Source organism: Virgibacillus oceani (assembly GCF_041521345.1).
GTDB lineage: Bacteria > Bacillota > Bacilli > Bacillales > Amphibacillaceae > Virgibacillus_N > Virgibacillus_N oceani_A.
The window spans coordinates 1-57,671 of sequence record NZ_JBGOHB010000011.1 but is presented as its reverse complement, the minus strand read 5'-3'; the positions used below and the strand labels follow the sequence as shown (position 1 = coordinate 57,671).

General features: G+C 38.5%; 54 protein-coding genes, 6 tRNA genes, 1 pseudogene and 1 other annotated feature (1 of these 62 running past the window's edge). Of the genes and pseudogenes, 56 read left to right on the top strand and 5 right to left on the bottom strand.

All coding sequences use genetic code 11. From position 1 onward, the window contains the following. The 35 genes from lepA to ACDX78_RS09670 all read left to right on the top strand — a co-directional run. Positions 1-375, top strand: the final stretch of a protein-coding gene (lepA, locus tag ACDX78_RS09840; RefSeq protein WP_486027430.1) for a translation elongation factor 4. The gene continues 1,434 nt to the left of window position 1, outside the view; 375 of the gene's 1,809 nt are visible here — the last part of the coding sequence; the start codon falls outside the window, past its left edge; the stop codon is at positions 373-375. A gap of 120 nt (positions 376-495) precedes the next feature. Further along, complete coding sequence (hemW, locus tag ACDX78_RS09835; RefSeq protein ID WP_486027428.1) at positions 496-1,650, top strand: radical SAM family heme chaperone HemW; 1,155 nt, start codon at positions 496-498, stop codon at positions 1,648-1,650. A gap of 116 nt (positions 1,651-1,766) precedes the next feature. Further along, a complete protein-coding gene (hrcA, locus tag ACDX78_RS09830) occupies positions 1,767-2,798 on the top strand; it encodes a heat-inducible transcriptional repressor HrcA (RefSeq protein ID WP_486027427.1) in 1,032 nt (343 codons plus the stop codon). A gap of 239 nt (positions 2,799-3,037) precedes the next feature. Beyond that, the gene (grpE, locus tag ACDX78_RS09825) at positions 3,038-3,607 is read left to right on the top strand and encodes a nucleotide exchange factor GrpE (RefSeq protein ID WP_486027425.1); all 570 of its coding nucleotides are present in this window, start codon (positions 3,038-3,040) and stop codon (positions 3,605-3,607) included. A 29-nt stretch (positions 3,608-3,636) separates the two neighbouring features. After that, complete coding sequence (dnaK, locus tag ACDX78_RS09820; RefSeq protein WP_486027423.1) at positions 3,637-5,472, top strand: molecular chaperone DnaK; 1,836 nt, start codon at positions 3,637-3,639, stop codon at positions 5,470-5,472. Positions 5,473-6,044: 572 nt separating this feature from the next. Further along, positions 6,045-7,169 carry a molecular chaperone DnaJ gene (dnaJ, locus tag ACDX78_RS09815; RefSeq protein ID WP_486027421.1) on the top strand — a complete coding sequence of 375 codons (1,125 nt, stop codon included), beginning with the start codon at positions 6,045-6,047 and terminating at the stop codon, positions 7,167-7,169. Positions 7,170-7,486: 317 nt separating this feature from the next. Continuing rightward, positions 7,487-8,455 (top strand): 50S ribosomal protein L11 methyltransferase, encoded by a 969-nt coding sequence (gene prmA / locus ACDX78_RS09810; protein WP_486027419.1) that lies wholly within the window; start codon positions 7,487-7,489, stop codon positions 8,453-8,455. Between the two features lie 52 nt (positions 8,456-8,507). Beyond that, a complete protein-coding gene (locus tag ACDX78_RS09805) occupies positions 8,508-9,272 on the top strand; it encodes a 16S rRNA (uracil(1498)-N(3))-methyltransferase (RefSeq protein WP_486027417.1) in 765 nt (254 codons plus the stop codon). Next, positions 9,272-10,624 (top strand): tRNA (N(6)-L-threonylcarbamoyladenosine(37)-C(2))-methylthiotransferase MtaB, encoded by a 1,353-nt coding sequence (gene mtaB, locus ACDX78_RS09800; RefSeq protein WP_486027415.1) that lies wholly within the window; start codon positions 9,272-9,274, stop codon positions 10,622-10,624. The genes ACDX78_RS09805 and mtaB overlap by 1 nt, the downstream gene beginning before the upstream one ends. A 126-nt stretch (positions 10,625-10,750) precedes the next feature. Then, the gene (gene deoC / locus ACDX78_RS09795) at positions 10,751-11,416 is read left to right on the top strand and encodes a deoxyribose-phosphate aldolase (RefSeq protein ID WP_486027413.1); all 666 of its coding nucleotides are present in this window, start codon (positions 10,751-10,753) and stop codon (positions 11,414-11,416) included. A 140-nt stretch (positions 11,417-11,556) separates the two neighbouring features. Next, on the top strand, positions 11,557-11,730 hold the full coding sequence (gene rpsU, locus ACDX78_RS09790; protein ID WP_486027412.1) for a 30S ribosomal protein S21: 174 nt from the start codon (positions 11,557-11,559) through the stop codon (positions 11,728-11,730). A gap of 21 nt (positions 11,731-11,751) precedes the next feature. Then, positions 11,752-12,198 carry a GatB/YqeY domain-containing protein gene (locus tag ACDX78_RS09785; RefSeq protein ID WP_486027410.1) on the top strand — a complete coding sequence of 149 codons (447 nt, stop codon included), beginning with the start codon at positions 11,752-11,754 and terminating at the stop codon, positions 12,196-12,198. A 286-nt stretch (positions 12,199-12,484) separates the two neighbouring features. Further along, entirely contained in the window at positions 12,485-13,780 is a 1,296-nt protein-coding gene (locus ACDX78_RS09780; RefSeq protein ID WP_486027549.1) for an NfeD family protein, read from the top strand. 33 nt (positions 13,781-13,813) lie between these two features. Then, positions 13,814-14,815, top strand: coding sequence for a flotillin-like protein FloA (floA, locus tag ACDX78_RS09775; protein ID WP_486027408.1), 1,002 nt, complete (start codon positions 13,814-13,816; stop codon positions 14,813-14,815). 27 nt (positions 14,816-14,842) lie between these two features. Next, the gene (locus ACDX78_RS09770) at positions 14,843-15,376 is read left to right on the top strand and encodes a hypothetical protein (protein WP_486027407.1); all 534 of its coding nucleotides are present in this window, start codon (positions 14,843-14,845) and stop codon (positions 15,374-15,376) included. A gap of 191 nt (positions 15,377-15,567) precedes the next feature. Further along, complete coding sequence (gene yqfC / locus ACDX78_RS09765; RefSeq protein ID WP_486027405.1) at positions 15,568-15,849, top strand: sporulation protein YqfC; 282 nt, start codon at positions 15,568-15,570, stop codon at positions 15,847-15,849. A 10-nt stretch (positions 15,850-15,859) separates the two neighbouring features. After that, positions 15,860-17,080: a sporulation protein YqfD gene (gene yqfD, locus ACDX78_RS09760; protein ID WP_486027404.1), complete on the top strand. Its 1,221-nt coding sequence runs from the start codon at positions 15,860-15,862 to the stop codon at positions 17,078-17,080. A gap of 2 nt (positions 17,081-17,082) precedes the next feature. Next, positions 17,083-18,042 carry a PhoH family protein gene (locus tag ACDX78_RS09755; RefSeq protein WP_486027402.1) on the top strand — a complete coding sequence of 320 codons (960 nt, stop codon included), beginning with the start codon at positions 17,083-17,085 and terminating at the stop codon, positions 18,040-18,042. Between the two features lie 62 nt (positions 18,043-18,104). After that, positions 18,105-20,249: an HD family phosphohydrolase gene (locus ACDX78_RS09750; protein WP_486027401.1), complete on the top strand. Its 2,145-nt coding sequence runs from the start codon at positions 18,105-18,107 to the stop codon at positions 20,247-20,249. Further along, positions 20,249-20,713, top strand: a complete 465-nt coding sequence (gene ybeY / locus ACDX78_RS09745; RefSeq protein WP_486027400.1) for an rRNA maturation RNase YbeY — start codon at positions 20,249-20,251, stop codon at positions 20,711-20,713. The genes ACDX78_RS09750 and ybeY overlap by 1 nt, the downstream gene beginning before the upstream one ends. Continuing rightward, positions 20,703-21,065, top strand: a complete 363-nt coding sequence (locus tag ACDX78_RS09740; protein WP_486027398.1) for a diacylglycerol kinase family protein — start codon at positions 20,703-20,705, stop codon at positions 21,063-21,065. Before ybeY ends, ACDX78_RS09740 begins: the two co-directional genes overlap by 11 nt. 233 nt (positions 21,066-21,298) lie before the next feature. After that, positions 21,299-22,201 (top strand): GTPase Era, encoded by a 903-nt coding sequence (gene era, locus ACDX78_RS09735; protein WP_486027396.1) that lies wholly within the window; start codon positions 21,299-21,301, stop codon positions 22,199-22,201. A 90-nt stretch (positions 22,202-22,291) separates the two neighbouring features. After that, positions 22,292-22,438, top strand: a complete 147-nt coding sequence (locus tag ACDX78_RS09730; protein ID WP_486027395.1) for a YqzL family protein — start codon at positions 22,292-22,294, stop codon at positions 22,436-22,438. An 87-nt stretch (positions 22,439-22,525) separates the two neighbouring features. Further along, positions 22,526-23,269, top strand: coding sequence for a DNA repair protein RecO (gene recO, locus ACDX78_RS09725; RefSeq protein ID WP_486027393.1), 744 nt, complete (start codon positions 22,526-22,528; stop codon positions 23,267-23,269). A gap of 62 nt (positions 23,270-23,331) precedes the next feature. After that, positions 23,332-23,508 (top strand) — a binding site (T-box leader). 694 nt (positions 23,509-24,202) lie between these two features. After that, positions 24,203-25,081 carry a glycine--tRNA ligase subunit alpha gene (glyQ, locus tag ACDX78_RS09720; RefSeq protein WP_486027391.1) on the top strand — a complete coding sequence of 293 codons (879 nt, stop codon included), beginning with the start codon at positions 24,203-24,205 and terminating at the stop codon, positions 25,079-25,081. Further along, on the top strand, positions 25,082-27,139 hold the full coding sequence (glyS, locus tag ACDX78_RS09715) for a glycine--tRNA ligase subunit beta (RefSeq protein ID WP_486027389.1): 2,058 nt from the start codon (positions 25,082-25,084) through the stop codon (positions 27,137-27,139). A gap of 249 nt (positions 27,140-27,388) precedes the next feature. After that, complete coding sequence (gene ccpN, locus ACDX78_RS09710) at positions 27,389-28,018, top strand: transcriptional regulator CcpN (protein ID WP_486027387.1); 630 nt, start codon at positions 27,389-27,391, stop codon at positions 28,016-28,018. Positions 28,019-28,232: 214 nt separating this feature from the next. Further along, complete coding sequence (locus tag ACDX78_RS09705) at positions 28,233-29,042, top strand: pyruvate, water dikinase regulatory protein (RefSeq protein ID WP_486027385.1); 810 nt, start codon at positions 28,233-28,235, stop codon at positions 29,040-29,042. Positions 29,043-29,637: 595 nt separating this feature from the next. After that, on the top strand, positions 29,638-31,458 hold the full coding sequence (gene dnaG, locus ACDX78_RS09700) for a DNA primase (RefSeq protein ID WP_486027383.1): 1,821 nt from the start codon (positions 29,638-29,640) through the stop codon (positions 31,456-31,458). Between the two features lie 30 nt (positions 31,459-31,488). Then, entirely contained in the window at positions 31,489-32,610 is a 1,122-nt protein-coding gene (rpoD, locus tag ACDX78_RS09695) for an RNA polymerase sigma factor RpoD (protein ID WP_486027382.1), read from the top strand. 233 nt (positions 32,611-32,843) lie between these two features. Further along, positions 32,844-33,230: a cytochrome c550 gene (cccA, locus tag ACDX78_RS09690; protein ID WP_486027380.1), complete on the top strand. Its 387-nt coding sequence runs from the start codon at positions 32,844-32,846 to the stop codon at positions 33,228-33,230. Between the two features lie 97 nt (positions 33,231-33,327). Then, the gene (locus ACDX78_RS09685) at positions 33,328-34,035 is read left to right on the top strand and encodes a tRNA (adenine(22)-N(1))-methyltransferase (RefSeq protein WP_486027378.1); all 708 of its coding nucleotides are present in this window, start codon (positions 33,328-33,330) and stop codon (positions 34,033-34,035) included. Positions 34,036-34,048: 13 nt separating this feature from the next. After that, the gene (locus tag ACDX78_RS09680; protein WP_486027547.1) at positions 34,049-35,128 is read left to right on the top strand and encodes a Nif3-like dinuclear metal center hexameric protein; all 1,080 of its coding nucleotides are present in this window, start codon (positions 34,049-34,051) and stop codon (positions 35,126-35,128) included. Between the two features lie 39 nt (positions 35,129-35,167). Beyond that, complete coding sequence (locus ACDX78_RS09675) at positions 35,168-36,484, top strand: DEAD/DEAH box helicase (protein ID WP_486027376.1); 1,317 nt, start codon at positions 35,168-35,170, stop codon at positions 36,482-36,484. A 27-nt stretch (positions 36,485-36,511) separates the two neighbouring features. Further along, positions 36,512-37,405 (top strand): deoxyribonuclease IV, encoded by an 894-nt coding sequence (locus ACDX78_RS09670; protein WP_486027375.1) that lies wholly within the window; start codon positions 36,512-36,514, stop codon positions 37,403-37,405. Between the two features lie 33 nt (positions 37,406-37,438). Here the strand turns inward: ACDX78_RS09670 and ACDX78_RS09665 are convergent, their stop codons facing one another. Next, the gene (locus ACDX78_RS09665; RefSeq protein ID WP_486027373.1) at positions 37,439-37,723 is read right to left on the bottom strand and encodes a DUF2624 family protein; all 285 of its coding nucleotides are present in this window, start codon (positions 37,721-37,723) and stop codon (positions 37,439-37,441) included. A gap of 160 nt (positions 37,724-37,883) precedes the next feature. Here ACDX78_RS09665 and ACDX78_RS09660 point away from each other — a divergent pair, with 160 nt between their 5' ends. Further along, entirely contained in the window at positions 37,884-38,258 is a 375-nt protein-coding gene (locus ACDX78_RS09660; protein WP_486027372.1) for a hypothetical protein, read from the top strand. A 68-nt stretch (positions 38,259-38,326) separates the two neighbouring features. Here ACDX78_RS09660 and ACDX78_RS09655 read toward each other — a convergent pair whose 3' ends face one another. Next, positions 38,327-38,635: a hypothetical protein gene (locus ACDX78_RS09655; RefSeq protein WP_486027371.1), complete on the bottom strand. Its 309-nt coding sequence runs from the start codon at positions 38,633-38,635 to the stop codon at positions 38,327-38,329. 74 nt (positions 38,636-38,709) lie between these two features. Between ACDX78_RS09655 and ACDX78_RS09650 the strand changes: the two genes are divergently transcribed. The 11 genes from ACDX78_RS09650 (at position 38,710) to ACDX78_RS09600 (ending at position 46,534) form a co-directional block, all read left to right on the top strand. Further along, entirely contained in the window at positions 38,710-39,342 is a 633-nt protein-coding gene (locus ACDX78_RS09650; protein ID WP_486027369.1) for an NfeD family protein, read from the top strand. 239 nt (positions 39,343-39,581) lie between these two features. Further along, positions 39,582-41,207, top strand: coding sequence for a Na/Pi cotransporter family protein (locus tag ACDX78_RS09645; protein ID WP_486027367.1), 1,626 nt, complete (start codon positions 39,582-39,584; stop codon positions 41,205-41,207). A gap of 281 nt (positions 41,208-41,488) precedes the next feature. Next, positions 41,489-41,563: transfer RNA gene (locus tag ACDX78_RS09640), tRNA-Asn, on the top strand. A gap of 3 nt (positions 41,564-41,566) precedes the next feature. Then, positions 41,567-41,643: transfer RNA gene (locus tag ACDX78_RS09635), tRNA-Met, on the top strand. A 16-nt stretch (positions 41,644-41,659) separates the two neighbouring features. Then, positions 41,660-41,735 (top strand) — tRNA-His (locus ACDX78_RS09630). Between the two features lie 17 nt (positions 41,736-41,752). Next, positions 41,753-41,829 (top strand) — tRNA-Ile (locus ACDX78_RS09625). A gap of 10 nt (positions 41,830-41,839) precedes the next feature. Further along, positions 41,840-41,932 (top strand) — tRNA-Ser (locus tag ACDX78_RS09620). 42 nt (positions 41,933-41,974) lie between these two features. Beyond that, positions 41,975-42,047: transfer RNA gene (locus ACDX78_RS09615), tRNA-Phe, on the top strand. Between the two features lie 223 nt (positions 42,048-42,270). Further along, a complete protein-coding gene (locus tag ACDX78_RS09610) occupies positions 42,271-42,882 on the top strand; it encodes a superoxide dismutase (RefSeq protein ID WP_486027365.1) in 612 nt (203 codons plus the stop codon). A 162-nt stretch (positions 42,883-43,044) separates the two neighbouring features. Then, positions 43,045-44,316: an MFS transporter gene (locus tag ACDX78_RS09605; protein ID WP_486027363.1), complete on the top strand. Its 1,272-nt coding sequence runs from the start codon at positions 43,045-43,047 to the stop codon at positions 44,314-44,316. A 73-nt stretch (positions 44,317-44,389) separates the two neighbouring features. Beyond that, positions 44,390-46,534 (top strand): peptidoglycan D,D-transpeptidase FtsI family protein, encoded by a 2,145-nt coding sequence (locus ACDX78_RS09600; RefSeq protein WP_486027361.1) that lies wholly within the window; start codon positions 44,390-44,392, stop codon positions 46,532-46,534. Positions 46,535-46,607: 73 nt separating this feature from the next. Here the strand turns inward: ACDX78_RS09600 and ACDX78_RS09595 are convergent, their stop codons facing one another. Beyond that, positions 46,608-47,168 carry a hypothetical protein gene (locus tag ACDX78_RS09595; RefSeq protein WP_486027359.1) on the bottom strand — a complete coding sequence of 187 codons (561 nt, stop codon included), beginning with the start codon at positions 47,166-47,168 and terminating at the stop codon, positions 46,608-46,610. Positions 47,169-47,196: 28 nt separating this feature from the next. Further along, positions 47,197-47,409 (bottom strand): hypothetical protein, encoded by a 213-nt coding sequence (locus ACDX78_RS09590; RefSeq protein ID WP_486027357.1) that lies wholly within the window; start codon positions 47,407-47,409, stop codon positions 47,197-47,199. 178 nt (positions 47,410-47,587) lie between these two features. On the opposite strand from ACDX78_RS09590, the gene rpmG reads away from it, so the two are divergent. The 5 genes from rpmG to ACDX78_RS09565 all read left to right on the top strand — a co-directional run bounded on the left by rpmG (position 47,588) and on the right by ACDX78_RS09565 (position 51,385). Further along, positions 47,588-47,737: a 50S ribosomal protein L33 gene (gene rpmG, locus ACDX78_RS09585; protein ID WP_486027355.1), complete on the top strand. Its 150-nt coding sequence runs from the start codon at positions 47,588-47,590 to the stop codon at positions 47,735-47,737. A 111-nt stretch (positions 47,738-47,848) separates the two neighbouring features. Next, the gene (locus ACDX78_RS09580; protein WP_486027353.1) at positions 47,849-48,433 is read left to right on the top strand and encodes a 5-formyltetrahydrofolate cyclo-ligase; all 585 of its coding nucleotides are present in this window, start codon (positions 47,849-47,851) and stop codon (positions 48,431-48,433) included. 20 nt (positions 48,434-48,453) lie between these two features. After that, complete coding sequence (locus tag ACDX78_RS09575; RefSeq protein WP_486027351.1) at positions 48,454-49,467, top strand: ThiF family adenylyltransferase; 1,014 nt, start codon at positions 48,454-48,456, stop codon at positions 49,465-49,467. 64 nt (positions 49,468-49,531) lie between these two features. Beyond that, complete coding sequence (locus tag ACDX78_RS09570; RefSeq protein ID WP_486027349.1) at positions 49,532-49,723, top strand: hypothetical protein; 192 nt, start codon at positions 49,532-49,534, stop codon at positions 49,721-49,723. Positions 49,724-49,837: 114 nt separating this feature from the next. Beyond that, complete coding sequence (locus ACDX78_RS09565; RefSeq protein WP_486027347.1) at positions 49,838-51,385, top strand: rhomboid family intramembrane serine protease; 1,548 nt, start codon at positions 49,838-49,840, stop codon at positions 51,383-51,385. 39 nt (positions 51,386-51,424) lie between these two features. Here the strand turns inward: ACDX78_RS09565 and ACDX78_RS09560 are convergent, their stop codons facing one another. Further along, positions 51,425-52,285 (bottom strand): hypothetical protein, encoded by an 861-nt coding sequence (locus ACDX78_RS09560; protein WP_486027345.1) that lies wholly within the window; start codon positions 52,283-52,285, stop codon positions 51,425-51,427. Between the two features lie 121 nt (positions 52,286-52,406). On the opposite strand from ACDX78_RS09560, the gene ACDX78_RS09555 reads away from it, so the two are divergent. The 4 genes and pseudogenes from ACDX78_RS09555 (at position 52,407) to ACDX78_RS09540 (ending at position 57,257) form a co-directional block, all read left to right on the top strand. After that, positions 52,407-53,864: a spore germination protein gene (locus ACDX78_RS09555; RefSeq protein ID WP_486027343.1), complete on the top strand. Its 1,458-nt coding sequence runs from the start codon at positions 52,407-52,409 to the stop codon at positions 53,862-53,864. Between the two features lie 121 nt (positions 53,865-53,985). Beyond that, the gene (locus tag ACDX78_RS09550) at positions 53,986-54,195 is read left to right on the top strand and encodes a YqgQ family protein (protein ID WP_486027341.1); all 210 of its coding nucleotides are present in this window, start codon (positions 53,986-53,988) and stop codon (positions 54,193-54,195) included. Between the two features lie 198 nt (positions 54,196-54,393). Further along, positions 54,394-55,072 (top strand): annotated as a pseudogene (locus ACDX78_RS09545) (ROK family protein). Between the two features lie 256 nt (positions 55,073-55,328). Further along, positions 55,329-57,257, top strand: a complete 1,929-nt coding sequence (locus tag ACDX78_RS09540) for an LTA synthase family protein (RefSeq protein ID WP_486027339.1) — start codon at positions 55,329-55,331, stop codon at positions 57,255-57,257. Positions 57,258-57,671: the final 414 nt, after the last annotated feature.

Here is a 57,671-nt window from a genome sequence, read left to right as displayed (position 1 = left end):
GGGTACAAATCTTCCAAATTAGTAAAAATGGATATTTTATTAAATGGAGAAACCATTGATGCGTTATCCTTTATTGTACACAGGGATATGTCTTATGAACGAGGCAAGCAGATAGTTGATAAACTGAAAGACCTTATCCCAAGACAGCAATTTGAGGTGCCCGTGCAGGCAGCAATCGGAAATAAAATAGTTGCCCGCTCCACTATTAAAGCAATGCGAAAAAATGTGCTGTCCAAATGTTACGGCGGGGATATTTCCCGTAAACGAAAACTTCTGGAAAAGCAAAAAGAAGGTAAAAAGCGTATGAAAATGGTAGGATCCGTAGAAGTGCCACAAGAAGCATTCATGGCAGTGCTGGAAATGAATGATGATTAAGGTTGAATGAGGAAAGGGAGAACTTACAGCCAAGTAGGCATATAAGTTTTCCCCTTTTTAGGTGTGCAAGAGCAAAGACGCACCCTTATAAAGGATCACTAACTAAGGAGAGTAGAAGAAATGAATACAATACAATCTGTATATATTCATATACCATTCTGCCAACAGATTTGTCATTACTGTGATTTTACCAAGTTTTTTTACAATGAAAAATTGGCAGATGAATATATAGAAGCGTTAATAAATGAAATACATGTGAATGTTCCAGGAAAACAAAATAAAATTAAAACGATTTTCATCGGCGGTGGTACACCGACTGCCTTAAACTTGATGCAATTACGTACGCTGCTCGAATTCATCAATGAAAAATTCGATGTAACAGGTTGTGAGGAGTATACGATCGAAGCAAACCCCGGTGACTTTGACGAAGAGAAAGTAAAGCTGCTGCATGCCTATGGTGTGGATAGGATTTCCCTTGGTGTACAGGTTTTTGATGATGAGATGCTTGAGGAGCTTGGCAGATTACACAAAACAAGTGATGTATATAATACGGTAAATTTGCTGCAGCAATACAGATTTACAAATATAAGTACAGACCTGATTTATGCGCTCCCGAAGCAGACAGTGGAGCATTTCAGGAAATCGCTGGATGAGGCTTTATCATTGAATTTACCGCATCTATCTACTTATTCTTTACAAATAGAGCCGAAAACGATATTTTATCAGCGGCATAAAAAAGGAAAACTGCATCGTCCTAAGCCGGAAGAGGAAGTCGAAATGTATTATATTTTAATGGACACAACAAAACGTCATGGACTCGAGCAATATGAAATAAGCAATTTTGCAAAACCCGGTTTTGAAAGCAGGCATAATTTAACCTATTGGGGTAATGAATACTATTTCGGATTTGGAGCTGGTGCATATGGGTATGTACCCGGAAAACGATATGGTAACCTGCGTCCGCTGCCTGCCTATACAAAGCAGGCTATGAAGGATGGAACACCTATTTTGCATACAGATGAAATTGGTTTGAGGGAGGAAATTGAAGAAGAATTATTTTTGGGTCTGCGCAGAATGAAGGGGGTCAATAAACTTGAGTTTAAGGAAAAATTTGGGTTTTCTATGGATAAATATTACCGGGGCGCCCTCGATGAATTAAATGATAAACAATGGTTAAAAGAAAGCGAAACGGACATTTATTTGACAAATGAAGGGAAACTATTGGCAAACGAAGTGTTTGAAAGATTTCTATTGGATGATGTCCTGGTACAATGACAATTAAAATAGCATTTTCTTTGTAAATCAAGTTCGTTGACAAAGAAATAATGATTTGATAATTTATTATTAGAATTAGCACTCACTTCATTAGAGTGCTAACAGAGGTGAACATCATGTTAACAGAAAGGCAGATGTTGGTTCTACAAGTCATTATTGATGAATTTATAGTGACAGCACATCCCGTAGGTTCAAGAGCCATTGCCAAAAAAGGCACCATACCGTACAGTGCCGCCACAATACGGAATGAAATGGCAGATTTGGAAGAAAAGGGTTTTTTGGAAAAAACACATTCATCTTCAGGGCGGATACCCTCGGAAAAAGGGTATCGCTGTCATGTAGATCATATTATTGCATCCCTATCTGGTATTAACAATAAAAATGTGATCAAGGATATCATCCAGGACGGTTTTTATGAATTTGAACAGATTGTCCAATTGTCAGCTGAAGTGCTATCCGAATTAACAAATTATACATCTATCATTTTGGGGCCGGAGTTGCTGGAAACCAAATTAAAACAAATTCAGATGATCACTTTGTCTCCGCACACAGCTGTAGCTATACTTGTAACCAATACAGGTCATGTGGAGCATCGTACCTTTAGCATCCCAGCCGAAATAAATTCATCTGATTTGGAGAAAATGGTTAATATTATTAATCACCACCTTGCCGGCTCCCCTGTGATCAGTTTGCCGGAGCTCTTCAATTCGGAGATTATTTCGATAATGAAAAAATACTTGGATGATTTCGATCGATCCTATCATTATTTAAAAACGGCTTTCCTGCCAGAACAGCCGGTAAAATTATATGTCGGCGGTGTATCAAACATTTTAATGCAGCCAGAATTCAATGATGTGGAGAAGATTCGTACTTTCTTAACCATGATGGAAAAGGAAGATGAAATTGCAACGCTGCTAAAACAGACAGATGATGGGATTAATGTTACTATTGGACAGGAAAATCAAGTGGAGGCAATTAAGGAATTCAGCCTGATTACTGCCACGTATCGATTGGATGAAGGTCAGCATGGAACGATAGCATTGCTTGGCCCAACTAGAATGGAATATAGAAGGGTCATTTCACTATTAAAGATACTATCAAATGAAATGACAGAAGCATTGTATATGTGGTATAAAAACAATGGTTAAAATCTCTGTTTATAGGTGGCAGGAGGTTGCACCTGCCACCAATTTGGTATGTAAGAAATACACTTATTAACATGCATTAGTATACAATGGATGCTGCGGAAGGGGTACATTGCTATCGAAAAGTTCATATATCGTTCATGTAAAGACTGCTGCTAGGTTTGTTAAAAATCAGGATTCTAACAATGTATATTTTCTATCGATGTTTTTCACCGATATGTCATTCAGGAGGTGTACCAGTAATGGAAAAGGAAGAAAAATCTACTATGGAAGATGAACAATACAACAATGAACAAGAAGAAGTTGAAGTGATTGATGCGAATCATGAAGAGGCGGAAAATGAGGAAGATAATCAGGATGCATTCCAACAAAAACTAGAAGCGTTTAAGAAAGAAAAAGATGAGACATATCAGCAGATGCTTCGTTTACAGGCAGAATATGATAATTTTAAAAAGCGATCAGCGAAGGAAAAAGAAGCAAGCCTTAAATATAAATCACAGGACTTGGTTAATGAACTGCTGCCGGTCGTTGATAATTTTGAGAGAGCACTTCAAGTAGAACCAACCGGTGAAACAAAGGGAATAATCAATGGGATCACCATGGTTTATAACCAATTAAAAGATGCGTTAAAATCAGCAGGTGTTGAAGAAATTGAAACCGCCGGAAAAGAATTTGACCCAAATCTTCATCATGCTGTTATGCAAACCGAGGATGAAGATGCAGATTCCAACATAATTGTAGAAGAATTGCAAAAAGGCTATATGCTTAAAGACCGGGTAATTCGTCCGGCAATGGTAAAAGTAAATAAATAATTGTCAGTAAGTGAAGGAGGAAATGGAAGATGAGTAAAATAATTGGAATTGATTTAGGAACAACAAATTCATGTGTATCCGTAATGGAAGGTGGAGAATCGGTTGTTATTCCAAACCCGGAAGGAAACCGCACAACACCATCTGTTGTAGCCTTTAAAAATGGAGAAAGACAAGTTGGGGAAGTTGCAAAACGTCAGGCAATTACAAACCCTAACACGATTCAATCCGTGAAACGACACATGGGAACGGATTACAAAGTAGAAATTGAGGGAAAAGCATACACACCACAGGAAGTATCAGCAATTATCCTGCAGCATATTAAATCCTATGCAGAAGATTATATTGGAGAAACTGTAGAGAAAGCAGTTGTTACCGTACCTGCATATTTTAATGACGCAGAGCGTCAAGCTACGAAAGATGCAGGTAAAATTGCCGGTTTGGAAGTTGAGCGTATTATTAACGAGCCAACAGCAGCGGCATTAGCATATGGTATTGATAAAGAAGACCAGGATCAAACGATTTTAGTTTATGACCTTGGGGGAGGTACATTTGACGTATCTATTTTAGATATCGGTGACGGTACATTTGAAGTTATCTCAACAGCAGGTGACAACCGTCTCGGGGGTGATGACTTTGATGATGCAATAATCGATCATATGGTTGCCGAATTTAAAAAAGAAAATGGAATTGACTTGTCACAGGATAAAATGGCTACACAGCGGTTGAAGGATGCAGCAGAGAAAGCAAAGAAAGATCTTTCCGGTGTTTCTCAAACACAAATCTCATTGCCGTTTATCACAGCAGGAGATGCAGGCCCATTGCACTTGGAAATGAATTTAACCCGTGCTAAATTTGAGGAATTATCTGCAGAGCTTGTAGAGCGCTCAATGATTCCAACCCGTAAAGCTTTATCAGATGCAGGTTTATCTGCAAACGAAATTAATAAAGTTATTTTAGTTGGTGGTTCAACTCGTATCCCGGCTGTACAAGAAGCACTTAAACGTGAAGTAGGCCAGGATCCATCCAAAGGTGTTAACCCTGATGAAGTTGTTGCTATAGGTGCTGCTATCCAGGGCGGTGTACTTCAAGGTGATGTGAAAGACGTCGTATTATTGGATGTTACACCATTATCACTTGGAATCGAAACAATGGGATCTGTATTTACTAAGTTAATTGAGCGTAATACAACGATTCCTACAAGCCATTCACAGGTATTCTCAACTGCAGCTGATAACCAGACAGCAGTGGATATCCATGTGCTTCAAGGTGAGCGGGAAATGGCGGCAGATAATAAAACACTGGGTCGTTTCCAATTGACAGATATTCCTCCAGCACCAAGAGGGATGCCGCAAATTGAAGTTTCCTTTGATATTGATGCAAATGGTATTGTAAATGTACGTGCCAAAGATATGGGGACAAATAAAGAACAATCGATTACGATTAAATCATCTTCCGGTCTTTCAGATGATGATGTAGATCGCATGGTAAAAGAAGCAGAAGAAAATGCAGAAGAAGATAAAAAGCGCCGCGAAGAAGTAGAATTGCGCAATGAAGCAGATCAGCTTGTCTTCACTACAGACAAAACGATTAAAGATCTAGGTGAAAAAGTTTCTGATGAGGAAAAACAAAATGCAGAAGCTGCAAAAGAAGAATTAAAAACGGCACTGGAAGCGAGTGACTTGGACCAAATTAAAGAAAAGAAAGAGAAATTGGAAGAACAGGTTCAACAGCTTTCTGTAAAAATGTATGAACAAATGCAGCAAGAACAGCAAGCTCAGCAAGGAACTGAAGAAAACCAGGACAGCGGTGAAGATGTAGTGGATGCAGATTATGAAGAAATGGATGACGACAAGGATAAAAAATAAACTAAAGCGTAACTATTAGGTTTAAAACGAATGGTTATTTTCTGAGAAATTGGGACTGCGATTATTCGTCCCACCGAAAAGATTTGTTGTTATTAACTAAAGCTGAAGGAATATTATTTCGTTAGCAGCCCGAATAAACGTAGACTTATTGAATATGCATTTGCGTTTTCTTACGAAGGTGTAACACTGCCGAAGCCTTACTTGTCCTGCGGGAGAAAAGCATCGGTGAGACCCCGCAGGGCGTCAGCAATCTTTATTGCTCGTCGTGCATCTGCATTGAAAGACGTGCAACACGAGGAGGCTCACTATTCGCCATGCGGCAAAGAAGACACGGTGAAACGAACAGAGTGAGTTGAACCGATGTCGCATTTGCTCGGAGAGTGAAAGCGAAGTATATTCGGCTTCAGGATGAGTAGCAACAAATTATATGAAAAACGCCAAACGAATAAATAAATCTAAGTCAAAGTCAGGAACTTCTTGGCTTTGACTTTTTACTGTTTACCGGTTGTAACTGAGCAAGAAGAAGTGATAAGATTAAAGTTATGTAATAGTGTCGGGAGAGTGAATAAACAGTGAGTAAACGTGATTATTATGATGTACTTGGAATAAGTAACGATGCTTCAAAAGAAGAAATTAAAAGATCATATAGAAAATTAGCCAGAAAATATCATCCGGACGTGAATACAGAAGCTGATGCTGCAGAAAAATTTAAAGAAGCGAAAGAAGCCTATGAAGTGTTAAGCGATGAACAGAAACGTTCGCAGTATGACCAGTTTGGGCATTCCGGTCCCCAAGGACAAGGCTTTGGAGGTTTTGGCGATGGCGCACAGGACTTTGGAGGCTTCGGAGATATTTTTGACATGTTCTTTGGCGGCGGTGCGAGACGTGACCCTAATGCACCTCAACAAGGAGCAGATCTTCAATTTACCATTGTTCTGGATTTTAAAGAAGCTATATTTGGAAAAGAAACAGACATCCGAATTCCTAAAGAGGAGAATTGTGAAACATGTCACGGATCAGGAGCCAAGCCGGGAACAAAAACAAATACCTGCTCCCACTGTCAAGGTTCAGGCCAGTTAAATACGGAACAAAACACACCGTTTGGCCGCGTCGTCAATAAAAGAGTTTGTCATCACTGTCAAGGATCAGGAAAAATCATCCCTGAGAAATGTAACACATGTGGTGGGGCAGGGAGAGTTAAAAAACATCGTAAAATTAATATTTCTATCCCGGCCGGTATTGATGAGGGCCAGCAGATCCGCGTAGCAGGAAAAGGGGAAGCAGGCATAAATGGAGGACCTCCGGGGGATTTATTCGTGGCAGTTCAAATCAGGTCACATGACTTCTTTACCCGGGATGGGGACCATATATTTTGTGAGCTTCCATTAACATTTGCCCAGGTGGCACTTGGCGATGAAATTGAAGTGCCGACCGTGCACGGGAAAGTAATGCTAAAAATCCCTGCCGGAACACAGACAGGAAAAACATTCCGCTTAAAAGGCAAAGGAGCACCAAATGTGCGTGGATACGGTCATGGAGACCAGCATATCAAAGTAAAAGTCATGACACCAACAAAAATGACAGACCAGCAAAAAGATTTGATACGGGAATTTAATAAGCTCGGCGGCCACGATGCAACAGATGAACAGGATAATTCCCTGTTCCAGCGGTTTAAAAAAGCATTTAAAAGTGAATGATTCCAGTAAACAATGATAAAATAGAGATGCTTAATTCTAGATCGAGCCTGAGATTACTCGTCCTACAAAATATTTGTTGCGTCTTAAGGTGTTCATCACCTTATTAGCAACTGAATAACAAACTGATATCTTAGGGAGGAAAAGGCAAAGGTGAGACTCTGGAGCGGCAGTATTGAATAACTAAAGCGGCGTCGACGGAAACTATTGGCCCCGAGGCTCCCCTTTCGCGTCTAAAGGTGAAAGGGGAGTATATTGGGTGAGGATGGAAGAGCAACAAACGATGTGAAAACAGCCAAAAGAAAAGAGTGGATCCAAACATGCAATGGGCAGAAATACGTATTCATACAACAAACGAGGCGGTTGAACCAATAGCAAATTTAATACATGAAGCAGGAGCCAGCGGCCTGGTCATTGAGGATCCACTCGATTTACACCGTGAACACAGGGATACCTTTGGAGAAATGTATGCCTTGAATTCGGATGACTACCCACAAGAAGGAGTATATATAAAGGCTTATATTCCGGCTAATAGTTCCCTGAAAGAAACGGTAGACCAAATAAGCGAAGCAGTAAGTAATTTGAAGCAATTTGGAATAAATATTGGGAAAAACAATATTAAAGTTAGTGAAATAGATGAGGAAGATTGGGCTACTGCTTGGAAAAAATACTATAAGCCGGTTAAAATTTCTGAAAAAATTACAATCACGCCAACATGGGAAAAGTATAAACCAGCTTCCGGGGAAGAAGTAATCATTGAGCTTGATCCAGGGATGGCGTTTGGAACCGGTACACATCCAACAACCATGCTAAGCATACAAGCTTTGGAGAAATACATAAATAAGAATGATTTCATCATGGATGTAGGTTCAGGTTCCGGCGTCTTAAGTATTGCCTCCGCTTTATTGGGTGTGAAAAAAGCTAATGCATACGATCTTGATGATGTAGCAGTTAAAAGTACGGAATTAAACGCCCAGCTCAACCGAATGGAAAAAAAGATTTCAGCACAGCAAAATAATTTATTGGAAAATGTTAATGAACAAGCAGACATTATTGTCTCTAATATATTAGCGGAAATTATTATTACGTTTACTGAGGATGCATGGAATAATTTAAAAAATGGCGGTTTGTTTATTACTTCAGGGATTATACAGAGCAAAAAGCAATTAGTAGTGGACAAGCTACAAAATGAAGGGTTTCAAATCCTGGAAATAAACGAGATGAATGACTGGCTATCTATTGTTGCTAAGAAAAGCATAATAGGGTCTGGGATCCTGGGTGATAAATGATAATTCGAACGATTTGACCCAAGGTTTACTTTGAAATAAGAAGGTGATCGAATTGCAGCGATACTTTGTCCCTGAATCAGGCTGGGAAGATAATCAAATTATCATAACAGGTGAAGATGCCCACCATATTAATCGAGTAATGCGTCTAAAAGCAGGGGATCAGGTAATTTGCAATCACCCGGAAGGTTATGCTGCAGTATGTGAAATAATCAGCAGCAGTCCAAGCGAAGTACATACTAAAGTTTTGGAACAAATGGAAGAAAATAAAGAATTACCAATCGATGTTATCATTGCCCAAGGCTTGCCAAAGGGGGATAAAATCGATTATATTATACAAAAAGGAACGGAGCTTGGTGCTCATTCCTATCTTCCTTTTCAAGCAGAAAGATCCATTGTTGTCTGGGATGATAAAAAGAAAAAGAAAAAAATAACCCGGCTGAATAAAATTGCCAAAGAAGCAAGTGAACAAAGTCACCGCAATAAAATTCCGTACATATATCCGGTTATGTCTATGGCAGATTTACTGGAAGAAACGAAAGCATATGACCTGAAAATTTTTGCATATGAAGAAGAAGCAAAAACAGGGAATCACCAATCATTGGGAACGATATTAAAAAAAATAAGCCAAAATCAGTACCGCCGGTTAATTTTATGTATTGGCCCTGAGGGAGGGTTTTCCCAAAACGAAGCCAACTTGCTGAAAGAACATGATTTTCATTCAGTCCGGCTTGGGCCGAGAATACTGCGAACAGAAACTGCCTCTCTCTATGCACTTGCAAGTATTTCCTACCATTTTGAAGAATTGGGGTGTAAATGATGCCAACAGTTGCTTTTCATACATTAGGCTGTAAGGTAAATCATTATGAAACTGAAGGAATATGGAATATGTTTAAAAATAACGGTTACGATCGTGTGGATTTTGACCGCAACTCCGATGTATATGTCATTAACACATGTACGGTAACGAATACCGGTGATAAAAAAAGCAGACAGGTGATCCGCCGGGCAGTCAGAAAAAACCCGGAAGCAATTATTTGCGTTACGGGCTGTTATGCACAAACATCGCCGGGGGAGATCATTGAAATTCCCGGCGTTGATGTAGTCGTTGGTACGCAGGATCGAAAAAACATGCTTAAATATATTGATGAACACCAGAAAACCAGAGAACCAATTAACGGTGTGAAAAGTATCATGAAAAACCGTGTTTTCGAAGAGATGGACGTACCTGAATTTACCGATCGTACCCGAGCTTCTTTGAAAATCCAGGAAGGCTGCAACAACTTCTGTACATTCTGTATTATCCCGTGGTCAAGGGGGCTGCTCCGTTCCAGGGATCCGGAAAATGTACTTGTGCAAGCACGAAAATTAGTTGATGCAGGCTATAAGGAAATCGTATTAACAGGGATCCATACAGCCGGCTACGGTGAAGATATGACAGACTATAATTTTGCTGACCTGCTTAAGAATCTGGAAACAAAAGTGGAGGGGCTAAAGCGAATTCGGATCTCTTCCATCGAAGCAAGCCAGATTACCGATGAGGTTATTGATGTACTTAATAACTCTGAAAAAATAGTACGGCACTTGCATATCCCATTACAGTCGGGCTCTGATACCGTTCTTGAAAGAATGAGAAGGAAATATTCCACTGAATACTATAAAGAAAAAGTAAATAAAATTAAAAAAGCACTGCCTGGTCTAGCTATTACCTCTGATGTAATTGTTGGTTTTCCAGGAGAAACTGACGAAGAATTCATGGAAACCTACCGTTTTATTCAGGAAATAGGCTTCTCCGAATTGCATGTTTTTCCGTTTTCCCGTCGTACCGGCACACCTGCTGCACGTATGAAGGAGCAGGTTGAGGACGATGTGAAAAATGATCGCGTCCATCGTTTAATAGCCCTGTCTGATCAACTGGCAAAAAAATATGCTTCCAATTATGAAAATGAAGTGTTGGAAGTTATCCCGGAAGAACATGTACAAGATAAAAATCAGCCGGAAAAACTAGTCGGCTACACGGATAATTATTTAAAAGTGCAATTTGATGGTACACCGGATATGATCGGAAAAATTATTCGTGTGAAAATTTCAAAGGCTGGTTACCCTATAAATGAAGGAACTTTTGTTAGAATTATGGATGAAACAGCAAACGAGCAGATTAATGTAATGTAGGAAAGGGATTGGTTTCCCGTCCTACTTTTAGATTAAAAATTGGGACAATGTACCTGAGACTGCGCTAAATGCTCGTCCCATCGAAAGGACTTGTCCCTCTGTTCCGTTTAGAAAAGAGGTGAGTATATGGAACTGGCAAAATATATCGACCATACACAACTTAAGCCGGATACAACGCAGGAAAAAATAGCGCAGCTTGTAGAGGAAGCAAAAGAATATGAATTTGCTTCGGTTTGCGTTAATCCACACTGGGTGCCATTCTGTTATGAACGTTTAAGAAATACAAAAGTAAAGGTATGTACCGTTATTGGTTTTCCGTTAGGGGCAACCTCCACGGAAACAAAGGTGTTTGAAACAAAGCAAGCGATTAAAGATGGGGCAACAGAAATAGACATGGTGATAAATATAGGTGAATTAAAAAGCGGACATGATCAAGTAATAAAAGAAGATATTAAAGCAGTTGTACAGGAAGCCGGAGAACAAGCACTTACAAAAGTGATTATTGAAGCAGCCCTGCTGACAGACGAGGAAAAAGTACTTGCTTGCCAATTGGCAAATGAAGCTGGAGCAGATTATGTGAAAACTTCAACAGGCTTTTCCGGCGGCGGGGCAATCCAATCTGATATTGAGTTAATGCGTAAGACAGTTGGAACTGAAATGGGAGTAAAAGCATCCGGCGGGATTCGTGATTTAAAGGCAACAAAAATGATGATTGAAGCCGGTGCAAGCCGTATTGGCGCCAGTGCAGGCGTGACTATTTTAAATGACGGAAAAGCAACTGATGATTATTGAAATCGATCGGGATCCCGATAAAAGGTTAATTAATTTGTTGACCAATAAGTAGTATTATATTATAATCTAAAAAGACATATGTATAGTTTACTACATATGCTTCTTAATTTGTTTTGTGCTTCGGAGGGAGGGAAAATAGCATGTCAAATACAACTCGCGTTCGTAAAAACGAGTCTCTTGAAGATGCTCTTCGTCGCTTTAAGCGTAATGTGTCAAAAAGTGGTACATTACAAGAATATCGTAAGCGTGAACACTATGAAAAACCTAGCGTTAGACGTAAGAAAAAATCAGAAGCTGCCAGAAAACGCAAATAGTAAAAGAGGGTGCTTTTAGCAATGACATTACTTGAAAAGCTTAATCAAGATATGAAACAGGCAATGAAAAATAAAGATAAACAAACCCTTAGCGTAATTCGAATGGTGAAGGCTTCCATACAAAATGAAGCAATAAAAGTTGGAAATAATACACTTTCCAAAGATGAAGAACTGAATGTTTTGTCCAGAGAGGTAAAACAAAGAAAAGATTCCCTCCAAGAATTCAAATCAGCTGGACGCGATGATCTTGTAGAAAAAACAGAATCTGAACTTCATATTTTACAGGAATATATGCCAAAGCAGCTTTCCAATGAGGAGCTTGAGAAAATAGTTCAATCAACAATTCAGGAAGTAAATGCTTCTTCAAAAAAGGATATCGGAAAGGTAATGAGTGCGATCATGCCAAAAGTAAAGGGAAAAGCTGATGGCGCACAAATCAACAAAATTGTACAAAAACAGTTAAATTAATATTTATTTAAGAACCTTGTCATTATTTGCGGCAAGGTTCTTTTATGCCAACTGGATTCACCTATTATATGTTAATTTTCGTTCTTTATACACTGCATCTTTTTCTTTCTGAACTATTCCAGCAATTTGAATATACGAGCGTGCATGATTTATGATATTATTAACATAAGAATATGGGAAAAATGAAACCGAACGCATCTGTTATACGTATGTAAAGATATATATTTGTAAGGGGGTGATCTTTGTGCCGGGCAAAAAGACTTTCACATACATAGTAGTGCTGTTCATGCTGACTGTGGTGTTCACAGTTAGTAAATTCGGTGTAATTCACGCCAATGATGACGATAACGGCGGCGGGCAATCGGTTTACGTTATTCCTATAGAAAAAGAAGTAGAACGAGGGCTTGAGGCATTTTTATCCCGTACAACAGAGGAAGCTGTTGAAGAAGGGGCAGACCATATCATTTTCGAAATTAACACACCAGGTGGCCGTGTGGATGCGGCGGGGAATATTGCAAGTATTCTGCAGGCGCTTGATATCCCAACGACATCCTTTGTGGTTAATCAGGCTTTATCTGCTGGGTCCTATATAGCTTTGAATACAGACAATATTTATATGAGGCCACAGGCAACTATGGGCTCAAGCGGCGTAATCACAGGAGATGGAACTGCTGCTGATGATAAAGCGCAATCCGCTTGGCTTGCAGCAATGAGAAGTGCTGCAGAGTCCAAAGGGAGAGATCCTTTATATGCTGCAGCTATGGCAGATCCATCGATAGATATGCCGGAAATAGGGGCTCCGGAGGGTGATTATCTCACATTGGATCCTTCCACAGCTCTGGAAGTCGATTATTCAGAAGGTACAGTCGGCGACAGGGTCGAATTACTGCATGAACTGGGTTTGGCTGATGCGGCAATAATAGAAATGGAAACTTCATTTGCTGAAGAGGTTGCACGTTTTTTGACCAATCCGGTAATTATTCCTATTCTTTTATCCTTAGGAAGTCTTGGCTTAATAGTTGAATTATATTCCCCGGGCTTTGGCGTTCCTGGGTCGATTGGGATTCTTTCACTCGTTTTATTTTTTTATGGACATATTGTTGCCGGGCTGGCAGGGGCAGAAGCTGTCATACTGCTACTTATAGGAATTGGTTTAATTGTTGCAGAGATCTTTGTGGCAGGAGGGATTTTTGGTTTGCTCGGTGTCGCTGCAATTATCGGTTCATTATTTATGTCCGGCTATGATGTTGGCCATATGTCAATGAGTATCTCTATCGCCTTTTTAGTTTCCTTGGTCACTGCTGTCGTATTATTTAAGAGAATAGGAATGAATAAGGGTGTTTTCCGGCACATTGTACTATTAGACGAAAATACGACAGAGCTTGGTTATGTATCTACTGTCAACAGGCTGGAATTAATTGGGCTGGAAGGTGAAACAGCGACACCATTGCGTCCTTCAGGTGCAGCTATATTTAATGATGAACGGATGGATGTCGTGTCTGAAGGTGCATTCATTGATGTGAATGTAAAAGTGAAAATTGTAAAAGTAGAAGGTGCCCGTATTGTTGTTAGAGAAATCTAATATATAATAAATAAACAAACAGGAGGAATTTTCATGGAATTAAACGAACTTATGCCGCTGATTATTATTGCGGTGATCATTATTGCTTTGGCAATATTATTTACGTTTATTCCAGTAATGCTATGGATTAGTGCTTTAGCAGCTGGTGTAAAAGTTGGCATTTTCACTCTGGTAGGGATGAGACTGCGTAGAGTTGTACCAAACAGAGTAATTAATCCTTTAATTAAAGCACATAAAGCAGGACTGGGATTAAAAACAAACCAATTGGAAAGTCACTATTTGGCCGGTGGTAACGTAGACAGGGTAGTAAATGCTTTAATCGCTGCTCACCGTGCCAATATTGAATTGCCATTTGAGCGTGGTGCAGCTATTGATCTGGCAGGTCGAGACGTACTCGAAGCCGTTCAAATGAGTGTAAACCCGGAAGTAATCGAAACACCGTTCATTGCCGGTATTGCAATAGACGGTATTGAAGTAAAAGCCAAAGCAAGAATTACTGTACGAGCCAATATTGACCGCCTTGTCGGTGGTGCAGGTGAAGAAACAATCATCGCTCGGGTCGGCGAAGGTGTGGTAAGTACAATCGGTAGTTCGGAAACACACGCACGAGTACTGGAAAACCCGGATACCATTTCACAGACTGTGCTAGGTAAAGGCCTTGATGCCGGTACCGCTTTTGAAATTTTGTCCATTGATATTGCAGACGTGGACATCGGTAAAAACATCGGTGCTATTCTGCAAACGGATCAGGCAGAAGCAGATAAAAATATTGCACAGGCTAAGGCAGAAGAGCGTCGTGCTATGGCTGTTGCTCAAGAACAAGAAATGGTTGCCCGTACACAAGAAATGCGTGCGAAAGTTGTTGAAGCAGAGGCAGATGTACCACTCGCGCTTGCTGAAGCATTGCGTTCAGGGAACCTTGGTGTCATGGATTACATGAGTTACAAAAATATAGATGCTGATACTGATATGAGAGATACTATTGGTAAGTTAACAGATGATAATAACGATAATAACAACGGCCCACATAACTAAGAAATTTGCTATAAAGGAGAATGAATAATGGAAGCTCTTTTGGAGTTAATATTCGGCAATTTCTTTATCGTTTTACTGATCATTGTGGGGATTTTAGGATTTTTAAGAGATAATGCTGCAAAGCAGAAGGAAGAGGAAAGAAAAAAACGGAGCAGGCCGACAAAGCCTGTTCCGCAGGCTTCCCGTAATCCGCAGTCCTCACGGGATGATAGCCGCACTCCGGTAAGGGATACACTTGACAGGGCAAGGGAAACCGTCTCCTCCGTATCCGTAGAAGAGCAGCAAAAGAAACAAATGGAAAAGTTGGCAGATCGTTTTAATACAAGAGCCAATGAAAAGCTGGATGAGGTACAAGAGGGAGTTTCAACAGGAAGAAGTGTCCTGCAGGAAGCCAGTAAAGTGGACTTGTCAATAGAGCAGGAAGAAATAAAAGCAGGTGTATCTCAAAGTTTGAAAGGCAAAGGCTTAATAAATGGAATTATCATGTCCGAAGTGTTAGGCCCGCCAAGAGCAAGAAAGCCTTATCGAAGTATTATAACAGAAAGAAGAAAAAATCAATAAAGAAAAGGTTATTTACATGGTTTCATGTAAATAACCTTTTTTTTATTTCACTATAGTGTTAGTTCCATTATCTTGACTTCAGATATAACATGCTTTTGCTTCACTTCTTCTCTAATTTCACATTTGCATATTTCCAAGTTCTTATTACTAGTTTATTTTCATAAATATGATGGTAAGAGGGGGCTGTGTGAATGAAAAAGCTGCAGCAGGGAATGAAACCATGGTTAATAAAATACCTGGCCCTTCCATCAGATGTTGTTCTGGGGCTACCGAGGATAACGATAGTCGGGGATTTGCATGTTTACATTGAAAACCATCAAGGGCTGATTACATACTCGGAAACGGAGCTCAAATTAAAATCCAATAAAGGATATATCCAGGTGAAGGGATCTTCTTTTGTTCTAAAAATGATGCTGCCGGAAGAGATACTATTAGAAGGAATGATCAAAGAAGTAACATTTATTCCGGAGTAAGGAGGATGACATGAAAAAGATACAAGGATCTTTTTTTACAGGATATGTAACTATTTCAGTGAATGGAAATCAGCCGGAGCTATTTTTTCAGTTATGTGCCGAAAAAGGGATTCCGGTTTGGGACATAAAAAAAACAGCATCAAATCAATGTCAGGGAAATGTAAAATTGAGTGATGTAAGCGAAATTAAAAAAATAAGGAAGCAAACCTATTACAAAATACGATTTGCGCAGAAAGCAGGGGTTCCTTTTTTCCTAAGCAGATTTTTTAGGAGAAAAGAATTACTGATTGGTATTGTACTAAGTATAATGCTTATATTATTTTTATCTAATATAATTTGGGAAGTTAAAGTTACAGGCGTGCCTAAGGATATTGAAGAAAAAATTACAAAGCAGCTGGACAGCTATGGCGTCCATACCGGAGCATGGAAATTCTCCATAGATTCACCAAATGATATTCAAAAAAAATTGGTGGAGGATATTCCTGAACTATTATGGGTAGGTGTGGATCAAAAAGGGACAACCTATAACCTGGAAGGTGTAGAAAAAGTTATAGTCGAAGAGGAAGAAGTGGACGGGCCGCGTCACCTGGTTGCCACAAAAAAAGGCGTCATTAAAAATATGTATGTAACTGAGGGAATTCCGCAAGTAAGTGTTAATGATTTTGTAGAGCCCGGAGACGTCCTTGTGTCGGGAATAATAGACGATGAAGAATCTGAAAATGAGGATACAGAAGATGAAAAAAAAGAAGTGGAGTATGTAGCAGCTGAAGGAGAGATAACTGGTACTACATGGTATGAAGCGGAAGTAACTATTCCATTAAAAAAAAGTTTAGAACTGTTAACAGGGGAACATAAAAATAAATATTATATCCGGGCAGGAAACTTACAATTGCCTGTTTGGGGATTTGGTGAGCCTGACTACAACGCTATTCACAGGGAAATAGATGAAAAACCAATTAATTTCATTAAATGGGATCTGCCTTTCTCCTTTGTGCAAATGACATTGAATGAAATGGTGTATCAAGAGGACGAGAGAACAAAGGAAGAAGCAATAAATATTGGAATCGAACAAGCAAAAAGTGAATTAACTTTACAGCTTGGACAGGATGCTGAAATTTTATCGGAAAAAATTTTGCAAGAAACTACCGACAGTGGTAAAGTTAAAGTAAACTTATATCTAAATGTAGAAGAAGATATTGCAGAATTTCAACCTTTAAATCAAGGAGATTGAGTATGTCAGAGAACCTCACAGAAATTGATTTGCACTTAGCAAACCCTAATGAAGCATTGGCTTTATTTGGCACAAATGACAAATACCTTTTGCAGCTCGAAGAATTATTAAATGTTTCTATCGTCACCCGCGGAGAACAAATCAGAGTGTCAGGGGAAAATGAAGATATAGCCTTGCTCGAGGCAATTTTACCGGCATTACTTTCTGTGATCCGAAAAGGGCTGTCGATATCGGAACGGGATGTAGTTTATGCTGTGGATCTTGCCAAGAAAGGAAAAATAGCTCAATTTGAAACACTTTTTGAAGATGAGATAACAAAGAATGTGCAAGGAAAAGCAATCAGAGTGAAAACACTGGGGCAAAAAAGATATATTGCCTCCATCAGGGCGAATGATCTTGTGTTTGGGATTGGCCCTGCTGGCACGGGTAAAACATATTTGGCAGTGGTTATGGCGGTCCACGCGCTTAAAAACGGCCTCATAAAAAGAATAATACTTACTAGACCTGCTGTTGAAGCAGGGGAAAGCCTTGGTTTTTTACCGGGGGATTTAAAAGAAAAAGTGGATCCTTATTTGCGCCCATTATATGACGCGCTGCATGACGTGCTTGGTGTCGAACACACGTTAAGGCTTATTGAAAGAGAAACTATTGAGATCGCCCCCCTTGCATATATGAGAGGGAGAACACTCGACGATGCTTTCGTTATACTGGATGAAGCACAAAATACGACACCTGAACAAATGAAAATGTTTTTAACTCGTCTTGGGTTTGGTTCCAAAATGGTTGTTACCGGCGATATTACACAAATTGACCTTCCGAAAGGCGTGAAATCAGGGCTGCAAGTAGCAGACAGGCTTTTAAATAAGGTCAAAGGAATTTCTTTTGTATATTTGGATGCAACAGACGTGATAAGACACCCATTGGTACAGCAGATCATAGAAGCATATGAAACAAATAATTAGATAATAGTGGTAAGACCCCAGCAGAGCGGGTCTTATTTCTCTATTTTCCCGGGGTGAAATAAATGAAAAAGAAAATGTCAAAAAAAGCAGGATTATTTTTCAATAAAACCGGTAATCGGGTATTTATTTTAATAAGCGTGCTTTTCTTAGCAGTGTTTTTCTTTTTTATTACGTTATCCAATGTACATATGGAAACATATGATGCTGAAAGGTTCACCAACGCCAGAGACAGCATTCGGTCACCTGTTACAATAGAAAATGAACAGGCAACGGAAAGGCAGACGCGGGAAACAGTCCAAGCTGTGGAAGATCGTTATAATATATCTGAAGAAATTACAGAAGAACGTATTAAATATGTTGCAGAAATTTTTGAAGCTATCTCCAAGTTGGAGGAAGAAAGCTTGAGACCAGCGGGCGACAGCGAAGAAAATCAGGCAGCAGTACCTATTTCCAATAGGGAAAAAGTTCAGCAGCTAAAAGAAATATTGTCTACAGAAATTACGGATGTTGTAAATGACAGTGTGTTTATCCAACTGGTTGAAATACCTGAAAACGAAAGAGAAGAAGGACAGGAACTTTTCATAAGTTTATTGGAAGATACGATGCAGGACGGGGTGCGAACGGAAAATATTCAAAGTGCCAAATCAACGATGAAACAAAGCATTAATTATGCGGAATTAACCCCGGAGTTAAAAAATGAATTAACAAAGCTTACTGAATTTGCAATAGTTGAAAATTCATTTTTTGATATGGAAAAAACGATGGAAGCTAGAAGGAATGCTGCCTCAAGCGTCGATCCAGTTGTTATTAGAGCAGGGGAGACCATTGTCCATGAAGGGCAGACAATAACAAATGAAATATATGAAGAGCTGACACTTGTAGGAGCGATGGACAATGATCGGAACCTGTATCCGCTCATTGGTCTTGCTATGCTGCTGCTTATTATTTCTTTTATTGCTGCTCATGAAATGTATTGGCTTTCCAAAAAGAAGAAAATGGATAGAAAAAAAGTTATTGCTATTTTAATTATAAGTGTTCTGGTTGTTTCTATAATGAAAGTTGTCAGTTTATACACAACTGGGGCAAATAATCTGTTCTTTGCCGTCCCTGTTGCCACCGGTGTACTATTAATAAAACAATTAATTCACGAGAGAACTGCTATTGTTTATAGCGGGATCTATGCTATTTTGGGCAGTATTATCTTTAATGGACAAATACCCGGATCATTAAATGTGGAAGCAGGGATCTATTTCTTTTTGGCTCAGCTGGCAGGCATCATCTTTCTAATGAATGTAAAAGACCGGTTGTCCATTTTACGTTCAGGTATCGGCATGACCGTTATTAATATACTGACTGTACTATTATTTCTATTTCTCTCCATCGAAAGATATGCCATTACCGATATTTTGATTCAATCATCTTTTGGTTTGGCTTCAGCATTTCTTTCTGCCGTATTAATGATTGGATTATTGCCGTTTTTTGAAACAGGTCTTGGGATTTTAACAGATATTAAATTGCTGCAGCTTGCCAGTCCAAACCAGCCATTGTTAAAGAAGCTGCTGACAGAAGCACCGGGAACATACCACCATTCCGTCATGGTGGCCAACTTAAGTGAAACTGCTTGTGAAGCTGTTGGCGCAAATGGTTTATTGGCAAGAGTAGGCGCATATTATCATGATATTGGTAAAACAGTAAGACCGCATTATTTTATCGAAAATCAATTATCGATCAATAACCCGCATGACGTGATTTCACCGAAGCAAAGTGCAGAAATTATTATAAGCCATCCATATGACGGGGCGGACATGTTAAAGAAGCACCGGCTGCCGGAGGAAATTATAGATATAGCAAAACAGCATCATGGCACAACTCTCTTGAAATATTTTTACTATAAGGAAAAGGAAACAAATAAACATGTAAAGGAAGAAAACTATCGTTATCCAGGGCCTAAACCGCAAACAAAAGAAGCTGCCATCGTTTGTATTTGTGATTCTGTGGAAGCGGCTGTACGCTCCTTAAAAGAGCCGACAGAGCAAAAAATAGAGGAGATTGTATCGTCCATTGTTAAAGACCGTATGACTGACGGACAGTTAAGTGAAACTCCGCTTACTTTGCATGAACTGGATGTTGTTCAACGAACGGTTTGTAATACGTTAAAAGGAATTTTCCATTCGCGTATTCAATATCCTATCAAGGAGGCAAAATAATGCATATTGATTTTCTAGACCAAACAAGATCTGTTCCAAGTGATTATATCGATTTATTGCAGCAGTTACTGGTTTACGCAGCAAATAAGGAAAGTATTTCACATGAAGCCGAGGTCTCCATTAACTTTGTGGACAACAATGAAATTAAGGAATTAAACCGCAACTACAGGCAAAAAGATGAACCGACAGATGTCATTTCATTTGCCATGCAGGAGTCGGTGGAAGAAGAACCGAAAATTGTAGGGGAGGATATACCATTAACGCTCGGGGATATTGTCATTTCTATTGATAAAGCAAAAGAACAGGCAAAAGAATATAATCATTCTTTAGAAAGAGAACTCGGGTTTTTAGCAGTTCACGGCTTTTTGCACTTGCTGGGATATGATCATATAAATAAAGAAGATGAAGTGATCATGTTTAAACGCCAGGAAGAGATTTTAGGTGAGTTTGGCATTGAAAGATAAAAACAGAGCCATTGGTTTTTCTTTTGCATGGAATGGATTACGAGAAGCGGCCAAATTGGAGAAAAACTTCCGAATTCACCTCATATTTACCGTAATTGTAATTATTGCCGCATTCGTATTAGAATTAAGTCGTTTGGAATGGGCATTGATTATTTTGGTTATCGGTTTTGTTTTAGTTGCTGAATTAATAAATACTGTTATTGAAAAAACGATTGATTATATGAAACCGGAAATTCATCCAACAGCCAAATTGATTAAGGATTACGCAGCAGGTGCTGTTTTAATAACGGCAATTACAGCTGTGTTGATTGGTGTTATTATATTTATCCCGAAACTGCTTATTTTATTTTAAACAAAAGCCCCCGGACAGCTCGTAAATGCTAGTCCCATCAAAAAGCCTTGCATCGATTCGGAGGCTTTTTTATATTTATTTTATACTATGCTATTTTAGGGCGAATAAGAGAAAGTTTTTACTTGTTTTGTCGAATACATGAAAGTGCGTTGCAATTATAGTATGATAATTACAACAGAAAAAGGGTATATAGAAACATACAAAGTTTGAAACGCTATCTTGGAGGAAAAAGAATGGATACAACATTTAAATCAGGAATTATTGCCATCATTGGAAGGCCTAATGTAGGAAAATCAACATTTATGAATGCGGTAATCGGGCAAAAGATTGCCATCATGAGCGATAAACCGCAGACAACACGACATAAAATTCAAGGTGTATTAACAGAAGAAGAAGCGCAAATGGTGTTTATTGATACCCCCGGCATCCACAAGCCGAAACATAAACTCGGAGATTTCATGGTTAATATGGCCGAGAACACTTTGAATGAAGTGGATGCTATTCTTTTTATGATCAATGCGGAAGAAGGATACGGAAAGGGCGATCAATATATATTGGACAGACTGGCAAAGGTAAACCGTCCGGTGTTTTTAATTATTAATAAGATCGATCAGGTACACCCGGATCAATTATTTCCGTTAATTGATCAGTATAAAGAGAAGCATGATTTTAAAGAAATTATTCCCATATCTGCACTTCAAAGGAATAACCTCAGCAGATTGCTGGAAGTTTTAAAAACTTATCTTCCTGAAGGTCCGCAGTATTATCCAAGTGATCAAGTAACAGATCACCCGGAAAGGTTTTTAATGAGTGAGCTGATACGTGAAAAAGTATTGGAATTAACAAGGGAAGAAATCCCCCATTCGATTGCAGTTGTAATGGAAAATATAGAAAAAAGGGAATCGGACACATTGTTAATTCAGGCAACCATAATAACTGAAAGGAATACACAAAAGGGTATTCTAATCGGGAAGCAAGGAAGCATGCTAAAAGTTATTGGGAGAAAAGCCCGCCAGGATATAGAGAATTTACTTGGCACAAAAGTATTTTTGGAACTCTGGGTCAAGGTGAAAAAAGATTGGCGAAATAGGCAGCAATACCTTCAAGAATACGGGTTTCGGAAAGATGATTACTAAACATGGAAAAATTTAATACTCATGGTCTCACGTTGGAGTGGAAACGATAAGAAGGAAACACTTTAAACACAAAGAAAGGTGAGGTTTCTTGTGATTGATTTTACGTGGAAAGTATTTAGTCAAACGGGAAACATTGAAACTTATTTGTTAATGAAACAGATTGAAAATGACAATGGGGCATGGAACGAAAAAGAGATTAAGGATAAAGAAGTTCATTCCGTGGATAGTAAAATGTAATTAAACTGGCTGAACAAAAAATAGCACTTTTGCCAATGACATTTGATATAATAAGAAAAGAGAAGAAAAGTTGAAAGGGGAAGCTAAGTGCTGGAAAAAATCGAAGGAGTTATTATAAAGTCTAGTGATTACGGTGAATCTCATAAGATAGTAACGATTTTCAGCAAAAAACTTGGTAAAATTTCAGCTTTGGCAAGAGGGGCCAAAAAAACAAAAAGCAGAATGTCTGCAGTAACACAGCCATTCATCCTGGGTCAATTTTATATGTATATAAACAGCGGTTTAAGCACCATCCAACAAGGTGAAGTAATTGATTCCTTCCGGGCAGTGCGTGAGGATATTATAAAAACGGCGTTTACCGCTTATGTCGTGGAGTTAACGGATAAACTCACGGAATCTAAAAGCCCGGATGGCTATATTTTTGAAGAATTATTGGATACGATGCGATGGATAGAAGAAAATGAAGATGCATCTGTTCCAATCATGATGTATGAACTAAAATTATTTAAAAAAGGCGGCTTTGCACCAACCGTGCATGGCTGCAGTCATTGTGGCAGCACTGATGGACTCACCTTTTTCTCGATACGGGAGGCCGGATTGTTATGCAATCAGTGCAGCAGAAATGACACCCATGCATTTGCCATATCACCTGCAATTGCAAAACTAATGCATATATTCAGTACAGTGGAACTGAGACGAGTCGGATCTATTTCAGTTAAACAGGAAAATATTAAGCTGCTGCGAAAAATAATGGATGCTTACTATGAACAATATGGTGGCTATTTTTTGAAATCACGTAAAGTAATTAATCAGCTTCATTTGTTAGAATAAGAAAATTTGATTGACAAGACGGTTTCGACTGGCGTATTATTTTTACATAATCATTATTAATTTATAGTGCACTGATGGAGATCAGTACTTTTTGTTCCCTGACTAAAGCGAGTTCAGAATGGTGAAAGCTGAACATAAAAGCAGAAAGGAAAGGCACTCCGGAGCACATGCCATAAAGCGGCTTCAGGTATAATGAAGCAAGTAGGGTGGAACCGCGGGCTTATAATCCCGTCCCTATGTCTTATCTTAGGCATAGGGACGGGATTTTTGATTAGGACTCTTTTCGTATTTTGTGTTGCTTTTTGATCGCACAGTAGAAGGAAACTGCGGCGTAACTTTAAATGTTGTTTGAGTACCGATTAACGCTCCGGAAATACACTACGCTTTCCGCGGGTGGCTGGTGAGCCTCCTTGCCCCGACAAGGGGTATGCCGACGTTGCCCGCAAAGGGCGGTTTTAGTCGGCCTTCATTTGTCGCACTGCGGGGTCTCACCGAGGCCATTCCTCCCGCAGGAGTCTCCGTGTATTTCCTCCGCTGGAATTGGTTTACTACCTATTACTAGTGCAATTGACCGAAGCAATTGTGCTCTCACTAGTCCGGGTGAGCGTAGGGCGGTGACTCCTCGAAAATATAATGCAATTTTCTTCGTGCGATGTAATGCTGACGCAGCCTTCCTTGTCCTGCGGGAACAGCACAAGTCCGAAGACCCCGCAGAGCGGTCTTCTCGAGGAGGCTGAGGCCGTGCCCGCGGAAAGCATCCGCCCGAAGCGATCCCGGACAGTAGGTGTTGCTTAGACTTAGGAAATAAAGAATAGTTACGTCACAGTTTATAGATTATGTATCAAAAGCAATATAATTTTACAAACCAGCCTTTGTGTATAAGCATTTGAATAACCAGGATGAAAATATATTATAGTTGGAGGTTGAGCTTATATGAATATACAGAATATGATTTTAAACTTACAAAAACATTGGTCTGATCAAAATTGCATTATTATGCAGGCATATGACGTGGAAAAGGGAGCCGGAACAATGTCTCCGATGACATTGCTCCGAAGTCTGGGTCCAGAGCCATGGAATGTTGCTTATGTAGAACCATCGAGAAGACCGGCTGATGGACGATACGGAGATAATCCCAATCGGCTGTACCAGCATCATCAATTCCAGGTAATTATGAAACCATCCCCGGATAATATTCAAGATTTGTATTTGGATTCTTTAATAAATTTCGGGATCGATCCAAGAAAACATGATATCCGTTTTGTGGAAGATAACTGGGAAAATCCCACATTAGGAGCTGCAGGTTTAGGGTGGGAAGTGTGGCTTGATGGCATGGAAATCACCCAATTCACGTATTTTCAGCAAATTGGAGGATTGGAGGCTAACCCAGTTTCTGTAGAATTAACATACGGCATTGAGCGGCTTGCTTCGTATATTCAGGATAAAGAAAATGTGTTTGATCTGGAATGGACGGAGGGGGTAACAGTCCGGGATATATTTTACCAGCCTGAATACGAGCACTCAAAATATACATTTACAGAATCAAATACAGATATGCTGTTTGAATTGTTTACAACTTATGAACAGGAAGCAAAAGCAACAATGAAGAAAGGTCTGGTTTTCCCGTCCTATGATTATGTGTTGAAATGTTCCCATGTATTTAATTTGCTTGATGCAAAAGGAGTTATTTCAGTAACAGAGAGAACCGGCTATATAAAAAGGGTCAGAAATCTTGCGCGAAATATTGCGAAGGCCTATGTAACAGAAAGAGAACGGCTTGGATTTCCTATGCTGAAAAAGGAGGTAAATTAAATGGCTAAAGATGTATTGTTCGAGATTGGCCTGGAAGAATTACCGGCCAGGTTTATTGATCAGGCAGAAATACAGCTGAAGGAAAACACGGCAGACTGGCTGGAAGCGTCGCGAATTCATTATGATTCCATTACTTCTTACTCCACACCGAGACGATTGAGCGTTGTGATTAACAGAGTGAATGATAAGCAGACTTCTCTAGAAGAAGAAGTGAAAGGACCTGCCGAGAAAATTGCTAAAGATGATGATGGAAATTGGTCCAAAGCAGCTGTTGGATTTACGAGAGGTCAAGGTAAAACAGTAGAAGACATTTATGTAAAAGAAATGAAAGGAACCTCATATATTTTTGTGAAAAAATATATTGAAGGAAAAGATACTGCAGCATTATTGCCTGACTTTAAAGATATCATTATGTCTATCACTTTTGGGAAAAATATGCGATGGGGCTCGGACTCAATACGATATGCCCGCCCGATCCGCTGGATTGCAGCTATATACGGAGAAGATGTGATCCCGTTTGAGATTGCCCATGTTCATTCCGGCAATGTTACCTATGGCCACCGTTTTTTAGGGGAGAAAATAACATTAAGGGCTCCGAAAGATTACGAGGAAGAGTTATACAAAAATTATGTTATTGCCGATGCAAAAGAAAGGGAAAATCGCATTATAAAAGAGATGAAAGAGCTGGAAAAAAAGGAAAACATCCGTATCCCAATGGATGATGAATTATTGGCCGAGGTAAGAAATTTGGTTGAGTTCCCTACTGTATTTTCCGGAAGTTATGATGATTCATTTCTTGCGTTGCCTCCAGAAGTGTTAATTACATCAATGAAAGAGCATCAACGATATTTTCCGGTAAAATCTGCCACAGGTGAATTACTGCCTGAATTCATAGGTGTAAGAAATGGGGACGATTATGAGCTCGATACAGTAATAAAAGGAAATGAAAAAGTACTGCGGGCAAGACTCCAGGATGCCAGATTTTTCTATGAGGAAGATCAAAAGAATCCGATAGATTATTATATAAATAAATTGGATCGCGTCGTCTTCCAGGAAAAGTTGGGGACCTATCAGGAAAAAGTTCAAAGAATGGTTCATATAGCAGAGGAATTAACCAAATTACTGAAACTGGATAATAATACTTCCGATACAGCAATCCGTGCTACAGAAATCTGTAAATTTGATTTAATGACAAACATGGTGAATGAATTTACCGAACTCCAGGGGGGCATCGGGGAAAAATACGCATTAAATTATGGTGAAAAAGAGCCGGTAGCAAAGGCGGTTGGAGAGCATTACTTGCCAGTCCATGCAAACGGGGAACTTCCGCAGACAACGGCTGGCTCCATTGTAAGTATAGCAGATAAATTAGATACGATTGTTGGCTGTATATCTGTTGGTCTCATTCCAACAGGCTCCCAGGACCCTTATGGTCTAAGACGTCAAGCTGCAGGGATTTTAAAAATAATGTATGCCAAAGGATGGCGTATTCCAGTCGAACAAATACTGGAGATATCTGAAAAGCAGTTTGAAAATGACAAACAGGAAACGGTGAGATCATTTTTTAATCTTCGTGCTCAGATGATACTGAAGGACAGCGATTTGGAGCAGGATGTGATTCAGTCTGTACTGCACCAGGAAATCGGGGTCTTTCATTATACATTTGCAAAAGCAAAATTACTGTCGGAAAAACGCACGTGCCCAGCATTTAAACCTGTACATGAAGCCCTTGTTCGTGTATTGAATATAGCAAAGAAAACGGAGCTTACACAATTAGATACAGATTACTTACAAACAGATACCGAAAAAGTATTATATGAAAAATATTTGACTTGCAAGGATAAGTTTGCAAAGGCAAATGATGAAATGAAGGCCGGCAAAGCACTCGAAGCTATTGGTGAACTGACGAATGAAATACATGGTTTCTTTGATAACAATATGGTAATGGCAGACGAGGAAGACTTGAGAAACAATCGATTGGCATTAATGAATAGTATAGCAGGTTTGATTCACAGCTATGCTGATTTGACGCAAATCGAATGGAAACAAACATTTTAACAGGCAATAAAGTGTAAAACTTTAATTACAGCAAAAGTGCGAGAGTCATTAAGTCATATCCTTGTGGTGTTAATGATTGGCCCTTAAGGCTTGCAGTTCAAAGAATAAGGGCTTTTGGGAAAGCAAAATACGCTTTCAAGAACCCATTAGCGATAAGTTAAGCCTTTAAAAACGTTACCCGTAATTCCCTTTTTGCCTTATTTAAGATATAATATTTATAATTAGTATGTCACAATTGGTGGTGAATAAATGGAATTATCAAACCGTCAGGAACAAATTATAGAAATAGTAAAAGAAAATGGGCCAATTACGGGTGAAAAGATAGCTGATCGACTAAGTTTAACAAGAGCTACACTCAGGCCGGATTTAGCCATTTTAACGATGGCTGGATTTTTAGAAGCAAGACCGCGTGTCGGATATTTTTATACCGGTAAAACCGGAACGGAATTATTAACGGAACAAATTAAGAAATTCAAAGTTCATGAGTATCAGCATGTACCTATTGTAGTAAAAGAAAATGTGTCTGTGTATGATGCTATTTCCACTATGTTTTTAGAAGATGTGGGTACGCTTTTTGTTGTGAATGATAACGCATCTTTAACCGGTGTTCTTTCAAGGAAGGACCTGCTTAGGGCAAGTATCGGCCAGCAGGATTTAAATGCAGTTCCGGTTCATATTATCATGACTAGAATGCCGAATATCACTGTTTGCAGAAAAGATGATTTATTGCTTGAAGTAGCAAATAAACTCATCAATAATCAAATAGACGGTGTGCCGGTTGTAAAAGATGGCGTTCACGGTCTGGAAGTGATAGGAAGAATTACTAAAACGACCATTACAAAGGCTTTTGTAGAGTTAATTTCCGATGAACATTTATAAGAGGAAGTTCAGTAAGACCGGTGAAGATGGAGCAGGGGGATCTTATTTGGGCGTGCGATTAATTGGTACAAAAATAGATTGCTGCACCCGTTCACGTCTCGGGAGTATAATATAGCTATTCCTCGCCTCGCAGCCCTGGAACGTTGCCAACTTAGCCGGCCGTTCTCGTCCTCCTTATTTGAGCACGAACTATAAGTAAAAGAGGTGTATTCTTATGAGTAAGATACCTAATGTCTATATACTTTCTGATTCAGTAGGGGAAACAGCTGAACTCGTCATTAAAGCAGGCTTGAGCCAATTTAATGACGGAGAGTATCAAATCCAGCGTATTCCTTATGTTGAAGATAAAGAAACCATTGATGAAGCAATTCAGCTGGCGAAAGAAAAAAAGGGAATGATCGGATTTACATTGGTTGATCCGACCCTTAGAAATTATGTGAATCAGCAGGCGATAAAATGGGGTATTGAAGCTATCGATATTATGGGTCCGACACTTTCGGCAATGGAAAAGGTGTTCAAACATCAGCCAAAGCTTGAAGCCGGTTTAGTACATAAACTGGACGAAGATTACTTTAAACGGATAGAAGCTATTGAATTTGCGGTTAAATATGATGATGGGCGGGACACAAGAGGAATTGCCAGAGCGGATATTATCTTAATTGGTGTTTCACGAACTTCCAAAACGCCCTTGTCCCAATTTTTGGCTCATAAGCGATTAAAGGTGGCCAATGTTCCCATCGTGCCGGAAGTAGATCCTCCAGAAGAGCTGCTTGAGGTCGATCCTTCCAGGTGTATCGGTCTCCGCATAAGTCCGAAAAAGCTGTATGAAATAAGAAAAGAGCGGTTAAAAGCGTTAGGCTTAGGCGATCAGGCAACCTATGCCAATATAGAAAGGATTCATACTGAACTTTCCTACTTTGATAAAATTGTAAAAAGAATCGGATGTCGAGTCATCGATGTTTCCCATAAGGCGGTAGAAGAGACAGCAAACAACATCCTTCAGATTATACAGGAGAAATCATAAAATGAATGTTCCTGCGTATTTATGAACATACTGTGTAAGAGACTATCCTACAAGAGGGTTAGTCTTTTTACATTTTAAAAAACCAAAACTTTTTATTAGCATTTTTAATCATGATGTATTATAATTAATTTTTGTGTAAAGATTAGTAATTAGAAACAATAGTTCTATTTATATCCTTTGAGCATATTCTGAAAAATAAAACATTCATAATCAGGAAGGATTCTAAAAGGATGATGTAGAATTAAGTACATGATGCGAGTCTAATGGAAGAGTATAAAACTTTCGTACTGGATAATTGAATAAGGGCTTTAACAATAAATGCCGTCGAAAGTTAAGCATTCCAGCAGTTAAATCAATGAAAAGGGGGTTTATCCACTAACTCCTAAGGTAACATAATAACAATAGCGATTAACATAGTTTTTTGTTTGCAAACTATTGTTACCATGTTAAAAAAATAATCCTTCAAGCATAAATGAATCCTTCAATGTTGGAAACTGGATAAAAGAAGGTATTTTTTTCGCCTCGACAGAAAAAATTGTCGAATTTTAGAGGTTTTTTTTATAAAACTTGAATATATATAGTATGGTGATTTAAAATGGCCAAGCACATGATTCCCGAGAATATAATCGAGGAAATTCGAGCAGCCAATGATATTGTAGATGTTATTGGAGAATATATTCAATTAAAGAAACAAGGAAAAAACTTTTTTGGATTATGTCCATTTCACGGGGAAAAAACACCATCCTTTTCGGTAACACAGGAAAAACAGATCTTTCATTGTTTCGGGTGTGGAAAAGGCGGTAATGCTGTTACTTTTCTCATGGAAATGGAAAGCTATTCATTTTATGAAGCTTTAGAGCACCTTGCAAAAAGAACAGGCCAGGAGCTGCCCGAAAGTGCCGGTAAAAAGGAAGCTTCCAATCTTTCTCATGAGAACCAGCAAACGCTTGAAGCATATGAGTGGTTAACAAAATTGTACCATCATTTGCTTCGTTATACAAAAGATGGGAAAGAAGGGTATAATTACTTTGCTGACAGGGACATTGGCGACGATGCAATTGACACATTTCAGCTTGGTTTTGCACCAAATATAAAAGGTTTTACAGCTGAATTTCTGGAAAAGAAAGGCTTTCATCTGCAACATCTCATAAAGAATGGCTTAGTTAGTATGCTGGACGATCAAACGACAATTGACCGTTTTGGCGGACGTGTTATTTTTCCGATACGCAACCATTTAGGGAAAACAGTCGCATTTGGCGGACGCGCGCTGGGAGAAAAAGAACCCAAATATTTAAACAGCCCGGAAAGCGAATTGTTCCAAAAAGGGAAGCTGTTTTACAATTTTGACCTTGCCAAGCGGTATATACGAAAAGAAAGTGAAGCCATTTTATTTGAAGGCTATATGGATGTCATTACAGCATACCAGGCAGGAATCAGGAACGTCATTGCAACACTTGGTACATCGCTCACAGACTCACAGGCAAATCTGCTAAATCGATATGTGGATACGGTTGTCATTTGTTATGATGATGACGATGCCGGAACTGAAGCTGCTTATAAAGCTGCTGTTTCATTAAGAAAATCCGGCTGTGAGGTGAAGGTCGCCAAACTGAAGGATAATATGGACCCGGATGACTTCATTAAAACTTACGGCAAGGATGTTTTTGAGAAAGAAGTAATAAAAGCCAGTGATACATTTATGGCTTTTTATATGCGATATGTGAAAAAAGATTATAATTTAAGCTTGGAAGCTGATCGCATAAACTATATAGAAAAAGTGCTTAGGCAGCTAGCTGTAATTAACAGCTCTGTTGAAAGGGAATATTATTTAAAAGAACTCAGTAACGAATATGATGTATCCATGGAAACATTAATGGAAGAACTGCAGGTATATCGAAAAAAAAACGGCTATCAAAAGGATAGCCCGGTCAAAAAAAGATATAACAGGGCAGCTGCAAATTTTTACCAGAATAAAAAACTGCTCCCCGCATTTCATAATGCAGAAAGAATGCTGCTGCAATACATGCTGCAGGATACAATGGTTGCTGACAAAGTACGTGAGGAAATTGGTGCAAATTTCACGATTGATGAACATAAAATAATAGCAACCCATTTATATGCTTTTTATGAAGAAGGATATCCATCCGATGTCAGCCTGTTTATAGATAATTTATCCAATGACAGCATGAAACAGCTCATCATAGAAATAACCATGAATATGGATGAAAAAGAGATAAATGACAGGGAGATCAATGATTATATTCGGATAATACAAACTGAAAACAGTGATAAGATAAGCATTCAGTCACTGAAAGAACAACAGCTATTGGCCGAGAAGCAGGACAATCCGTTAAAAGCCGCAGAAATAGCTGTACAAATTATGGAATTGGAAAAGCAATTAAAAAATACAAATTGATGTTTAAGCAGTCTGGAAGGAGGGGGACTCATGTCAGAAAATAAACCTTCACAAACTAAAGAAAATGAGCCTGAACAAACATTGGATCAAGCAAAAGAACAATTGCTTGAAATGGGAAAGAAGCGCGGTGTCCTGGCTTATGAAGAGATAGCAGACCGGTTATCTAGTTTTGTGATTGAATCCGATCAAATGGATGAGTTTTATGAGTACCTGGGAGAACAAGGTGTTGAAGTGATAGGCGAGTCTGAAGAAGATCCAAGCATGCAGCAGATTGCCAAAGAGGAAGAATTTAACTTAAATGATTTAAGTGTACCGCTTGGAATCAAAATCAATGACCCTGTCCGTATGTATTTAAAGGAAATTGGCAGAGTGGATTTGCTGTCTGCTGCAGAGGAAATCGATCTTGCTACAAAAATAGAAAATGGAGATGAAGAGGCAAAACGCAGGCTGGCTGAAGCCAATTTGCGTCTTGTAGTAAGCATTGCAAAACGCTATGTAGGCCGTGGGATGCTTTTCCTGGATCTTATTCAGGAAGGAAATATGGGTTTAATTAAAGCAGTGGAAAAATTTGATTACCGAAAAGGGTTTAAATTCAGTACGTATGCCACCTGGTGGATTCGTCAGGCTATAACAAGGGCGATTGCAGACCAGGCAAGAACGATTCGGATTCCGGTTCACATGGTGGAAACAATAAATAAGCTGATCCGGGTACAGCGACAGCTGCTGCAGGATTTTGGCAGAGAACCGACACCGGAAGAAATTGGAGAAGAAATGGAACTCTCTCCTGATAAAGTCCGTGATATTCTGAAAATAGCCCAGGAACCCGTCTCTCTGGAAACACCAATCGGAGAAGAGGATGACTCCCATTTGGGTGATTTTATTGAAGACCAGGAAGCTGTTTCACCTTCTGATCATGCATCCTATGAATTATTGAAGGAGCAGTTGGAAGATGTGCTGGACACATTGACAGACCGGGAAGAAAATGTACTCCGCCTTCGTTTTGGACTGGATGATGGACGTACCAGAACATTAGAAGAGGTTGGCAAAGTATTCGGTGTTACCCGTGAGAGAATAAGACAAATTGAAGCCAAGGCACTTAGAAAGTTGAGACACCCGAGCCGAAGCAAACGGCTGAAAGATTTTTTGGATTAGCATGGTAGTCATTGGTCACTTAAGTGACAATGACTATCATCTACTTATTGGAAGTAAATTATAACGGGAGATCCTTTGATTTTATACGGAATTAGATATATTTTCATCCCTATTACTAGCAATGTTAAAAAGTATTCACTTATAAATACTTTAAACTATTTACTTTTTCGAGTAAAATATATATAGTCTTTTATCTAATATAGTATAAGGGGATTACATAAGGAGGAAATGTCATGAGAAACCCTGTCATACCATTTGCTACTATTGCAATTTTAGGTATACTTGCAGTAATTATTTTTGCTTTTGTCGGTGCGAATCAGCGGGATGATATTGCTGAAGAGGGGGAAGAAGCGCCAACTGAAGAAGGTGCCCAGGAAGAAGAATCCTCGGAAGGGGAAACTACGGATGACCCTTCTGCTGTCTATGAAACAAACTGTGCATCCTGTCACGGTGCTGATTTATCAGGAGGGGCCGGTCCGGAATTAGCCGAAGTAGGCAATCGCTTGGGTGAGGATGAAATAATCGACATTATTATGAATGGACAGGGCGCTATGCCTGGTGGTCTCGTAAGTGAAGATGAAGCTCAAGCTATTACAACTTGGCTTTTGGAAGAACAATAAGTTATAATATAAAAGCTTTCTGCGATAAACAGAAAGCTTTTCTTTATAAAGAAAATCAATTAACAAAATGGATGGATGAAAAGAAAGAAGCGATTCTATGAAAACAGTCTTAAACTTATCAATTCGTCTTCAAAAGGTTGCATCCCGTTTGCCTGAAGAAAGCTTATTTGCTGATATTGGTTCTGATCACGCCTATTTGCCCTGCTATGTATGTTTAAATGATCCCACTGCAAAAGCAATTGCAGGTGAAATTAATGAAGGGCCCTACAGCAATGCAGTTCAAACAGTTGAAAAATATAATTTACAGCATCAGATCGATGTCCGGCTCGGAAATGGCCTGGAAATACTGCAGCAAGGGGAGATTCACCAACTTGTAATCACAGGGATGGGTGGTGCATTGATCCGTTCGATACTGGAATCTGGTATGGATAAACTAACAGATGTGAATTGGATTATCGTCCAGCCAAACAATGAATCGAGAACATTAAGAAGGTGGCTGGCGAAACATAACTATACGATTACGGATGAAGATATTTTGAAAGAGAATGGACATATCTATGAAATAATTGCAGCAGAGCGAAATATCCATCAAAGCGTTTCATTATCGGAAAAAGAAGTATTATTTGGCCCGAGATTATTGAAAAAGCAATCGGATGTATTTATGGAAAAATGGACGGATGAATATGAGAAGTACAAGCATGTCATAGAAGAAATGAAAAAAGCAAAATTACCAAATAATGAGAAACTAATCCAGTATCAAACAGAAAAAAACTGGATAAAGGAGGTAATCCGGTTTGAAGAATAAAGCTATTTTTCAAATGATGGAAAAGTTGGCGCCTAATACCTTTGCATATGATTGGGATAATGTCGGTTTACAAATTGGTTCTTACAATCAAGATGTTAAACGTGTGATGGTAACGCTGGATGTACTGGAATCTGTTGTGGATGAAGCAATTGATCAAGATGTTGAACTGATCATTTCTCATCACCCGCTTCTGTTTCAATCAATGAAACAAATTGATACGGATACACCAAAAGGCCGTATGTTACAGAAATTAATTCAACATAATATTACGGTTTATTCCTCACACACTAATTTGGACATCGCCTATGGCGGGGTTAATGACATACTGTGTGAAAAAATAGGGATAGAAAATACAAAAAACCTGGTTCAAACAAAAAAAGAAAAATTGTATAAGGTAGTTATTTATGTTCCTGAAAGCCATAGAAAAGATGTAATGAATGCAATAAATAATACTGGTGCAGGCCATATAGGCAACTACAGTCACTGTACATTTCAGACAAAAGGACAGGGGACATTTAAACCATTGGAGGGTACAAGCCCATATATCGGAAAACAGGGCGAATTGGAATTTGTTGATGAAGTAAAAATTGAATCAATCGCAGAAGAAGGAATATTGAATAAAGTAGTTAAGAGTATGGTTGATGCACATCCCTACGAGGAGGTTGCCTATGATATTTTTCCTATGGCAAACGAGGGGCAGGATTATGGGCTTGGAAGAATCGGTACACTTCAAAAGAAAATAAATGTAAAAGATTTGTGCAATCATATGAAGGAGGTACTGAAGCTAAAGTCGGTACGGGTAACGGGAGACCTGGACAAAGAAGTAAAACGTATCGCAGTTTTAGGGGGAAGCGGGGAAAAATATTGGTCCCGGGCGAAGCAAAAAGGAGCCGATGTTTATATAACCGGTGATATGACTTTTCATGCAGCCCAAGAAGCGTGGCAGCATGGGCTGGTGGTTATTGACCCGGGACATTATTCAGAATACGTAATGAAAAGTGCTGTAAAGAGATATTTGGATTATGAATTGAAATCCACAGATGTGGATGTGATCGAATCTGTTTCAAATACCGATCCTTTTAAAACAATTTAAACTGTTTTATCACTCCATATACGAAAAGGAGTTAACCTAATGACGAATAAATCATTTGAGGAATTTTCCTTTCAACCACAATTGCTTGAAGTAATCAGGAAATTAAACTTTCAAAACCCAACTGAAATACAACAAAAGGTCATTCCCGCAGTTTTAAAAGGAGAAAGTGTCATTGGCCAATCAAGAACTGGTTCAGGGAAAACACATGCATTTCTTTTGCCACTCGTAAATCAGCTTGATCCCGAAAAAAATCACGTTCAGTTTGTAATCACAGCTCCTACAAGAGAACTGGCCATGCAGCTTTATGAAGAATTAAAAAAAGTTATTCAATACACAGATGAAGGAAACCAATGGAAACTGAAATTGTTAACAGGCGGAACCGATAAACAGAGAATGATGGAAAAATTAAAAGACCCGCCACATATCATCGTAGGAACACCAGGTAGGATTCTTGATCTTATAAAAGAAGAGGCACTTTCTATTTTTACTGCTGCATCATTTGTTATTGATGAGGCAGATTTAATGCTGGATTTGGGCTTTATTCACGAGGTAGACCAACTATTGGTGCGGGCCAACCAGGATATCCAATTACTAGTATTTTCGGCAACGATACCACAGAAACTGGAGCACTTTTTAAAGAAATACCTGCAAAAGCCAACTTATGTTAAAATTAACGAGCACTTTTCGCCGGAAAAAATGGAACACCGTTTAATAGCCATAAAACACCGTGATGAAGCAGACATTATTATGGAAATTTCAAGAACGATTCAGCCATATTTAGCTATTATATTTACCAACGGGAAAGCACAGGCAGATGAATTAGCAGCTCGGCTGCAGTCAAAAGGATTGGATGCTGGTCTTATACACGGGGGATTGGCTCCACGAGAACGTAAACGTGTGTTAAAAGACATACAGAACCTACGTTACCAGTATATTGTAGCGACAGATTTAGCTTCAAGAGGTATAGATATTAAAGGAGTAAGCCACGTCATTAATGCACAGCTTCCTAAAGAAGAAGATTTTTATATACACCGGGTTGGAAGAACGGCACGTGCTGGCATGGAAGGTACCGCAATAAGCTTATATAATGATAATGCCGATCTTAAACTCATTGAAAAGCTTGAACAAAAAGGGTTAACCTTTACGTATGTGGATATCCGTCATGGCCAGTGGCTGGAAACAAAATCATGGAACAATCGAAAGCAAAGAACAGAAGTAACGACAGATTTGGATAAAGAAGCTTGGAAACGGGTGAGGAAGCAGAAAAAAGTGAAACCGGGATATAAGAAAAAAATGAAACAACAGCAATCAAACATAAAAAAGAAACTAACAAAGAAAAATAAATACAGAAAATAAAGTGAAAGTTAAGGAGAGGTGCAGGAATTGATTAAACTAGGATCACATGTATCAATGAGCGGAAAGAAAATGCTACTGGCTTCCAGTGAGGAGACTGCTTCTTATGCTGCCAATACATTCATGATATATACAGGAGCCCCGCAAAACACGAGAAGAAAACCGATTGAGGAATTAAATATAATGGCCGGCAGAGAACATATGAAAGAAAACGGCATAGAAGATATAGTTGTACATGCGCCGTACATTATAAATGTAGGCAACGCTGTAAAACCCGAAACATTTGAATTAGGGGTTAATTTTCTTCGTAATGAAATTGATCGGACAGAAGCAATCGGTGCCAGACAAATTGTTCTTCACCCAGGTGCACATGTTGGGGAAGGTGCAGCGGTTGGAATAAAGAGAATTATTGAAGGATTAAATGAAGTACTCGAGCAGGAAAATGACGTGCAGATTGCGCTGGAAACGATGGCAGGTAAAGGATCTGAAATAGGCAGAACATTTGAAGAATTAGCTGCTATCATTGATGGTGTGACGCATAATGAGCATTTATCCGTCTGCATGGATACTTGTCATATTCATGATGCTGGTTACGATGTAGTAAATGATTTTGATGGTGTTTTAAATGAATTTGATAAAATTATTGGCGTCGACCGTATAAAAGTAGTTCATGTCAATGACAGTAAAAATGAAAAAGGTGCCCATAAAGACCGTCATGAGAATATTGGATTCGGTCACATCGGGTTTAAAGCTTTGCACTATGTTATCAATCATCCCCAGCTTGCGAGCCTGCCGAAAATACTGGAAACACCTTATGTAGGGGAAGATAAAAAGAATAAAAAATCACCATATAAATATGAAATTGAAATGATAAAATCAGGAAATTTTGATCCGGACTTAAAAGAAAAAATTATGAATACTTGAATGTATAAAGCTGCCAATTCAGGCAGCTTTATTTCATTCAAGCAGATGATCTAATCCATATGATTTTATAAGCTCATGAAATAATTTTTGTGCTTTTTTTGCCGTTTTTGTGTCCGTTATACGAGCAAGCTCTTTAAGCATTTTCCGTCTGCCCTCTGCGTGAAACGGGTCAACCGAGTTTTTTTTGAGGTAATCCGCTATTTGTTCCGCTTCGGTTTGCTTTATGGAAAAATGATACTGTTTTCCATAATGGAGGAGTTCCTCGGCACTAACATTCTTTAGCTTTTTTGAAACAAATTCCTTAATAAAAATAGACATAATACGCTCCTTTGATAGTGACATATTGTTATACTGTATGCAAACAGATGTTAAAAATAAACTTGTCTGAAAATATGATGCCAAAAAATAACATAATATAAAGTGAGCTAATCCATAAACTATAGTTGCACCTCAAACTGGAGAAAAGGAGGTCTAAATTATGGATGAGTATCATAATAACAATGGCAGGAATGTTGAAAAAGCACCAAACCATGGACAAAACAGAAACAGATATCAGGTTCCAGAAAGTTCAAGGAATGAAGAATATGCTGCTGAAATTACTGCAGATGATTATGATAAAACATTGGATAAAGACGATTTAAGGAACGACACTGATGTAAATACAACCTATGGCTGGATAGGTATTGCATTATCCATTGTTGCATTCTTTATGTGGCCAATTATCATGGGCGGGGCAGGAATTATTCTTGGCTTTGTCTCCAGAAGTCGCGGTGCGGATACGCTAGGCAACATTGCTATTGCTGCAGGGGCAATTGCAATTGTTATTACACTCTTTATCCTGCCGTTCGTATAAACAAAAAGGCTGCCTCATAAGTCGCAAAACATGACTTATGACAGGCAGTTCTTTTTGCATTATAACGTTCATTCATATGATGGAAAGTAATAAAAATGAGCTACTTTGACCTCTTCAGGTTGCACATTTGGGTTCAATAATTTAAAATCTTCCATAATTTGATCGATATCCATTTTGTTCATGTTCCCCTCATTAATACTTTCTACGATTGATAAAATAGTATCTCCATGTTGTACTTTTAAATAAACAGCTTTATAATCGGTAACAGGGGTAATTTCTTGTTCATTTAGATTATTTTGTAAAGAGCCGCCATTTAAATCTTTATATACACTAAATAAAAATAAAAAAACGAGTATATAAATAATAATTTTTTTCATGTTGATACTCCTTTTTGAAACAAATAATAATGGTAGTCCGTATTAAAAAGGGAAAGGTAAGAGGGGGAGATTTTATGGACATCTTTGAATTACAGTGGATTGCTTTTGTCATAACAGGGTTGGCTACATTATTTCTAATCGGTGAAGTGCTTGTAAATATGCGTGGTTTTTTTGCATTGTTAGGTATAGGCTTTATTACAGTTTATTTTACAGCCTATATGGAAACAGGCTCTTTTATTCTTATGCTTATTATTTATTTTGCAGGATTATTACTAATAGTTATTGATGGAAAATTGTTAAATGACGGAACATTGGCTACTTTGGGGGTGGCAAGCATGTTAATATCTGTATCTATTGCTGCGCCTGATTTAACAAGCGGGCTGTATGCAGCTTTAGGTGTTCTTATTGGCGGAGGCGCATCCTTTCTGTTTTTGAAAGTATTCAAACGTCGTAACATGTGGGATAAACTTACACTGAGAGATCAGCTGACAAAAGAAGCGGGCTATAACTCGATTAATGAATCTTATGAACAATTAGTCAACCAGGAAGGAATCACCCTAAACGATCTGCGCCCGGTAGGAACGATTAGAATAAACAATAAAGACTACAGCGCAGTTTCCAATGGTCAATGGATTGAAAAGAGCACCGATATAAAGGTTGTGCAGGTGGATGGTACAAAAATACTGGTTGAAAAGATAAGGAAATAATAAAAAAGATAATTTTTCCAAAAGGCATTTTTGCCTTTGGGGAATTTTATCTTTTTTTACGTTTACAATAAAAAAACTTCTATAAATTGAAATGAAATTTAAGTAAGAAAATAATATATATAGAATGTAAATTTAGTGTAAATTTTTCTCGAAAAGCTTTACAAATAGTTTATTTTCATTTAATAATTAGATGGTATGCGACAAATTTACATAAGCGCGACGAAGGGTAGGGCTTAGTTTTGGAAATCGATGTTCAAACGTTATTATTTGAATTTATTGGTGGTCTTGGTATATTTCTCTTAGGTATCAAGTATATGGGAGAAGGATTGCAAAAGTCAGCAGGAGACCGTTTGAGAGATATTTTGGACAAGTTTACAAGCAATCCGTTTATGGGTGTCCTGGCCGGTATTATAGTCACCATTTTAATTCAAAGCAGTTCCGGTACGACGGTGTTAACCGTTGGATTAGTAAATGCCGGATTTATGAGTTTCAGACAAGCTATAGGAATCATTATGGGGGCAAATATCGGTACAACAGCTACTGCCTTTATTATCGGTTTTGATTTAGGGGCATATGCACTGCCAATTGTTGCCGCAGGTGCGTTTTTACTATTCTTTTTTAAACATCAGAAAGTAAGTGCCATTGGACAGGCTGTCTTTGGCTTCGGAGCGCTTTTTTTAGGATTGGAACTAATGAGCAGCGGTATGTCTCCACTGCGACATTTAGAAGTTTTTAAAGAATTAACTGTCAGCATGAGTGATACACCTATTTTGGGAGTAGTTATTGGAACTGTTTTTACACTGGTAGTTCAGAGTTCCACTGCTACAATTGGTATTCTCCAGGGCTTATATGGACAGGAAGCCATCAGTTTAAATGCCGCACTTCCTGTGTTGTTTGGTGATAATCTCGGGACCACCATTACGGCAATATTGGCATCAATTGGAGCTTCAGTAGCTGCAAGGAGAGCAGCTTTTACGCATGTTGCCTTTAATTTGATCGGTGCAACTATTGGTGTATTATTACTTGGTTTATTTACGCAGTACGTTTATTTTCTGCAAGCTCAATTAAATTTAAATGCCGAAATGACCATCGCTTTTGCGCATGGAAGTTTTAACATTGCAAACACCGTTGTTCAGCTGCCATTTATAGGGGCATTTGTTTGGCTGGTGACAAAACTTGTGCCCGGAAAAGATGTGATAGTAGAGTATAAACCGGCTCACCTTGATCCTATTTTTATCCAGCAGTCATCCACGCTGGCACTGGATCAGTCAAAAGCCGAAATTATACGAATGGGAGAATATGCTTCACAGGGGCTGGAAGAAACAGCGAAATATTTAAATACAAATCAACAGAAACACGCTGAAATGGCAATGCAAATTGAAGGTGCTTTAAATAATTTGGATAGACGAATTACAGATTATCTTATTGATATATCAGCAGGATCATTGTCAGAAACGGAAAGTGAGAATCATACAGCACTAATGGATACTGTTCGAGATATAGAAAGAATAGGTGACCATTTTGAGAATATAATTGAATTAATTGATTATAAAATATCCAATAAAGTTCTGATGACAGACCAAGCTTCGGAAGACCTTAATGAGATGTTTGATTTAACAGTTTTAACAGTTAAACAATCTGTGGAAGCATTGCAAAAAATGGACAGAGAAACAGCATTGGCAGTGGTACAAAAAGAGGATCAGATTGACAAGATGGAAAGGAATTTCCGTAAAAAACATATTATTCGTATGAATGAAGGTTTATGTTCAGGAGCAGCAGGAATTGTATTTGTAGATATAATCAGCAATCTGGAACGAATTGGAGATCACGCTGTTAACATAGCAGAAGAGGTATTGGGTGATTAAAAAAAAGATTTATTTTCCCGGTGAAAAGCAGGCAGACAACATACTGCCTGCTTTTTTATGGTACGCGTCAGCTTTGTCATTTAAGTAAATATAAAACTGAATAAAAAGTGTTGACAGAACCTGTCGAACATGGTAAATTATATTTTGTCGCTGTCATATTTCGGATGTAAATTATCGGCAAAAAAATTCCCGAGTGTATATTTGTGAAATATAGTTGTTCACTGTATACGGTTGTAACACGAAGAGCAATAAAAGAAGAGCAGTATATTACGATAAAATTTTCCACAGTAGCTCAGTGGTAGAGCAATCGGCTGTTAACCGATCGGTCGTAGGTTCGAATCCTACCTGTGGAGCCATGTGGCGGTGTAGCTCAGCTGGCGAGAGCGTACGGTTCATACCCGTGAGGTCGGGGGTTCGATCCCCTCCGCCGCTACCAAACATAAAAGCATATGGCGGTCGTGGCGAAGTGGTTAACGCACCGGATTGTGGCTCCGGCATACGTGGGTTCGATCCCCATCGATCGCCCCATATACTTACTATATCAAGGACCCTTAGCTCAGCTGGTTAGAGCTATCGGCTCATAACCGATCGGTCGCAGGTTCGAGTCCTGCAGGGTCCACCATATCTACCTTGGAGGTATACCCAAGTTCGGCTGAAGGGGTCGGTCTTGAAAACCGAGAGGCGGGTCAAACCGCGCGGGGGTTCGAATCCCTCTACCTCCTCCATACATATTCTAACTAAGATCCCGGAAATCAGAAAGAGAATAAGGCTCGGTAGCTCAGTCGGTAGAGCAACGGACTGAAAATCCGTGTGTCGGCGGTTCGATTCCGTCCCGAGCCACCTTTTAATGAACAAGCAAATCGCTTGTGTTTTTTTGTCTATGGAGCATGATTATGATTAAAAAGTTTATTACATATGTCAAATGGGAAGAGTATACTATGTCATTGAGGAAGCGATTATTGTGCATATAATTTGCAAGAAGCTGTATGCTTTGATACGCTTACATTAAAGGGTGAATTTTCAATCCTTTTAATAATTATTTTATTAGAGGAGGACATGAATCATGGCAAAATTTGAATTACCAGAACTACCATACGCTTACGATGCTTTAGAACCTACAATCGATAAAGATACGATGAACATTCACCATACGAAGCATCATAACACTTATGTAACAAAGTTAAACGGTGCATTGGAGGGACATGCAGATCTTCAGGACAAATCCCTTGAAGAGCTCTTATCCAATCTGGACGCTGTACCTGAAAGTGCACGTACAGCCGTTAGAAACAACGGTGGAGGACATGCAAACCATACATTATTCTGGAAAATTATGTCCCCGAACGGCGGCGGTGAACCATCAGGAGAATTAGCGGACAAAATCAACAGTAAATTTGGTAGCTTTGATAAATTCAAAGAAGAATTTGAAGCAGCAGCTGCTGGCCGTTTTGGTTCCGGATGGGCTTGGTTAGTGCTTGACAATGGCGATGTAGAGATTACAAGTACGCCAAATCAGGATACGCCTGTAATGGAAGGTAAAACACCATTATTGGGGCTTGACGTTTGGGAGCATGCTTACTATCTAAAATATCAAAACAAGCGCCCTGATTATGCTAAAGCATTCTGGAATGTAGTCAACTGGGACGAAGTAGAAAAGAATTATAACGAAGCAAAATAACAAACTGTTTTGTAACTAAAAGGAGTGCGTGATGTAAATTCACGCACTCCTTTTACGTTAGTTGTAAAATGTGATCTCCATTACCTTATATTCAATTCAGCTACTGCATATCTCACTCTTTATTGTTTAAACTAAAAGCAGAGAACAAAAAGGAGTTTGGATATGCGAAAAGGTCTTTCTTTTTTTGACAACCAAATAGAAATAAATAAAGATTTAATTTTACTGCTCGTTATTGGCGGACTTTATTCATTAGGAATTTTCCTTTCCAATACATTTGTTAATATTTACTTGTGGAAACAATCCGGGGATTATATAACCATCGGCGTGTATAATTTGGCTATTTTTATATTCCAGCCCATTACATTTATCATAGCCGGAAAAATTGCTAAAAAAATTGATCGCGTTATTGTATTACGTTTGGGCGTTATTTTTTTGTCATTATTTTTCCTTTCCGTGTTAATTATCGGGGACCAGGCAACTAAATATAATTTTATGCTGGGAAGCCTGTTGGGAATCGGGTATGGTTTTTACTGGCTTGCCTTTAATGTGCTTACTTTCGAAATTACCGAGCCGGATACAAGAGATTTTTTTAACGGATTTTTAGGTGTACTACAGTCATTTGGCGGCATGATCGGACCAATATTGGCAGGGACGATTATTGCCAAAATGGAAGAAAATATTGGATACACTGTTATCTTTACAATTTCCTTCATTTTATTTATTTGTGCAGTTGCAGGCAGCTTTTTTCTGAATCGAAGACAGGCGGAAGGAAGCTTTCACTTTAAGCGGATCCTGCAGGAAAGACATCATAATAATAATTGGAAGAGAATACTGTATGCCAATACGTTTCAGGGGTTAAGAGAAGGGATTTTTGCATTCATTATTGCGATATGGGTCTACCTTGTTACACAGAGCGAGTTTGCTTTAGGAACATTTAACTTAGTGCTATCAGGGTTATCATTATTGTTTTATTTTGCAGCCACCAAATTCATTAAGCCTGCATTAAGGAAAAAAGCAATATTGACAGGATCCCTTATACTCTATTTTTCCATTTTTATTATATTATTTGATATCAGCTATTTCCAACTGATTATTTACGCCATTTTAATTGGAATTGCCTATCCGATCATCAATGTGCCGTATGTATCATTAACTTATGATGTGATAGGAAAAGCCTGGAAAGCGAAAGATTACCGTGTGGAGTATATTGTTGTCCGTGAATTGTTTGTAAATATTGGCAGGGTAACTTCCATTGCCGTATTTTTATTAGCTATTTCTTTGTTAGATGCAGAAAAAGTAATTCCTTACCTGCTGATTATTTTTGGATTGGGTCCTTTATTTATTTATTTTTTAACAAAGAACATTCATTTAGGAAGCAGGCAAAAGAAAGAGGTGTTAATTAAGGAACAGATTACCGATGAAAAAAATAGATGAATCGGGTTAGAATTCGGAAAGATCCGTGCTATAATGTATAAGATAAAACTTGTTGCATTTGGGGGAGAGAAGTATGGTTAAAAGAAAAAAGAAAAAGAAGGCACAGCTTCCCTTTCGGATAAATATATTATTTTTTGTTGTATTTTTATTATTTTCGGTGCTTATTTTGCAATTGGGAGTAGTTCAGATTCTACAGGGACAAGATTTTCAAGAAGAAATAGACCGTACGATTCAAGATACAACCAATATACCCGTTCCGCGCGGTAAATTTTATGACAGTAACTATAATTTGATTGTTGATAACAAACCATTATATTCCATCACCTATACACCGGCAAAAGGAACCCAAGCCGATGATCGGCTTGAAGTGGCAGAAAAGCTTGCAGAACTTATCTCCATGGATAGTGAGGATGATTTAGAAGGGATTACAGATAGGGATAAACAGGAATATTGGTATATAAAAGATGAAGAAAATAAAGAAAAAGCAGATGAGCGATTGGAAAACTTGGATAATGAACAGTTGGAAGAATTAGGTGTTGAAGAGGTAAATGAACTTTCCAATGCAGAAGCATACCGTGAAACGCTGTATTTGATCGAAGAAGAAGAATATGAAGATGTAACTGATGATGAGCTTGAGATTATTGCAATAAAAAAAGAATTAGATAAAGCATATTCTCTAACACCGCAAATTATTAAAAATGAAGATGTCACTCCAGAGGAATATGCGAGAGTTGCCGAGAATCTGGATCAATTGCCGGGTGTCAATGCTACAACAGACTGGAACCGTGAGTATCCATACGGAAATACATTCAGCAGTCTCCTGGGGTCTATTACATCTCAGGAACAGGGAATCCCGAAAGAAGCAGAACAACATTATTTAACAAGAGGCTACGCAAGAAATGATCGTGTAGGGACAAGCGGCCTGGAAGAATATTATGAGGATCTGCTTCGCGGCAGAAAAGAACAGATTCAATATACGACTACAAAAGACGGCACTGTTGTTGGAACAGAAACTGTGGTTGAAGGAGAAAGAGGCAAGGATTTAGTTCTTACTATTGATATGGAATTTCAGGAAGAAGTGGATAATATTGTTCGTGAAGAATTGGAAACAGCGATTAATAAACATCCATATCAAAACAGATTTATGTCCGATGCAATGGCAGTGGTCATTAATCCGAAGACTGGAGAACTGCTGGCTGTGAGCGGCCAGACCTATGATCGGGATGAAGGCGAATTCATTAATACTGAGTTCAAAGCTTTATATAACGCCCATGAACCAGGATCTTCTATTAAAGGAGCCACTGTGCTGGCAGGTTATGAGTCAGGTGTTATTTCACCGGGCACAACGTTTAGAGACCGGCCGATTGAGATTGCAGATACAATTAAAGGTTCTTATGATACATTAGGCCCGGTAAATGATTATTCTGCGTTAAGCAGATCATCCAACGTGTATATGTTTTATATTGCATTGAAGATGGGCGGGGAACATCGCTATCCATTTCCAAATGGCAGTACTGCAAGCTATGATTCAAGTGCTTTTCAGAAAATGCGTAACTATTTCCAACAGTTCGGCCTTGGTGTAAGAACAGGGATTGATTTTCCATATGAAAGTACAGGTTTAGAAGGAGCCGACATTAGTAGTCCGGGTTTTTTAATGGACTTTGCGATAGGACAATTTGATACTTTTACAACCATGCAACTGGCACAATATATTGCAACCATTGCCAATGACGGTTACCGAGTGCGTCCCCATTTTCTTAAAGAAGCAAGGAATCCTGTTGCCTCTGAGGATGAATTGGGATCTGTATATCGCAGTGTAAATACAGAGGTGATGAATCGGATTCAGATGGATCAATCGGAAATTGAACGTGTTCAGGAAGGCTTTCGCCGGACATTTCAATATTCAGAAGGAACAGGTTCAGATCATTGGATGGATAAAGATTACAACCCTGCAGGCAAAACCGGCACTGCGGAAACGATGTACTTTAGAGATGGTGAAAAATTAGCTGATACGGATAACCTTTCACTAGTCGGTTATGCGCCGTTTGATGATCCGGAGGTGGCATTTGCCATCATTTCCCCCTATACAGGAGTTGTAAGTGAACAGCATCCAATCACACATATGATCGGTACTAGAATCATGGATACGTATTTTGATATGAAAGAAGACAGGGATGAGGAAAATCAGGAAACATCCGAGGATGAAGAAGAGGATTAGATAATAGGTTAACCAATCCCTTACTCCATAGAAAAAACCGCTTGCCGTATTTAATTCGGCAAGCGGTTTTGAATTATCTTGTTATTTCCTCTGCGATGTCATACATGCTCATATCGCTGGTTAAATCAAATTCCCCAATTTGCACCCTTAAACTGTAATCCTCATCTTCTATATACTGATTAAATTCACTTGCATCTTCAACAATATTATTTTCTTCCAGCAGGGAACTGAATTCAGAAGTAGTCATTCCAGGTTCAATGTTTAATGTATATGTAGTAATTTCTTCTTCATTTTCTTCTTCATTTTCTTCTTCATTCTCTTCTGACTCTTCATTAGAACCATTTGCTTCTTCGTCTACATCTTCTTCAGACTCATCCTGATCTTCTGTGTTCTCCTCATTACCTTCTTCCTCTTCTTCATCGGCTGCTAGACTATTATCATTGCTTACTGATAAAGAGATATACTCTTCTTCAGCGATAATTCGATAGCCTTCCTCTTCTACAAGCGGGGCCATTTCTTCCACAGTTAATTCTTTTGTTTGTACAGACTCGCTGCCAAAAAAATAATATCCGATAAGTGTGATAACCCCAGCAGTAAATAGACCGATGGAAAATGATCGTACGGTATGTTTCATGTTTTTCTCCTTCTCTATTGTTCTTAGGTTATGAATGGTTCTTTTTTTCCAGTATTTCATCTGTCAGCAATTCTTCTTCAAGAATTTTGATCTTCTTTTTCATCTGATATGTATCCTGCATGGTCGTAATCGAAAATTGTTCAAGCTGGCTCTCCAATTCTTCCATTCTGTCATTCATAAAAAATGATAGAATAAATAAAACGACAGCAACGCCAATAATGGCTATTATTGCATAAAACATATTTAATCCTCCGTTTCTTTTTCTACATATAGTTATAACATAGATTCAATCGAGAGAAAACCATAATTTTTTTCCATCTGGTTCTTGTCAGTTGGAGGAACATCTGCTATTATAAATAAGTCGAAGAAGATTATTCGCTGCCTAAATAGCAATTTTCTTATAGTTTGGAGGGAAAAGCATGCGCGTAAACATTACTTTAGCTTGTACTGATACAGGAGACCGTAATTATATAACAACAAAGAACAAACGTACAAATCCTGAGCGTATTGAGCTTATGAAATATAGTCCGAGACTAAAAAAACACACTTTGCATCGTGAAACAAAATAAATTTGAAATGAGATAAACCTTTATCGTCTGTAACGAACGATAGGGGTTTTATTTTTTGTTCCCTGTTTTTTCCGTTATAATAAAGAATACATATTGATTTTATGTGAAGAGGTGTTACCAATAAATAAAAAAGCATTACGAACATCTGCCATAACGGAATTAAAGCAATTTTCCGATGCTGAAAAGAAAGTAACAGAAGAACAATTTCTAAAACATTTAACAGCATCAAATATATGGAACGAGGCAAAAACCATTGGCATTACAGTGTCACAGGGATTTGAATGGGACACAAAACCGATTATTGAAGCAGGCTGGAAAGATAATAAAACAGTAGCAGTTCCAAAATGTGCCCCAAAAGAAAAACAGCTTACATTTTATAAATTGGAAGGGTATAACCAATTAGAAATCGTGTATTATAATCTACTGGAACCAGAGCCGGAAGAAACGTTAATGGTAAATAAACAGGAAATAGATATTTTAATTGTACCTGGTTTACTGTTTGACAGGCATGGTTACAGAATCGGCTTTGGCGGGGGTTTTTATGACCGATTCTTAACAGATTTTTCGAACACGACGATTTCCATCCTGCACTCGAATCAGCTAACGGAAGAAGTACCAAGAGAATCATTCGATATTCCGGTAAAATATTTGATGACGGAAAACGGCTGGGTGGGACAAAATCCATCATTAGTGTAAATTGAAAAGTGGGGGAGAACATGGAGAAAGAAAGATATTCCAGGCAAATGCTGTTTCAGCCAATCGGTGAATCCGGACAGAATAGAATAGAAAACAGTACCGCACTCGTTGTTGGAGCCGGAGCATTGGGAACGGTTATTTGTAACCATCTCGTTCGTGCAGGGATAGGCAAACTGCGAATCATCGATCGGGATTATGTAGAAATCAGCAATCTCCAGCGGCAAATGCTGTTTGATGAAGAAGATGTGGAAAAAGCGTTGCCAAAAGCCGTGGCGGTAAGAGAGAAACTGCAAAAAATAAATAGTAATGTAACCATAGAAGCAATTACAGGAAATGCTTCTGCTGATAATATTCATGAACTGACAGAAGATGTAAATGTTGTTTTAGATGGTACAGATAATTTTGCGACAAGATACCTGTTAAATGATATTTGCTATAAAAGAAATATCCCATATTCCTATGGAGGTGTTGTAAGTTCCAGAGGAATGACAGCTTTTTTTGTCCCAAATGAAACCCCGTGCATGCGCTGTATTATGAAGGAGGGATCCGATTCCGGCCAAACTTGTGATACTGTAGGCGTTATTTCTCCGGCTGTCGATATGGTCTCGTCGATGCAGGTGACGGAAACGTTGAAATATTTAACCGGAAATAAAGCGCGTTTACGACAAACGCTTTACACTTTTGATCTTTGGTATAATTACCAATACGAAATAAGGCTATCAAACAGGAATCCAAATTGTCCGACATGCCAAGAAGACCTTTATCCGTCATTGGAAAAGCATGCAGAAAATCTGGAAACCGTTTTGTGTGGAAGAAATACGGTGCAGATTCACGAGAAGAAAGAAATGGATCTGTCCAAATGGGAAGATAAACTATCCCGAATCGCTGAGACAAAACGAACCCCTTTTTTATTAAAGGCGGAATTCAATAATCATATTCAATTTATTCTTTTCCCGGATGGCCGAGTGCTTGTGCAGGGAACAGAGGATATTATTTCAGCGAGAACCTGGTATGACCGTTATATCGGTTCATAATGTATAATTTTTACGATAAAATAAATAATAAAAACACCATCACTATCTAGGAGAAGGTGTTTAGATGAGATTTTTATTATTTTTCACGGCAATATTCTCTGCCATTGCCCTGCTCTACAAATGGAGATATCGGGTTTTGAACATTTTACTGGCCGTCAGTTTTTTAAGAAGACTGACCATTTTATTATCCATGAAGATACCCGGATTGAGGGCAAAGTTCTTGCCAGGTCTATTTTCAAAAACGCCTGCAAATTAATCAAATCAATAAGCCAAAAAGAAGTTGTTTTGAATAAAACAGCTTCTTTTTTTACTTTCCAAAAGAAATCTCACACTTAATTTGATATGATGGTAAGCAAGGAGAGAAGTGACTATGTATTTAAATGAACAGTATACAATGTACAACTTAGCATATCATTTAACCGCAAATCATGGGTTTCACGTTTTACATATAAATGAAAAAACGGAAGAAATATGGCTGGAGAAATATAAAAATAAAAGATCTGTTGTTGTACGTTTTTTGCATCATGGCTTTGATTGGAAAAATCATTTAAAAAAAGATATAGCTCAGGTATTTCAACGGGCAAAAGCAATGAAACGCCAGTTTTCCGGCAAGCATCTCGAAATACATAACGTATACGTGTCGGATTATCCCCCTGTCGATGATTGGGAATCACTTAAAAAACCAATGCAATTGAAAGAAAGAAACCCGGTTAAAATGAAAGTGTATTACTTATCAGAGAATGACGAGGAGGATGAAGCTGCCAGACTATTAAAAGATGTGGAAACATCCACCTTGCCTCAGGAAAATTATAGAGAAGATACTGACTATAAGGAAGAAAAGGTTGATGAATATAAAAAGTATCTAGCAGCCGAGATCAAGCGCAAACAAAAAGAAACAGAAGAAGTATTCTCTTATGGAAAGGTTTTATTCACCTACCTTTTATTAGTGATTAATATATTTATTTTCTTTGTCATTGAATCTGCCGGTGACAGTCAATCGATAGAAACGTTAATTGAATTCGGAGCAAAATATAACCCTGCCATTATTGAAGGGGAATGGTGGAGAATTATCACCTCCATGTTTCTTCATATCGGATTTTTACATTTGTTTATGAACATGCTTGCTGTATATTACTTAGGAACCATTGTGGAACGAATTTATGGTTCGTCTCGCTTTTTGTTTATTTACTTTTTAGCCGGAATCGGTGGCGGGCTGGCAAGCTTTGCTTTTTCCGTGAATGTTTCCGCCGGGGCTTCCGGAGCATTGTTCGGCCTGTTTGGCGCTTTGTTGTATTTCGGGGTCAATTACAAACAAATATTTTTGCAAACCATGGGAAGAGGTGTATTGCTTGTTATTGCCATCAATGTTGTCTTCGGTTTTACCGTCCCACAAATTGATAATGCAGCACACCTAGGCGGTCTTCTGGCTGGTTTTATTGCCTCTGCCATTATTCATTTGCCAAAAAAGCGGGATTTTCGCAGGCAGGGCTTGGCATTCCTGGTATATATTCTTATGATCGGGTTGTTAATTGTTTTTGGTGTGCAAAATAATGTGGAGAGTCAAGGGTTCTATTTAATGAAAATGGAAGAATCTCGGATGGATAATAACTATGAAGAAGTTGTTGAATTAGGTACGGAAGCACTGGAAATGGATGGAGATATGGAAGGGAGCATCCTGTTCCAGCGGTCATATGCTTATATTGAAATTGGTGAGTATGACCTTGCCATAGTGGACCTGGAAGAAAGCATACAATATGAAGATCTGCCCGAAGCCTATCATAATCTTGCATTGTTGTATTATCAATTTGACCGTACGGAAGAAGCTGAGGATGTAATAAAAAAAGGCTACGAATTAAATCCATCAGACGAGGATATTACAGAATTATATGAACAGATTACCGGTGAATCAGCAGATTGATAAACGACTGTCATCTTGCGTTTTAGATGACAGTCATTTTTATTCCAACCCGTATTTTTGCAGCAACTGTTGTTTTTCTCCGTTTAATTCAAAAAGTACTTGCAAATGCTCCTGGTTTTTATCAAATAAAACAATAGGTATATAACTGTGAGCTCGATCTGCATCTTCACTTACAATAGGAATAATATAATTTTTGTATAACCCTTCCCATAGCTGTCCTATTATTTTGTCTGTTTCTGCTTGTGTCATGGAAGGAAGGGGCTCATCCTGGTATTTATCCAATTGCGTGAGCGGCACCGCTAAATAGTCCTTTTGATTTATATCATAATACGTAAAAAGCTGATGCCAGTGAAATAATAATTGCTGTTTTGAAGCCCGATCCAATAAATTCTTCCATTCCGCTTCAAAGTCATTGCCCGGTTCTTTGAAAGATTCCAGCGCAGTTGCGGGAGAATCAATGACGTATAAATAATCAGTCGTAATTCTATGAATACTTGTAATTTCACTTCCGTCATCATGAATCTCACCGTGATGAAAACTGATTACCTGAAAATAACTGCTGTCTTCCTGAAGAAGTCTTTCCTCGATATGTATCTCATCTGTATCCTGTACCCATTTACTGCGCACCCCTCTAAGTAATCCATTTTCAAATAAAAGGGATGCATCCTGACGCAAATAAAAAGGCTGATCACTTTTTGAGTCTGTCGTCCATTTCATTTCAAAACGGTCTTTTGCATTTTCTGCAACTAAAGATAATTTTGATTCTGCTTCCACAAATGATCTCTCTTCGTTCAATGGAAAATAAGTAATGGCCGGGGATGAAATATATTTAAAAGCATATATGATAGTAATAATGGCTATTAGCGTAAAAAGAAAAAAGAAAATTGTCCATTTGTTCATATGATTTCCCCCTATAAAGCTAGTCCTCTAACATATATGCCAGTCCGTCCATGTTTATGAATCTGCCTATGTATAAATTCACCGCAGAAAGCAAAACTATAAACGATTCGGTGGTGATAACATGGCAAATAAAAAAGTATCGGTACAAGCTTCGTTTAAAGAAAAAGTAAAATATATGAAGAAACGGCTCGGTGTGGATAAAAGTTTCGATGTAATCCATCTTGATTTGGAATACGCAGGCAGAAAAATGGCACTTTTTTTAATAGATGGTTTTGCAAAAGATGATATTATGCATTTACTGATGAAATTATTAGCAAAACTTGAAGAAGGGGATTTAGACCCTGACCCGCTGAAAAAATTACTTAAAACTTATATTCCGCATATCGAGGTTGATCAGTCGGATGATTTGGATGAAGCCGGAGATCATGTGTTGTCAGGACAATCAGCTCTTATTGTGGAAGGCATAGACACCTTGATTATGATTGACGCCAGAACCTATCCTGCCAGATCGCCGGAAGAGCCGGATTTGGAAAGAGTTGTTCGCGGGTCCAGGGATGGATATGTGGAAACAATTGTTTTTAATACATCATTAACAAGGAGAAGAGTTCGTGATCGATCATTGCGGATGGAATATTTACAAATTGGCAGAAGATCAAAAACGGATATCTGTATTTGTTATATAGAGGATATTGCAGATATAAAAAGAGTTGATCACTTAAAACATACGCTAAAAAAAATAGATACAGATGGTTTGCCCATGGCAGAGAAAACGGTGGAGGAGTTCCTTAGCGGCAGACACTGGAATCCATATCCAACAGTGCGATACACGGAAAGGCCGGATACAGCAGCATCGCATCTATATGAAGGTCATGTACTAATTATCATAGATGGGTCACCGAGCGTGATGATTACACCTGCGACGTACTGGCATCATATGCAGCATGCAGAGGAATATCGTCAAAAGCCTCTGGTTGGTGCCTATTTACGGATGGTGCGTTTTTTAGCTGTTTTTCTGTCTATTCTCGTACTGCCGTTGTATTATTTATTTTCTGTAAACGCCGAACTGCTTCCTGCTGCATTATCCTATATTGGGCCGAGTGAGGCGGGTGTCGTCCCATTACTGATTCAGTTTTTAATTGCAGAAATCGGTATTGACATGCTGCGAATGGCAGCCATCCACACACCATCTTCACTGGCTACAGCACTGGGACTTGTCGCAGCTATTATGATCGGTGAAGTTTCTGTGCAAGTAGGATGGTTTTCCAATGAAGTTGTTTTATATATGGCACTCGCTGCCATAGGAACATACGCTACGCCAAGTTACGAAATGAGTCTTGCAAATAGGCTGGTAAGGGTTTTCTTATTACTGACAACTGCCGCTTTTGGCGTTATCGGTTATACAGTCGGGATTACTTTATGGTTATTATATTTAGTAAGAATGCAATCGTTTAACATTGCGTATTTCTGGCCTGTATTACCGTTTTCTTATCGTCCATTTCGGGATATATTCGTTCGGTCACCAATCCCCCTTAAAAACAGAAGACCTTCTTTTTTGAATCCAAAAGATCCGGATCGCTAAATATGCGGTCCGGATTTTTAATTCCTCCCATTTATGTCAAACAGCGTTTATTCAAAATCAGGAACTTTTTACTATTATAATTTAGGATAAAATTTGGTATAATGATGGTTGGTGATTTTTAATGAAAACCGTATATGAAGTACAAAAGCTTTTAATGAAATTCGGAACCGTCATTTATACTGGAAACCGAATTGGTGATCTGGAATTAATGGAGTCAGAACTGGAAGAATTATTTCAGCATCAATTTATAAGTAACGATGAATATTTACAAGCCAAGCTGCTCCTTAAAAAGGAAGTCAGAAGATTAAGCAGTAAAAAAGGTGATGCATGACATGAACAAAAAAATTATTGGAGTAGATATTGGCGGAACAACGATAAAAATTGGGTTTATAAACCAGCAGGGAAAGATAATAAATAATGGGAAATAAACACGAATAAAACAAACAGCAAGCATATTCCTTATGACGTATGGAATTCGATACAACAGGAACTAGGCAAACAACGATTATCTGAACAAGCATTTTGAGGAATTGGCATTGGGTCCCCAGGTTTTATTGATGAAGTCAATGGGATAGTATATAACGCTTTTAATGTAGGCTGGGAAAAATTTAACCTTGTGAACCAATTTGAAAAACATACCAAACTGCCGGTGTTTTTAGGAAATGATGCAAACATGGCTGCTAGGTGAAAATTGGAAAGGCGCCGGCGATCAGGTGAAAAATATGATAACCATCACGCATGGCACTGGTGTCGGAAGTGGCAATATTACCGGAGGTATCCTTCTAACCGGGGAAACCGGCATGGCCGGAGAAATTGGACATATGACAGTGGATATTCATGGTCATCGTTGCAACTGTGGCCGCATAGGATGTTTAGAAACTATTTGCTCTGCTACAGGAATTGTCCGCCAGGCAAAAGATATTTTTGAACTTGCTAAAGCAGGGGATAGCGGATCTTTACAAATTAGACAATGTACCGCAGGGAGCCTTGGGGTGTCCATTGCCAATGCAGCTGCAGTACTGAATCCTGCAAGCGTCATTATCGGTGGAGGAGTATCCCGGGACGGAGCTGATTTCCTCACCAATATGAAAACAGCATTTGAAAAATACGCGCTCCTTGGATTAAGTTCTGCTTGTGAAGTGAAATTAGCACAACTTGGAAATGATGCCGGGATTATTGGTGCGTTCCTAGTTAAACAAAAAACATAAAAAATTGCATTTTAAGGTTTATTTTTTGAAGAAAATCTATTAAAATGTAATCTTATAGAAAATCTATGAAACTTTTTGTGTATAAATATCGTCTAGTATTATAGCAAATAAGAAATGTTTGAAATGGGAAAGAAAAGGGAATATAGCGTATAGCCAATTAAATACACAAAACAATCCTAAAGAAATAATCAATTTGTATTATTAGAAAAGGTAAATATGGGAATACGCAGGAAAGGACTTTCAGGAGGATCAGGTTATGAAATTTAAAAAATTGAACATACCACTTTATATTATTGCGTCATTATTATTTGGATTAAAAACATATATCGTTTATCGATTTATGTTTAATATTGATTTGGAAAACTCTATGCAGGAGTTAATATTATTTATTAATCCATTCGTATCAGCATTTTTAGTTTTTGCTATTAGTGTATGGTTTAAAAAGAAATCAAGGCAGATGAAATATGTCCGCTATATGTTGCTTCTCGGAACGCTTATTGTATTTGCCAACATGGTATTTTACCGGTCATTTACAGACTTCATTACGATCCCTCAATTATTTCAGGGAAGTAATGCAGCAGATCTCGGTTCAAGCATTTTTACGTTAATTCAACCGTATGATATTTTATTGTTTGTAGATGTGGTACTGGTTTGGATCCTTAGTAAGAGAAAAGAACAGGTAATGGCAGTCAATTACCCAAAAAGCGGGAAAGTGTTTGCTGTAGCATTATCATTTGCACTCTTAGCAGGTAATTTCTTTCTTGCTGAGATGGAAAGACCACAGTTATTTACACGTGGTTTTGACAGAGAGTATCTTGTTAAAAACATCGGGTTATTTAACTATCATGTGTACGATATCGTGGTTAACGCGAGAACCCAGTCACAAAAAGTATTTGCGGATGGAAATGAGTTGCCTGAAATTGAAAACTATATTCAGGAAAATGTAAGAAGTGACCAGGAGTCCGAATTATATGGAGTAGCTGAAGATAAAAACGTTATTTTCATATGGGCTGAATCCATCCAAAGTTTTGTCATCAATAATGATGTCTACGGTGATGAAATAACGCCATTTTTAAACAGCCTCACGGAGGATAAGGACACTTATTATTTTGAAAACTTTTATCATCAGACAGAACAGGGGAAAACTTCGGATTCCGAGTTTATAGTGGAGAATTCACTTTATCCGTTATCACGGGGGGCAGCTTTTTTCACCCATGGACAAAATGAATACCATGGTCTTACTGGAATACTGAATGAGCAGGATTACCATTCATCAGTTTTCCATGCAAATAACAAGAGTTTCTGGAACAGGGATCAAATTTATAACAGTTTTGGTGTCGATCAATTCTATGGACAGGAAGCATATGAAATTACGGAAGAAAATTCAGTTGGATGGGGTTTAAAGGATAAACCATTCTTTGAACAGTCCATCAAATATTTACAGTCAATGGAAGAACCATATTTTTCAAAATTTATCACATTAACAAACCATTTTCCATTTGAACTGGATGAAGAAGATCAATCTATTCAAAATTTCGATTCCAATTCAAATACTTTGAATAACTTCTTTCCGACAGTCAGATATATGGATGAATCCATTGAGTTATTCTTTAATCAGTTAAAAGATGCAGGCATCTATGATGATTCCATTATCGTTATTATGGGTGATCATGATGGAATCAGTGCCAATCACAACCGTTCTATGGCTCATTACATGGATCAAGAGGAAATAACACCATATGACTATGTACAACTTCAGCGTGTTCCATTTTTCGTGCATATCCCAGGACATGGGGAAGGGGAAGTGAAATCCGAGATTGCCGGTCAAATTGATGTTAAACCTACCTTGCTGCACTTGCTGGGTATTGACACGGATCATGATTTCTACTTTGGTAATGATTTATTCCATGATGACCGAAAAGATTTCATTGCCCTGAGGAATGGAGACTTCATCAGTGAAGATTATGTTCAGGCCAGTGGGTTATGCTATGACAGGGATACTGGTGAACCACTGAATGGAGAGGTCAGTGAAAAACAAGCAGAGGAAGAAGCAAACTCAGCTAGTGCTTGTGACCAAATCAGCGAACAGGTCGACCTGGAGTTAAGGTATTCCGATGATATTGTATATGGCGATCTATTCCGATTTATAGATTATGATTCAGTTAATCAGGAAGTACAGGAATAAAAAGTTTCAATAAGATAAAAGAAGCCAGCCGGACCCGGCTGGCTTCTTTTATTATCAGTAAAATTTGCGGTCTATGGGTAATTTTTAATATAGAAATAAACTCGGCCAGCCCTCATATAAGGCAATAGTGAATTTTCACGGCGGGACGTGCATTTACACCCAGGCCCAAATGTTTTCGGTATATTTTGCAGCTCCAAACCCCTACGCTGGGACGAAGAAAATATCCCACCTCTCAAAGCGCAGTCCATGCGTTGTTAAACGGGCGCTTGCGCTTTTTGTACACACACGTAAGCGTAAAATAGTCCACACCTGTTTTTCAGATGTGGACTACTGTTATAATTTATTTAGATTTATTAGGAACGCGGCATTCATCAGGGAGTGTAGCGGACCACGGCAGAAGTCGAGTCAACTGCA

What these genes read in the sequence shown, in the direction of transcription:
- ccpN (WP_486027387.1), top strand. Translation starts at nt 27,389, where the DNA reads ATGGAATTATCAAACCGTCAGGAACAAATTATAGAAATAGTAAAAGAA.
- ACDX78_RS09780 (WP_486027549.1), top strand. Translation starts at nt 12,485, where the DNA reads ATGCTGACTGTGGTGTTCACAGTTAGTAAATTCGGTGTAATTCACGCC.
- rpmG (WP_486027355.1), top strand. Translation starts at nt 47,588, where the DNA reads ATGCGCGTAAACATTACTTTAGCTTGTACTGATACAGGAGACCGTAAT.
- ACDX78_RS09595 (WP_486027359.1), bottom strand. Translation starts at nt 47,168, where the DNA reads ATGAAACATACCGTACGATCATTTTCCATCGGTCTATTTACTGCTGGG.
- ACDX78_RS09785 (WP_486027410.1), top strand. Translation starts at nt 11,752, where the DNA reads ATGACATTACTTGAAAAGCTTAATCAAGATATGAAACAGGCAATGAAA.
- ACDX78_RS09600 (WP_486027361.1), top strand. Translation starts at nt 44,390, where the DNA reads ATGGTTAAAAGAAAAAAGAAAAAGAAGGCACAGCTTCCCTTTCGGATA.
- ACDX78_RS09610 (WP_486027365.1), top strand. Translation starts at nt 42,271, where the DNA reads ATGGCAAAATTTGAATTACCAGAACTACCATACGCTTACGATGCTTTA.
- ACDX78_RS09665 (WP_486027373.1), bottom strand. Translation starts at nt 37,723, where the DNA reads ATGTCTATTTTTATTAAGGAATTTGTTTCAAAAAAGCTAAAGAATGTT.
- ACDX78_RS09685 (WP_486027378.1), top strand. Translation starts at nt 33,328, where the DNA reads ATGAAAACAGTCTTAAACTTATCAATTCGTCTTCAAAAGGTTGCATCC.
- mtaB (WP_486027415.1), top strand. Translation starts at nt 9,272, where the DNA reads ATGCCAACAGTTGCTTTTCATACATTAGGCTGTAAGGTAAATCATTAT.
- ACDX78_RS09555 (WP_486027343.1), top strand. Translation starts at nt 52,407, where the DNA reads ATGGCAAATAAAAAAGTATCGGTACAAGCTTCGTTTAAAGAAAAAGTA.
- ACDX78_RS09675 (WP_486027376.1), top strand. Translation starts at nt 35,168, where the DNA reads ATGACGAATAAATCATTTGAGGAATTTTCCTTTCAACCACAATTGCTT.
- rpsU (WP_486027412.1), top strand. Translation starts at nt 11,557, where the DNA reads ATGTCAAATACAACTCGCGTTCGTAAAAACGAGTCTCTTGAAGATGCT.
- ACDX78_RS09770 (WP_486027407.1), top strand. Translation starts at nt 14,843, where the DNA reads ATGGAAGCTCTTTTGGAGTTAATATTCGGCAATTTCTTTATCGTTTTA.
- ACDX78_RS09680 (WP_486027547.1), top strand. Translation starts at nt 34,049, where the DNA reads ATGATGGAAAAGTTGGCGCCTAATACCTTTGCATATGATTGGGATAAT.
- cccA (WP_486027380.1), top strand. Translation starts at nt 32,844, where the DNA reads ATGAGAAACCCTGTCATACCATTTGCTACTATTGCAATTTTAGGTATA.
- prmA (WP_486027419.1), top strand. Translation starts at nt 7,487, where the DNA reads ATGCAATGGGCAGAAATACGTATTCATACAACAAACGAGGCGGTTGAA.
- ACDX78_RS09575 (WP_486027351.1), top strand. Translation starts at nt 48,454, where the DNA reads ATGGAGAAAGAAAGATATTCCAGGCAAATGCTGTTTCAGCCAATCGGT.
- dnaG (WP_486027383.1), top strand. Translation starts at nt 29,638, where the DNA reads ATGGCCAAGCACATGATTCCCGAGAATATAATCGAGGAAATTCGAGCA.
- grpE (WP_486027425.1), top strand. Translation starts at nt 3,038, where the DNA reads ATGGAAAAGGAAGAAAAATCTACTATGGAAGATGAACAATACAACAAT.
- rpoD (WP_486027382.1), top strand. Translation starts at nt 31,489, where the DNA reads ATGTCAGAAAATAAACCTTCACAAACTAAAGAAAATGAGCCTGAACAA.
- dnaK (WP_486027423.1), top strand. Translation starts at nt 3,637, where the DNA reads ATGAGTAAAATAATTGGAATTGATTTAGGAACAACAAATTCATGTGTA.
- ACDX78_RS09650 (WP_486027369.1), top strand. Translation starts at nt 38,710, where the DNA reads ATGGACATCTTTGAATTACAGTGGATTGCTTTTGTCATAACAGGGTTG.
- ACDX78_RS09570 (WP_486027349.1), top strand. Translation starts at nt 49,532, where the DNA reads ATGAGATTTTTATTATTTTTCACGGCAATATTCTCTGCCATTGCCCTG.
- ACDX78_RS09550 (WP_486027341.1), top strand. Translation starts at nt 53,986, where the DNA reads ATGAAAACCGTATATGAAGTACAAAAGCTTTTAATGAAATTCGGAACC.
- ybeY (WP_486027400.1), top strand. Translation starts at nt 20,249, where the DNA reads ATGCATATTGATTTTCTAGACCAAACAAGATCTGTTCCAAGTGATTAT.
- yqfD (WP_486027404.1), top strand. Translation starts at nt 15,860, where the DNA reads ATGAAAAAGATACAAGGATCTTTTTTTACAGGATATGTAACTATTTCA.
- floA (WP_486027408.1), top strand. Translation starts at nt 13,814, where the DNA reads ATGGAATTAAACGAACTTATGCCGCTGATTATTATTGCGGTGATCATT.
- glyS (WP_486027389.1), top strand. Translation starts at nt 25,082, where the DNA reads ATGGCTAAAGATGTATTGTTCGAGATTGGCCTGGAAGAATTACCGGCC.
- glyQ (WP_486027391.1), top strand. Translation starts at nt 24,203, where the DNA reads ATGAATATACAGAATATGATTTTAAACTTACAAAAACATTGGTCTGAT.
- era (WP_486027396.1), top strand. Translation starts at nt 21,299, where the DNA reads ATGGATACAACATTTAAATCAGGAATTATTGCCATCATTGGAAGGCCT.
- ACDX78_RS09605 (WP_486027363.1), top strand. Translation starts at nt 43,045, where the DNA reads ATGCGAAAAGGTCTTTCTTTTTTTGACAACCAAATAGAAATAAATAAA.
- ACDX78_RS09660 (WP_486027372.1), top strand. Translation starts at nt 37,884, where the DNA reads ATGGATGAGTATCATAATAACAATGGCAGGAATGTTGAAAAAGCACCA.
- ACDX78_RS09540 (WP_486027339.1), top strand. Translation starts at nt 55,329, where the DNA reads ATGAAATTTAAAAAATTGAACATACCACTTTATATTATTGCGTCATTA.
- ACDX78_RS09590 (WP_486027357.1), bottom strand. Translation starts at nt 47,409, where the DNA reads ATGTTTTATGCAATAATAGCCATTATTGGCGTTGCTGTCGTTTTATTT.
- ACDX78_RS09705 (WP_486027385.1), top strand. Translation starts at nt 28,233, where the DNA reads ATGAGTAAGATACCTAATGTCTATATACTTTCTGATTCAGTAGGGGAA.
- hrcA (WP_486027427.1), top strand. Translation starts at nt 1,767, where the DNA reads ATGTTAACAGAAAGGCAGATGTTGGTTCTACAAGTCATTATTGATGAA.
- ACDX78_RS09565 (WP_486027347.1), top strand. Translation starts at nt 49,838, where the DNA reads ATGTATTTAAATGAACAGTATACAATGTACAACTTAGCATATCATTTA.
- ACDX78_RS09755 (WP_486027402.1), top strand. Translation starts at nt 17,083, where the DNA reads ATGTCAGAGAACCTCACAGAAATTGATTTGCACTTAGCAAACCCTAAT.
- hemW (WP_486027428.1), top strand. Translation starts at nt 496, where the DNA reads ATGAATACAATACAATCTGTATATATTCATATACCATTCTGCCAACAG.
- yqfC (WP_486027405.1), top strand. Translation starts at nt 15,568, where the DNA reads ATGAAAAAGCTGCAGCAGGGAATGAAACCATGGTTAATAAAATACCTG.
- deoC (WP_486027413.1), top strand. Translation starts at nt 10,751, where the DNA reads ATGGAACTGGCAAAATATATCGACCATACACAACTTAAGCCGGATACA.
- ACDX78_RS09560 (WP_486027345.1), bottom strand. Translation starts at nt 52,285, where the DNA reads ATGAACAAATGGACAATTTTCTTTTTTCTTTTTACGCTAATAGCCATT.
- ACDX78_RS09750 (WP_486027401.1), top strand. Translation starts at nt 18,105, where the DNA reads ATGAAAAAGAAAATGTCAAAAAAAGCAGGATTATTTTTCAATAAAACC.
- ACDX78_RS09655 (WP_486027371.1), bottom strand. Translation starts at nt 38,635, where the DNA reads ATGAAAAAAATTATTATTTATATACTCGTTTTTTTATTTTTATTTAGT.